Here is a 43,920-nt window from a genome sequence, read left to right as displayed (position 1 = left end):
AACGCGGCGTTGTTCCTCGATCTCGCGGGCACCCTCGTCGAGCTCGATGACTCGCGCAACATCCCGCGCAACTCGCGCGGCGATCTCATCATCAAGCTGCTGCCCAACGTCGCCGACAAGCTCGCCCCGATGCATGACCATCTGATGCTTGTCGTCACCAACCAGGCCGGCGTCAACCGCAAATGGTTCACGATGGAACAGGTCGAGGATGCGATGCGCGCGCTCGACGACCAGCTCGGCGGTATTCTCACCGGATGGCAGATCTGTCCGCATACGCCCGACGATAACTGCGAATGCCGCAAACCCAAGGCCGGCATGATCACCGATCTCGCGGAGCTCTACGGCGTCGATCTGAGAGCCTCGACAATGGTAGGTGACCAGGAGGTTGACGAACTCGCAGCCGAGGCCGCCGGCGTAGGCCGCTTCATCTACGCCCGCGACTTCTTCGGCTGGGATTGAAGGAACTGCTGCCGATGAGTGACGGATTGTTCGAGCGGATTCGCGAGAGCGCCAAGGCGGTTGCCGAGCGGGCGCAGTTTGTTCATGTCGAGCGCGATCGGATCGCCGATTACGCCGCGTCCCTGCCTGCCGATAAGCTCGTGCGGCCGAAACTCGATTCTCGCACACACTACCTCGGTCATGGCGAGGCAACCGCGGTTTTCATCCTGACGCTAGACTCGATCAATTTTGGCTCCGGCTATTTTCCGCATATGGCGAAGCGCCCCGGTCATTCCGGATACTTCACCGTCGCGGCGAGTCTCAAGGATTATTTCACTGCCAATGGCGCGCCGACTGCGAAGCAGCTTTCGACTTTCAGCCGCACCGAGGCAGCGCGAGTCTTCGGCCAGGATCTCACGAATCAGCCAATCGTCGAGCTGATCGAGCTGTTCACGTCAGGGATGCGACAGCTCGGATGGTTTCTCATCAACAACTACGCCGCGAGCTTCGAGGACATGCTCGGCGCCGCCAACGGCTCGGCAGAAACGCTGGTGCGGATTTTAGAGCGGATGATTTTCTTTCGCGACGTGCAGCGCTACGGCGACCTCGAGGTCCCGTTTTACAAGCGCGCGCAGTTAACCGCGGCCGATCTTTCACTCGCGTTCGACGGCGAGGGCTTCGGCCGCTTCAGCGATCTCGACCAGCTCACGATCTTCGCCGACAACCTCGTGCCGCACGTGCTCAGGATCGACGGCATCCTGCGTTACGACGATGCACTCCTCAAACGAATCGACGCGGGTGAACTGATCCCATGCGGCGCGCGCGAGGAAATCGAGATTCGCGCTTGCGCCCTGCACGCGTCCGAGTTGATTCGCGAGGCACTCGCGTCGAAGGGCTCGAAGGCGCGCTCGATCGATATCGACTACCTGCTCTGGAATCGCGGCCAGCAGCCCGACTACAAAGCGCATCCGCGCCATCGCACCAGGACCGTCTTCTATTAAGCTGCACACGCGATGCAGCGCAGCGGCTGCATGGCAATCGCGCCGCAAGCGCGCCGCTGCGGCCGCATCGCGAAAAAAGCCCGCAAACCGCGCCCTCATCGATGGCAAGCGCCTTGCTCTTAGTGCCTCGAGAATCGCGTCTCCGAAAAGGCGCGGACACTGGAGGCAACGCATAATGATCGCATCAATTCTGATCGGACTAATCGCGGGATGGCTCGCGGGCAAGCTGCTCAACGGCGAAGGCTACGGCGCAGTCTGTGACATCCTGCTCGGATTAGTCGGCGGCGTGATCGGCGCCGCAATCTTCGCGATGGTCGGCCTGCACGCCCACGGCGCCCTCGGCGCAATCGTAATCTCAACCGCAGGCGCAGTCGGTCTCGTCACGCTGACTCGAGTAATCACCGACGAACTTTAATTTGAATCGTTCACCGATTATCGTTGAGCGAACTGATCGGATCTGAATTTGGCGGTGCTGTTTTAGCTATGCCGACCAAGAATTTTCTGCCTCTCATTCATCCCGGCGAGATCCTGCTGCATAGGTCGAGCGTCCAACGCATCTAGATCGATTCACACCAGGCTGAGCTTCACTCTGCCAGGCGCGACGACGCCATTGCTGATTCGTTTTTCGTGTACTCGAATATCGACATCGTAACCTAGCCGGGCAAGCAGCTCGCAAAGCCTGTCTCTCGAAAATTTCTCCAAGCGACCTCTAACGAGGGCTGAGGCTTTGGGTTGGTCGATTCCCATGATCTTTGCGGCCTCTGCCCGGGTGAGTCCGAGTTTGTTGATTCGCCTGCCAATGAGAATCGCAATGTCGCTTTTGATATCGAATTCATCCGCATCGTGCAGCCAAGATCCTTAAATACACTGCCACTTCCGATCTCATAATCGACGCGAGCAGGTCTCATCTCAGATACACTCCTCAGGCGGACGCGCTTACCATCAATTCCGATGGCGCTTGTCATTATGCGCGCTTCGCCTAATCGGATTCTTGATGGGTGTTTGGCCTTTGGTGCCGCGGGGGGCTTCGCGCTAACTTGGTCGGCAATCATCGTCCGAGTTGGGTTGGAGGCCCGTGATGAAAATCGGAGTCCTTGCATTCACCGCCAGCTACACCGCTGATCCCGCGACCGTCGCAAAGATGTGCGAAGCGGCGGGTTTCGAATCGTTCTGGCTGCCCGAGCATCCCATTATTCCGTCGGTTCACAAGACGCCGTTCCCGCGCGGCGACGGCAAGATTCCCAAGGGCTACTACCACATGATCGATCCGTTCGTCGGACTCGCGCTCGCGGGCGCGGCGACCAAAACGATCAAGCTCGGCACCGGGATCTGCCTCGTGCCCGAGCGCGATCCGATCATCACGGCCAAGGAAATCGCGACTCTCGACTTTTACACCGGCGGCCGTTTCCTGTTCGGCATCGGCGCGGGATGGCTCAAGGACGAGAGCGAAATCATGGGCGTGGAGTTCCGCCGGCGCTGGCCGATGACGCGCGAGTACGTCCGCGCGATGAAAGAGCTGTGGACCAAGGACGAGGCGAGCTTCAACGGCGAGTTCGTGAAATTCCCCGCAGTGCATTGCAATCCCAAGCCGGCCCGCAAGCCCTATCCTCCCGTTCATATCGGACAGAACGGCGATCGCGGCCTGCGCAACACGGTCGAGATCGGCGACGGATGGGGTCCGATCGCGCTCGAGCCGGCCGCGCTCAAGGACGAACTCGCCAAGCTCAAGAAGATGTGCGACGAGGCGGGACGCGACTTCAGCCAGATCGAAATCACCATGTTCTCGCCGCTGGGCGGCAAGGACACGCGCCGCGCCTGCGACGACTATGCGGCCGCGGGAGCGCATCGCCTGATCGTTTTTCCTGAAGACCTCTCGCCCGAGGGCGCGCAGCGCGAAATCGAGGGCCTGGCGCGTCAATGGGTCGGATGATCCGCGGCGCGATTTCAGGTTTCGGCGAGGTCGCGGCGCGGGCGCATCTGATCGGATGGCGCACGCGCCCGAATATCACTCTGAATGTCATCCACGATCCGATTTCGGAGCGGCGGCACGAGGCGTTGCGGCTGATCGACGGCGTCAGGGTTTACGACGATCTGGAACTGATGCTCGACGGCGAGGCGCTCGACTTCGTCGATATCGCGAGTCCGCCCTCGCTCCATGCGAAGTCAGCTGCGACGGCTCTGGCAGCGGATGCGAGCGTGCTGGTCGAAAAACCGTTCGCACTCTCGCTCGAAGAGTTCGACGCTCTCGCCCGCGTCGCCGACGCGAAGCGGCGGGTCATGATGTGCGTGCATAATTGGAAGTACTCGCCGCCGTATGCGACGGCGCGCGAGGCGATCGCGAACGGCCGTCTCGGCGTTGTTCACTCGATGTCACTGGATCGCCTGCGCACGCAGCCCGCCGGCAAAGGCGGCGCGGGCGGGCGATGGCGCCAGTCAGCAGCCTCGGGCGGCGGGATTCTGATCGATCACGGATGGCATATCTTCTACCTGATGCAGTGGCTGCTCGGCGGCGCCGCGCCTGAGACTGTCGCGGCGCGGCTCGAATTCCCGCCCGGCAGCGACGCCGACGATGCGGCCGAGATGCGAATCGAGATGGCCGGCGGATGCGTCGCAACCTCGCGTCTGTCGTGGCGCTCGGGCCGACGCAGCACGTCAGCCGCGATCGAAGGCGATCGCGGCCGCCTCGATATCGAAGGCGACCAGGTCACGTTCACCGATCGCGACGGCCGCGCCCAGGATTTGACCGTGGCCGACGCGCCCGACGACTCGTATCACGCGGCCTGGTTCGCCGGGATGGCGTGCGACTTCGAAGAGGCGCTCATCGCGGGCAACGAGTCGACGATGGCACGCAGCAATCGAATCGAGGCCCGCAACTGTGTCGCCATTATTGAGGCCGCCCGGATTTCATCGTCGGAAGGAGGCCGCGCCCGGAAAATCGACCGGTAACACTGTCGTCAACCACTCAGACTGCACGATTTTTGACCCGAATATGTCTTCGATACCGGACTTTTTCACGCTACCTGCTGGTATCGCGTGTCTCCTGCCTGACCGATCGGACTGGACCGCCTTGACATTCGTGCCCGTCAAGGTACGATTACGATTGACCGAAAGGTTAGCCGTGTCTTCTGCTCCAGTATTTCGGGTTCGCATACCGATGTCGGGAGCGCAATCGTAACGGCTTGGTGTGTGGCGGACCGAGGCTGAACTCTTAGAATCGAGCTGGATGAGCACATCTCAGGACAAAGTGGCGCCTATCGAGCCGCGCGGACAGGCGCAGGATTCTCGCGACGAGATTCTCAAGGCCGCGATGCATCTGTTTGCCAACCGTGGCTTTCACGAGACCTCGATGTCCGAGGTTGCCCGCGAGGCGCACGTCAGCAAGGCGCTCATCTTCTGGCATTTCAAGACCAAGGAAGAGTTGTTCGTCGCGGTCCTTAACCGTCTGCTCGAGCCTTACTTCATCGACTTTGCCGAGGAAGCGGGCAAGCTTGACGAGCGCGCGCAAATCCAGAAGCTGGTCGAGCAGTACCTGCATTTCATCCACGAGAACGCGAGTTCGGTCCGGTTTTTCCTCGCCCAGATGATGCACGATCAGCATCTGTCGGAGACTCTCAGCGACCAGGTGCTGCGGCTCTACGGCGGCTACCGCGCGATGCTGGTTGAACTCATCGCGCGGGCGCAGGAAAAAGGAATATGCTCGCGGCGTTTCGCGCCCGAAGCGGCGGCCGGCTTCCTGGTCTCGGCGCTCAACGGGCTCTTGATTGAGCATCTATTTATCGGCGGCAGTTCGGTGGACACCGAGGCCGCGGTTGCGATGGTTGGTGAGTGGTTGTTTGGGGAAGCGGATCGCACTCCCCCCGCGGACGGCAGCGCGTCCGCCTGAATTACATCTTCATCCCGGCAGGAGACGACTTAGAAGATGCGCGTTCCTTTCAAGCAGATGATCGACCTTGGCCGCTACATGAGCAAAAAGAAGCGCGCCGGGGAGAAATATTTCCCGCTCGTGCTGATGCTCGAGCCGCTACATGCGTGCAACCTCGCGTGCGTCGGATGCGGCCGAATCGTCGAATACAAGGACACGATTCGCGACATGATGACGCTCGATGAGGCGCTGGACTCGGCCAAGGAATGCGGCGCGCCGATCGTTTCGATCTGCGGCGGCGAGCCGCTCATGTACAAGCATATCGCGCCACTGACGAACCGGCTTATCGAAGAGCAGGGCCGCCACGTCATGATCTGCACCAACGCGATCCTGCTCGAGCGTTTCGTCAAGAACGTCGGCCCCAGCAGCTACCTCAGCTTCAATATCCATCTCGACGGCATGAAGGAGACCAACGATCGCGTGACTGCGCGCGACGGTCACTTCGATATCGCCGTCAAGATGATCAAGATGCTCAAGGACAAGGGCTATCGCGTGCAGACCAACACCACCGTCTTCCGCGAGACCACCGGCGACGAGCTCGAGGAGCTGGTCAAGTTCCTGACCACGCTCGGCGTCGATGGGATGCTGCTGAGCCCCGGCTATCACTACCAGGTGCTGAACAACGACGAGCTCTACCTCAAGAAAGAGGAGATGCCGTACAAGTTCATGAAGATCAACGAGATGGCGCACGACCACAAGATCGTCAACACGCCGATCTACCTCGACTATCTCGTCGGCAAGCGCGATCTCCTGTGCAGCCCCTGGACCACGGTCACGCGCAATCCGCGCGGCTGGAAGGGGCCCTGCTACCTGATCACCAACGGGCACTACAAATCATTCGAAGACATGCACGCAGCGACTGATTGGGAGTACTACCGCTCCAAGCAGGATATCCGCTGCCGCGATTGCAAGCTCCACTCCGGATTCGAGGGCACCGTCGCGCTCGACTTCGGCTCGAACCTGAAAGATTCGTGGCGGATGGTGCGCCACTACATGCACTAGCGCGATACGAAGCGCCGCGTGCGCTTCGCATCCCGGCGCGCCGCGAGCGCTTTGGCGCGCCGACCCGGACCAAATGAGCACAGACTTCAATCTCGATCGTTATCTGAAAGAGCGCGTGCAAATCGTGGAACGCGCGCTCGCCCATGCCGTGCCTGAGCCTGCGGGTTCGGAAGCCAGGCTGTTCGAGGCGATGCGCTACAGCCTGCTCGGCGGCGGCAAGCGCCTGCGCCCCGTGCTTGTGCTCGCCTCGTGCGAGGCGGTCGGCGGCAAGCCCGAAGCTGCGATAGGCCTCGCCTGCGCGCTCGAGATGATTCACACCTACTCACTCATCCACGACGATCTGCCGTGCATGGACAACGACGATCTGCGCCACGGCCGCGCGACCAGTCACAAGGTCTATGGCGACGCGTTCGCGACGCTCGCCGGCGACGCGCTCCTGACCGACGCATTCAAAGTTCTCGCGCGCTCGGGCTCCGAAGCGATTCCGCCGCAGACCCTGCTCGAAACTGTTGCCGAGCTCGCTCAGGCAGCCGGCTCGGGCGGGATGGTCGCGGGCCAGGTGATCGATATCCTCGGCGAGGGCAAATCGAAGACCATCGAAGAGCTCGAAGAGCTGCACAGTAAAAAAACCGGCGCGTTGTTTCTCGCGTCGATCAAGGGCGGCGCGCGCCTCGGCGGCGCGGATCCCACCCAGCTCGAAATGCTCGATGCGTATGGCCGCGCGCTCGGCCTCGGCTTCCAGGTCGTTGATGATCTTCTTGATGTCGTGAGCACGACCGAGCAGATGGGCAAGCGCACGCAGAAGGATTCCGCGCACGGCAAGGCCACCTACCCCGCCATTCTCGGCATCGAGCGCTCGCGCGACATGGCCGACGAACTCAAGCATCGCGCGCATCGCGCAATTGCTCCGCTCGGCGACGCCGCCGAGCCGCTGCGGCATATCGCAACGTTCGTCGTGGAGAGAACCAAGTGACCGCCGCGGCCGTAATGAAACCGCAGATGCGTCCGCGGCAGGCGGTCCTCCTCGAACCGCGCGTGCTCGAGCTGCGCGACTGGATGCCGGCGCATCCGGGACCCGGCGAGCTGCTGATCCAGATTCGATGCGCGCTGAGCTGCGGCACCGATCTCAAGACTTTCCGCCGTGGGCATCCGCTGTGGCCAACGCCGACTCCTATCGGTCATGAGTTCTCCGGAGTAGTCGCCGAAGTCGGACACGGAGTCACCGCGTATCGAGTTGGCGACGAGATTATGTGTGCCCCCACCGCGCCCTGCGGCGATTGTTTCTACTGCAAGCGCGGTCAGGAGAATCTCTGCGACGATGCGCTCGGGCGGATGGTGCTCGGCGCGTATGCCGACATGATCATCCTGCCGGCTCACGTTGTCGCGACCAATACGTTCCTCAAGCCGCGCTGGCTGCCGTTCGAGGAAGCCGCGCTGCTGGAGCCGCTTTCGTGCGTCGTCCACGCGCAGGAGATCGCGAAGCCCGAGGCTCATGAGACCGCGGTGATCGTCGGCGCGGGCCCTTTCGGCCTGCTGCATATGATCACGCTGCGCGCCGCGGGCGTGCGGCAAATCGTGATGGTGGGCCGCGGTGCGCAACGCCTCAAGTGGGCATCGGAAATGGGCGCCGATCTCGTCCTCGATGCGTATCGCGACGACGTCGGAGCCGTGCTCGCGCGCCTCAACGGCGGCTATGGCCCCGATCTCGTTATCGAATGCACCGGCCAGATCGATGGCTGGCAGGATTCGATCAAGTTCATGCGGCGCGGCGGACGCGCGGTGCTGTTCGGCGGATGCCCGGTCGGCACGATGCTCAACGTCGATACGCGCCGGATGCATTACGACAATCTGACGCTGCTCGCGCCGTTTCATTTTCGTCCGCGCGACGTTGCGAAAACCCGCGAGATGCTGTGCGCGCGCGAGCTGAACTTCGGCGCTGTCATCAACGCGCATCGGCGGCTCAGCGAGCTCGAAGACGTGTTCGCGATGCTCGAGCGAGGAGAGATTTTGAAGTGCGCGATCACGCCATGAGCTCCAACAACGATGGCGCGCTTGATGGCGCGAACTCCGGGGAGAGACCAATCGAAGAATCCATGAACGAGACCGCAGAAGTCCAGAATCTCACCGCGCCGGCCGCGGGCGCGCCCCCCGAATACGTCGCCAGGATCGATTACACGATCGATCGCGCGCAGAAGTCGCTGATCGCGCTGCAAAAGCCCGAGGGTTATTGGCAGGCGCCGCTCGAAGCCAACGGCGAAATGAACGCCGAGTACATGATCTTCAGCCACTTCATGGACATCGTCGATCCCGAGCTCGAGCCGCGGATGAAAAAGCATCTGCTCGATCTGCAGAACGCCGACGGAAGCTGGAGCCTGTATCCGGGCGGCGAGGGCTACCTCTCGACGTCGATCGAGGCGTACTTCGCGCTGAAGCTCGCGGGACTGCGCGCCGGCGACGAGCCATGCATGCAGGCGCGGCGCTGGATCTTGTCCAAGGGCGGCATCGAGAACTGCGGCACGCTCGCGCGCTTCTATCTGGCCGCGATGGGCCAGGTCGGATGGCACGCGACGGCGGCGATTCCGATCGAGCTCGCGATGTTTCCGAACTGGTTCTTCTTCAATATCTACGAGCTGTCATCGTGGGCGCGCGGCACGCTGATGGCCCTGATGTATCTGCAGGCTGCGCGGCCCGTGAAGCAGATCGATTACGTGGCAGGAGTGCTCGAGCTGTTCATCCAGCCTCCGCACTTCACCAAGTTCAAGCAGCCGCGCGGCAAGAAGCTCGTCTCGCTGCGCAATGCGCTCAATGTCGCCGACAAGGGCCTGCGCGTTTTCGATCGCCATCATCTGCCGACGCTGCGGGCGCGTGCGATGCGCTTCGTCGAGAACTGGATCCTCGAGCATCAGGAGGGCAACGGCACCTGGGGCGGCATCGAACCCTGCTACCTGCTGAGCGCGATGGCTCTGAAGGCCAACGGCTACCGCAACGACCATCCGGTGCTCAAAAAAGCACTCGAAGGGATCAAGGAACTCATCTGGCACTTCGACGACTACTCGATGTTTCAGCCGTGCGTGTCGCCCAACTGGGATGCCGCGCTCGCTGGCCGCGCGTTGCTCGATTCGGAGCTGCCCGGCAACGACGAGTCGATCAAAAAAGTCGCGCGCTGGTTTATCGACAATCAGATTTTCAAGAAGGGCGACTGGTCGATTAAGCGGCCCGATCTCGAGCCCGGCGGATGGGCATTCGAGTTTTATAACGACTGGTATCCCGACGTGGACGATTCCGCCGTCATCCTGAGCGTGCTCGCCGAGGCCGAGGTCGATGACACGGCGGCCAAGGAGCACGCGCTCGCCGCCGGCGCGAACTGGGTGATGGGCATGCAATCCGAGGACGGCGGATTCGCCGCCTTCGACGTCGATAACGATTCGACCTGGCTCAACAATATCCCACTCGCCGATGTCGAGGCCGTCACCGATCCGTCGTGCCCCGATCTCACCGGCCGCGTGCTCGAGATGATGGCGGGCGTCGGCTATCGCGTCGATCATCCTGTCGCCAAGCGCGCGATTAACTGGCTGAAGAAGAATCAATCGCCCGAGGGCTCCTGGTGGGGACGCTGGGGCGTGAATCACATCTACGGAACCTTCTCTGCGCTCTCGGGTCTGCGCAAAATTGGCGTCGATATCAACGAGCCGTGGATCAAACGCGCAGTCGCTTGGCTCAAGTCGAAGCAGAACGAGGACGGCGGATGGGGCGAGAGCCCGCTCTCCGACAAGGACGCATCATGGCGCGGGCGCGGCACCAGCACCGCGTCGCAGACCGCGTGGGCGATGATTGGTCTCGTCGCCGGCGAAGACGGCATCAGCGATCAACTCATGCGCGGCGCGCAGTTTCTGGCCGAGCAGCAGAATGAGGCGGGCGCGTGGGACGAATCCGAGTTCACCGGCACCGGTTTCCCGAATCACTTCTACCTTCGCTATCACATGTACGCACATTACTTTCCGCTGATGGCGCTCGGACGTTTCCGCAAGCGCCTCCGGGAGATGGCATCGCACTGAACGGCGCACGATGAAGACAATTTCGATACTAGGCTCGACCGGCTCGGTCGGCGTTACGACGCTGGATGTAGTCGGGCGCTTCAGCGATCGGTTCAAAGTCGCGGCGATGGCGGCCGGGCGCAATCTCGATCTCTTCGCGCAGCAGATTCGCCGCTTTCGTCCCGACCTGGTCTCCGTCGCGACGCCGGAACTCGCGCGCGATCTCACCGAGCGGCTCAGCGATCATCGAGTCAGGATCGTTCACGGCCTCGAAGGGGCGGCCGCGGTGGCGACGCATCCCGCGACTGAGCTCGTAATGTCCGCGATGGTCGGCGCACTCGGCCTCCGCCCGACTCTAGCTGCGATCAAAGCTGGCAAGGACATCGCCTTCGCCAACAAGGAAGTGCTGGTCGTCGCGGGCGAGCTGATCACGCGGGCAGTACGCGAAAACGGAGTGCGGCTGCTGCCGGTTGATAGCGAGCACAACGCGATTTTCCAGTGCCTCGAAGGCCGCGGGCGCGAGGGCCTCAAGCGAATCGTCCTGACTGCCTCAGGCGGTCCGTTCCGCGAGCTTCCCGTCGCGCAGTTCGACTCGGTAACCGTCGAGCAGGCGCTCAATCATCCGACCTGGCGCATGGGTAGCAAGATCACGATCGATTCCGCGACGCTCATGAACAAAGGCCTCGAAGTGATCGAGGCGCGCTGGCTCTTCGATCTGACGCCGGAGCAAATTGGCGTCGTCATTCATCCACAAAGTGTCATCCATTCGATGGTCGAGATGATCGACGGCTCGGTGATCGCGGAGATGGCGGTGCCTGACATGGCGATCCCGGTTGCATACGCGCTGGCGTATCCAGATCGCCTCCCGCTCGATCATCTGAAGAAGTTTTCATTAACCAAGGCGGCGCGCCTCACCTTCGAGGAGCCGGACTTCAGCCGCTTTCCGTGCTTGCGCCTTGCGTTCGAGGCGCTAACTGAAGGTCACACGATGCCGGCGTGCCTCAACGCGGCGAACGAGGAGCTGGTCGCGGGATTTCTCGCGGGCCAGGTACGCTTCGTCGATATCCCGCGGCATATCGAAAACGTGATGCGGCGGCATCCGAATCGCGCCGCCCGCACGCTCGAGGATTTGCTCGGTACCGACGAATGGGCGCGCGCGCAGGCGCGTGAGCTGATCGGCGCGAGACCCGCGGCGGCGTAACGTCATGATTGGCAGCGAAGCAGGAATCAGAAGCGAGCGCCCGCTGCTCGGAGCCTCGCGGCGTGATACGCCGGGATCGACCGAGCTCGATCGCGCGTATGCGTTCTGCACCGCGCTCGCGCAGTCGCACTACGAGAACTTCACGATCGCCTCGTGGCTGATGCCGCGCGCGATGCGCAAGCATATGCACGCGATCTACGCCTACGCGCGGATCGCTGACGACTTTGCCGACGAGGATCGCGATCTCGCGAAGCTCGACGACTGGGGGCATCAGCTCGAAGCCGCCTACGCCGGTGCGCCGCGCGATCTGGTGTTCGTCGCGCTCGCCGACACGGTACGCAAGTTCGAGATCCCGAAAGAGCCGTTCGCCGATCTGCTCGTCGCGTTTCGCTCGGACGTGAATTTCCGGGGCTTCGACACGCTCGATGATCTGCTCGGCTATGCGCGCAATTCCGCAAATCCCGTCGGACGTCTCGTGCTGTATCTGTTTGGCTACCGCGACGACGAGCGGCAGCATCTGTCCGATCTCGTATGCAGCGGGCTTCAGCTCGCGAATTTCTGGCAGGACGTCGCAATCGATCTGGGCAAGGGCCGCATCTATATTCCGCGCGCCGATCTTGCGCGCTTCGAGATCGCGCCCGACGCACTCGGCAAGCCCGAGATTGCGGCGAAGTTCATCGCACTGATGCGGCATGAAGTCGCAATCGCGCGCGCGATGCTGCTCGAAGGCGGTAACGGTCTTTCGAGGCTCGTCGATCGGCGGCTCAGCCGCGACATCCTGATGTTCGCCGGCGGCGGGCTTGCGATCCTGCGCGCGATCGAGCGCGTCGGCTACGATGTTTTCGAGCGGCGGCCTAAACTGGAAAAGTGGGACTACCTAAAACTGGGATGGAGCGCGATCCGTGGACGCCTTCAAAACTGATTCCGAACAACTCGAGCGCGCGGGCTTCGAGCCGGCGCATACTTCGCTCGATGCCGACTACGAGCGCTGCGCTCATATCACCCGGAACTCGTCGTCGAATTTCTACTACGCCTTCATGCTGCTGCCCGCGGAACGCCGCCGCGCGCTGCACTCGGTGTACGCGTTCTGCCGCTTCCTCGACGACATTGCCGACGACGAAGGCTTCAGCGATCCGGCCGCGATGCTCGGGCGCTGGCGCGAAGAGCTCGAGCGCGTATACAACGGCGCGCCGACGCGTGCCATTTCTCGCGCGCTTACGGACAGCGTTCGCCGTTTCGAGATTCCGCGCGCGTATTTCGAAGAGATCATCTCCGGCGTCGAGATGGATCTTTCCCAGAAGCGCTACGCGACATTTGAAGAGCTGCGGCTCTATTGCTATCGCGTCGCGGCCGCGGTCGGCCTCATCTGTATCGAGATTTTCGGCTACAGCAATCCCGCCGCGCGTGAATACGCGGAAAACCTCGGCATCGCCTTTCAGCTCACCAATATCCTGCGCGACGTGCGCGAGGACGCGGGCCGCGGCCGTATCTATCTGCCGCTCGAAGACATCGAGCGATTTGAATTCAGCGAAGCAGAGCTGCTCGCCGGGATTTACGATGAGAACTTCGTGCGCATGATGGAATTCGAAGCGCGCCGCGCGCGCGAGTTCTACGCCAAGGCTGAAGCCGCTCTGCCCGAGGAGGATCGCGGCTCGCTGGTCACGGCGGAAGCGATGCGCCTCATCTACGGCACGCTGCTCGATCGGATCGTCGAATCGAACTATCGCGTGTTCGAGGGCCGCCTGAGTCTCTCGGCGCCGCGTAAGCTCTACCTCGTCGGCCGCGCGTGGGCGAGTGGCCGTTTCGGCGCGCGCCACGGATGACGCAGGATGATTGAGCCCAAGGACGTCGTTGTAATCGGCGGCGGCTTCGCGGGGCTCAGCGCTGGGGTCGCCCTCGCGGACAAGGGTTTCCGCGTGGCGCTGCTCGAGCGCAAGCCCGCACTCGGAGGCCGCGCATATTCGTTTGCCGATCCCGACACTGGTGACTCGGTCGACAACGGCCAGCACGTTCTCATGGGATGCTACCGCGCGACGCTGGATTTTCTCACCCGCGTCGGCTCGCGCGACAAGCTCGTGATCCACGACGATCTTGAAATTGACATGCTCGACGGTCGCGGCAAGAGCGCCTCGGTTCATGCCGCGCATCTGCCCGGCCCAATGCACATGGCGATGGCGCTGATGCGCTATCGGCACTTGACTATTGGTGAACGCCTGAGCGCGATGCGCGCCGGTCTGCGCCTGCTCGGGATGCATCGCCGCGACGAAGGCATCCTCGAGAAGCTCACCGTCGTCGCGCTGATGGACAGGCTCGGCCAGAGCCAACGCATCCGCGACACGTTCTGGTATCCGATTTCGATCGCGACGCTCAACGACGAGCCCGAGTCGTCATCGGCAATGCTGCTCGCGACCGTGCTCCAGCGCGCGTTCTTTGGCCGCCGCGCGGATTCATCGTTCGTTTATCCCAAGGTCGGACTTAGCGAGCTCTACTGCACGGGCGCCAGGAAGATCATCGAAGACTCGGGCGGCCTCGTCGAATCGCATGCGATCGTCGAAGCGCTCGACGTTGGCGAGGGCGGCAGGATCGCGAGCGTGCGCCTGCGCGACGGTCGCCGCCTCGGCGCGTCGAATTTCATCTCGGCCGTTCCGCCGCATCATCTGCTGCGCTTTCTGCCTGAGAACGCTGTCGCGGATCCGTTCTTCTCGCGCTTCGATGGACTCACGACTTCGCCAATCATCTGCGTGCATGCGTGGTTCGATCGTACCATCACCAATTCGGCATTCGTCGGCTTCATCGGCACGACCACGCAATGGATGTTCAACAAGCGGCGTATCTTCGAGCTGCACGGCGAGTCGCATCCGGGTTATCTGAGCTTCGTCATCAGCGGCGCGCGCCGGATCGTCGATCAGTCGAATGATGAGCTGCTCGACGTCGTCCTCGCCGACCTGCGCAAGATGATCCCGGCGGCGACGGACGCGAAGCTGCTCAAGGCTCTCGTGCTCAAGGAAAAGCAGGCGACGATGGCGCCCGACCTGCGCTCTCATGAGTTGCGCCCAACGGCATCGACGCCGATTCCAAACTTCTTTCTCGCCGGCGACTGGATTCAGACCGGCCTGCCCGCGACGATCGAAAGCGCGGTGATCTCCGGCAACGCGGCAGCCGACGCAGTCGCGGGCCGCGTCGGCGCCTAGCGCGATGGCATCTAAGACGGCACTCGTGACCGGGGGCAACGGCTTCGTAGGAAGCCACGTCGTGCGCGCTCTCCTCGCGCGCGGCGATCATGTGCGTGTGCTGTTGCGTGAAAAGGCGGACCGCAGCGCGCTCGTCGGACTCGATATCGAGCTCGCGATCGGCGACCTGCGCGACGCGTCATCAGTCGAACGCGCCTCCACGGGATGTAACGAGGTCTATCACGTGGCAGCCGATTACCGGCTCTGGCTCACCGACCCCGCTCCTATGTACGCGACCAACGTAGAGGGCACGAAGAACGTGATCCGTGCCGCGCGCGCCGCGGGCGTGAAACGAATCGTGCATACGAGCACTGTGGGTGCGCTCGGAATTCCGCACGGCGGAATCGGGCGCGAGGACACTCCCGTCACGCTCGAGCAGATGCCGGGGCACTACAAGCGCTCGAAATTTCTCGCCGAGCAGGAAGCTATGAAAGCCGCGCGCGAAGGCGCACCGGTCGTGATCGTGAACCCTTCCACGCCGATTGGCGAGTACGACTACAAGCCCACTCCGACCGGACGCATCATCGTGGATTTTCTCAACCGGCGGATGCCGGCGTATGTCGACACGGGACTCAACCTTGTTGACGCTGCCGATTGCGCGCGCGGCCATCTGCTCGCGGCGGAGCGCGGTCGAGTTGGTGAGAAATATATTCTCGGCGCGGAGAACATGAGTTTGAAAGAATTCCTTGCGCGGCTTGCGCGGCTCTCCGGACTCGCCGCGCCGCGCGTGCGAATCCCATACGCCGTCGCGTTCGGCTTCGCCCTCGGCGCCGAAGCGGTATCGCGCACCGTTACGCGGCGCGCGCCGCGCGCTAGCCTCACCGAAGTTCGCATGGCGCGCAAGCACATGTTCTTCGATTCATCGAAAGCGAAGGCCGAGCTCGGCTACGAGCCGGGTCCGGTTGACGATTCGATTCGCCGCGCGATCGAGTTTTTCAAAGCGATGCACTCGCGCACGGCCGCGTAGGGAGCGCCCGCGATGCATCTGCTGCTCTCGACGATCGCGCTCCGCCCTTACGTGTTCATCTTCCTCGCGAGCTTCCTTTTTATCGCGATCATCAACTTCGGCCTGCGCACGACGCTGCTCTTCACCATTCTGACCTACGTCGTCTCGCTCACGTGCGAATGGTCGTCGGTGCACAACGGCTTTCCCTTCGGGCTCTATCACTACATCGAGGCGACGCACGATCGCGAAATCTGGATCTTCGGAGTGCCTTTCATGGACTCGCTGTCGTTCACGTTCCTCGGCTTCGCGAGTTACAGCGTCGCTCTGCTGCTGAGCTCGCCGCTTTATCGCCAGGGCGCCGACCTTCGGATCCTCGATACGCGGAAGATTCGCCGCGCGCCGCGCGTATGGCTGATGGCCGCGCTGTTCATGGTGATGATCGACTGGGTGGTCGATCCGCTGAGCGTGCTCGGCGACCGATGGTTCCTCGGCAAGATTTTCTGGTACGACCCGCCGGGACCGCATTTCGGCGTGCCGATCAGCAATTACCTCGGATGGTATTTCGTCGCGGCGATCACTATCGCGATCTTCCAACTCCTCGACTCGACGATAAATCGCGGCGCGGGAAAGCCCGCCGGCGCACTTCCATCGATGCGCTCGCGCGCGCTGCTCGGCCCCGCGCTCTACACCGGAATCGTGCTGTTCGGAATCACGATGCTGTTTCGCATCGGCGCGAGCGGGATCGGATGGGCGAGCGTGTTCGTCTACCTGCCCTTCGCGTCCCTCGCGATTCATATCCTTACGCGCCCCGACTGCTACGGCGATCGCGCCGCGATCGAACGCCATCTCGCCGACTTTCCTTACGAGCGCGAACTGACTTGGAACGTCGAAGCTCCTGCGCCACGCGAATCGAGCCGTCGCAGCGCCTGACGCTTTCAAAATCTCTGTGATCGTGGCAATGCTCGCGAGTCGGCGATGGTCGCCGTGGAGGAACACTGCTCATGATGCTCAAGGATAAAGTTGCACTCGTCACTGGCGCGGGCTCGGGAATCGGGCGCGCCAGCGCGATTCGATTTGCCGAAGAAGGCGCGAAGGTGATGGTCGCCGACGTGCGCACCGAATCGGCGCAGAACACCGTCGCGGAGATCGGCAAGGCCGGAGGCTCGGCGAAGTCGGTCGCGGTCGATGTGCGCGTCGGCGCCGAAGTCGAGAAGATGGTCGAGGAGACGGTCCGTATCTTCGGCCGCCTCGATATCCTGTTCAACAACGCGGGCGTGTTCGTGCCGAAGAACGTAGTCGATACCACCGAGCAGGAATGGGACTGGGTCGTCGATGTGTGCATGAAGGGTGTGTTTTTCGGCTGCAAGTACGCGATCCCGCACATGATCAAGCAGGGCGGCGGCGTGATCATCAATACCGCCAGCGGCGCGGGAATCGAAGGCGTGCCGAACCTCGGCGCATACCAGGCGGCCAAGGGCGGCGTCGTCATCATGTCCAAGGGCATCGCGCTCGACTTCGCCAAGCACAATATCCGCTGCAACACGATCTGTCCGGGCGTGATCGAGACTCCGATCGCGGAGAACTGCAACACGATTCCCGCGGGCGCGTCGCAGATGATGTGGGAGCGCACCGGGATCATGCATCCGCTGGGCCGCAACGGAAAACCCGAAGAGGTCGCGGCGCTCGCGACCTTCCTCGCGTCGGACCAGGCCGCGTTTATCACGGGAGTCGCGGTGCCGATCGACGGCGGCTTCAACGCGGGCGCGTACGTGCCGCCGATCCGCGGCTAGCTCATCACAAGTAGTTAACAAGAGGCGAACGACGATGGCTGAGCGCAGGCGCAAGTTCTGGGGCTGGGGTTACGAAGACCAGGGGCCGAATGCCGAACAGCAAAAGCATATGGCCGAGCGGATGGCGAAGCGGTTCGGGCTCGACGGATTCGAGATCACGCCGCCGCCGACCGAGGCCGAGCTCAACCTGCGCGCGCCGCGCGTCGCCGTTCCCGACGCGCTAAAGGACATCTGCTCGACGAGTACCTACGATCGCGCCGGGCACAGCTACGGCAAAAGCTTCCGCGACGGCGTGCGCGCGTTCGAGCGCAACTATCCGAACCCGTTCGACATCGTCGCGTTTCCGCGCGACGAGAAAGGACTGGTGCGCGTGCTCGAATGGTGCGACAGCGCCAAGCTCGCGGCATCGCCCTACGGCGGCGGTTCGAGCGTGGTCGGCGGTGTCGAGCCTCCTTCAAGGGGCGATTATCGCGGCGCAGTCTCGATCGATCTGCTGCATCTGGACAAAGTGCTGGAAGTCGATCGTGCGTCACGGGCCGCACGAATCCAGGGCGGCGTGCTCGGACCCGCGCTCGAAGATCAACTGCGGCCGCATGGCTATACGCTTCGGCACTATCCGCAATCGTTCGAGTTCTCCTCGCTCGGCGGATGGATTGCGACGCGCTCGGGCGGCCACTACGCGACGCTCTACACGCATATCGACGATTTCGTCGAAGCGCTGCGCGTCGTCACTCCGCGCGGTATCGTCGAGTCGCGGCGGCTGCCGGGCTCCGGCGCGGGACCTAGCCCAGACAGGATGTTTATCGGCTCCGAAGGCACGCTCGGCATCATCACCGAAGCGTGGATGCGTCTGCAGGATCGTCCGACGTTCCGCGCCGGCGCGTCGATACCGTTCCGGAGCTTCATCAAGGCGGCGGAAGCCGTGCGTCAGATTTCGCAGGCGGGATTGTATCCGGCGAACTGCCGCGTGCTCGATGAAGGCGAGGCGCTCAACGCGGGCGCGGGCGATGGCAGCGAATCGGTGCTGGTGCTCGCGTTCGAGTCGGCGGATCACCCGCTCGAGCCGTGGATGAAGCGCGCGCTCGAATGCGTTGCCGATCACGGCGGTAAAATTCCCGACGATGCGGGCAAGACGCGCACCGACAAAGAAGCGACGCATGAGGGCGCGGCGGGCGCGTGGCGAAATGCGTTTCTCAACGCGCCATACCTGCGCGATACCGTGATCGGGATGGGCATGGTCAGCGACACGTTCGAAACCGCGATCACGTGGGACCGCTTTGCGGAGTTCCATCGACAACTGATGGAAAAGGCGCGCGAGGTTGTCGCGCGCGTGTGTGGCAAGGGAACAGTGACGTGCCGCTTCACCCACGCTTATCCCGACGGCCCCGCACCGTATTATACGGTGCTCGCGCCGGGCAAGAAGGGCTCGCAGGTTCAGCAATGGGATGAGATCAAGGCGGCAGTATCGGATCTGCTAATCAAGCTGGGCGGCACGATTACGCATCATCACGCCGTCGGCCGCGATCATCGCCCATGGTACGACCGACAGCGCCCCGACGGCTTCGCAACGGCTCTCAAAGCCGCCAAGAAGGCGCTGGACCCGCAAGGCATCCTGAACCCGGGCGTGCTGATCGATCCGGACTAGTCGTCGATGCCGAGTTGTTTGCGGGCGGCTTCGGTCATCATGTGCGGGGTCCAGGGTGGATCCCATACGATCTCGACGACCGCCTCGTCGCAGCCGGGCAGGCCGAGCAGCTTGTCCTCGATGTTCTCGCGGATCATCATGCCCATCGAGCAACCGGGCGCGGTCAGTGTCATCACGATATTGACGACGTGTTCCTTGACCTCGACGGCGTAGATGAGGCCGAGGTCAACGAGATTGACGGGAATCTCGGGGTCGTAGCATTCGCGCAGAACTTCGTAGACCTCGGATTCCAACGGTGGCGGGCAATTCTCCATCTAACCAAGCCTAGTATATAAGAGACGAGGAGCGCGCGACATCGTGAGTATTCGCGGCGCGCGGAGGTTTCATCCATGCCCGATAAAGAAGAACTCTACGACGAAGCGATCGACGCCTTCGCCGACGACGAATACGACAAGGCGATCGAGCTCTACCAGCAAGCGCTCGAAATCGATCCCGGCTACACCGACGCCCTGCACGGCCTCACGATGTGCTACCAGGCCAAGGGCGATATCGACATGGCGATCGAGCTGACCAAGAAGCATATCGAGCAGGATCCGGAGGACATCCTGGCGTTCACCAACCTCAGCATGTTCTATCAGAAGAAAAACATGATTAAGGAAGCCGAGGCTGCGGGCGCCGAGGCGCGGCGCCTCGACTGGAAACGTCAACTCCGCGAATCCAAGACCAAGGCCTGAGCGGAAAACCAGAATCGACCAGGAGCAAGCGGAATGAAACTGAAAGACAAGATTGTACTGATCACCGGCGGCGGCTCGGGCCTCGGGCGCGAGATGGGGCTGACGTTCGCGCGCGAGGGCGCGAAAATCGGCGTCAACGACGTGCGGCCGGAATCGGCGCAAAACGTCGTGACCGAGATCGAGCGCATGGGCGGGGTCGCCAAGCCGTTCGTCGCCGACGTATCGAGCAGTGTGGCGGTGAAAAAGATGTTCGCCGACTTCATCGGCGCGTGGGGCACGATCGACGTGCTGATCAACAACGCCGGTATCGGACGCACGCGCGAGGGCAACGAGTTCTTCCAGACCTGGGACGTGCCCGATGAAGACTTCGACAAGATGGTGCGGACGCATCTCTACTCGACGTTTTACTGCACGCGCGAGGCGCTCAAGGTGATGGTGCCGAAGCGCTCGGGCCGGATCGTCAACCTCGGCTCGATCGCGGGCACGACCGGACTGCCGTTCGCGGCGGCCTACTGCGCGGCCAAGGGCGGGATCATCTCGTTCACCAAGTCAGTCGCGCGCGAAGTCGTGACCCACAATGTGCTGGTCAACTGCATCGCGCCGGGATTTATCGAAACGCCGATGACGGCGCCGATCGAGCCTGCGATGCGCGATCAGATCATCTCGGCCACGCCGGCCGGGCGCTTCGGCGATCCCTCCGATATCGCGGCGGCGGCACTTTATCTTTCGTGCGACGAATCGAAGTTCATGGTCGGGCAAATCATCAGCCCCAACGGCGGCTACGTGATCTGAGGAGGCATCGCGATGTTCATAAACTTCGTCGCGTTCAATTTTCAGTCGAGCGATCTCGAAGCCGAGGAGCGCAACTATCTCGGCCATCACGTCGGCCTCGCCAGGCAGATGCCGGGGCTCAAGTTCTATTACACCGGCCACACGAAGCCCGTGAACGGCGTCAAGCCCGAAGTCTTTCGCGCCGCGATTCTCGGGTACGAGAGTGCCGAGATTTCGGCGACCGGCGCCAAGTCAGATTTGATGCCGCCGCTCAGGGCCGATACGCAGGCGCATCTCAAAGATCTGCGCTATCGCACCATCGATGCGGAAACGATCGTGCCGTTCGATTCGCGTAAGCCGCATCAGCCCTGCTTTGTGATGGCAGCCGAGTTCGATCTCGAGCAGAATGCCGGCAAAGAAGCTGCTGAGCGGCATTACCTCGATACGCACACGCATATCGCGCGGCGCCTACCGGGTCTGCGCAATTACATCATCGGTAAGCTCGACCCGAAGAACGCAGACCGCTATCGCATCGCGATCTTGACCTTTGATTCGCTGGAGGCGCTTCGCGATGCCTACCGCTCGCCAATCGGGCGCGAGCTGGTCCGCGACGAGGAGGCGACGATTCGCAACGCGCGCGTCTGGCGTCTCGATGCTCGCGTGGAGGTCTAGCGTTCAACTCGCGAGCACCCCAAAATAGATTGAAGCTGCCTCACCCACTTAAAGCGGGCAGCACCCGGGATAGATATCGATGCTGCCGCGGTCCGCTGGAGTCCTGATCCCTCTTTTTTCGATTCGAACCAAAAACGATCTCGGGCGCGGAGACATTCAAGGCCTCCCTGCGATGATCGATTTCGCGCTCGCGATGGGCCATCGAGTGATCCAGCTCCTGCCAATCGACGAGACCGGCCCAGACGACCTGAGTCCATACACTGCGATGAGCGTCATGGCCGTCGATCCGATGTACATCGGCGTGCAGGGTCTGCCTGGCGTTGGGCGTGTCATGCAGGGTCGTGCGCGCGACGCGGTCGGACGCGGGCGCGTGGTGGCGCGAGCGATCACACGCCGGGAAAAGTTGACGCTGCTGGGGCGGGCGTATCGCGCGACGCGGGCGCGAGGCGGACGTACCGAAGGCGAGGAGATCGATCGCTTCGTCGCAGAGAACGCCGACTGGATTAATGACTACGTGTTGTTCCGCGCGCTCAAGGAGCGGTTTAACTGGGCGGCATGGGAAACCTGGCCGGCGGAGCTCGCCAAGCGCGAGCCGTCTGCGCTCAATGCCGCGCGCGCCGAGCTCAACGACCAGGTCCAGATGTACGCCTACTGGCAATTCATCGCGCATCGACAGTGGAGCGAGGTTCGCGCCTACGCGCAGGAGCGGGGAGTCAGCATCGGCGGCGATCTTGCCTTCTCGCCGGGGCGCGACAGCGCCGAGGTCTGGCAGCATCAGGAGGATTTCGATTTGACGCGCAGCGTCGGTGCTCCTCCCGATGGCTTCAATCCCAAGGGCCAGCGCTGGGGCCTGCCATTGCCAAACTGGTGGAAGATGGGCGAAGGCGGCTACAAGCTGCTGCGCACGCGCGCCCGTCATGCGGCCAAGATGTTCGACCTCATCCGTATCGACCACGTCGTCGGCCTCTACCGCACGTTCAACTTCGGCTCCGATCCGGATGCGCCCGGTGAGTTCGCGCCCGCGGGCGAGGATCATCAACTCGGCCAGGGCGAATTCGTCATGCGCGCAATCAAGGAAGAAGCCGGTGCGACCGAAATCATCGCCGAGGATCTTGGCACCGTGCCGCCCTGGGTCCGTGTGTCGCTCACCGGCCTCGGAGTACCGGGCTACAAGGTGATGCAGTGGGAAAAAACGAATTGGGGTCAGCCCGACGAGCATTACCTGAACCCCTCGACGTATCCTGAACTGTCTCTCGCGACCACAGGCACGCATGACACGGAACCGGTGACCCTCTGGTGGCGAGAACAGAAAGTCAGCGAACGCGAACAATTGGTCCAGGCTCTCGGCATCGCCGAGCGCGCCAATCCGCGCCGGATGCTCGACCATGATGCGCGCTTTGCGATTCTCGAGGCGCTCTACGGCGCACCCTCGCAGCTTACGATAATCCCTATCCAGGATATGTTCGGCTGGAGCGCGCGCATCAACCGCCCCGGCACTACCAACGACACGAACTGGACATATCGATTGCCGCTCACCCTCGAGCGACTGCGCCGCAGCAAGGCGATCCAGGCGCAGATCGCGGCGCTGCGGCAGATCGCGGAACGATCCAATCGCTTCGCGGCCGAGACTCCCGCCAAAAGCTAAATGCAAGCGCACGATGATCGGCGGTTGTCGAGTTGCGCGTGCATGAACTATAAGCAGGGTCGAGGAAACTGAGATGGGCCCGCTTAAGGATGTTCGTGTCCTCGATCTGAGCATGGTCGTCTCCGGACCGTTCGCCGCCATGATGCTGGCGGACCTCGGCGCCGACGTAATCAAAATCGAGCCGCCCGAGGGCGATGTCACCCGCAACATCGGCGGCAAGGCCCGTGGCGGCGTGCCGATCGGGATGCTCAGTTGGAATCGCAACAAGCGCGACATGATCCTCGATCTGAAGCGCGAAGGCGCCGCCGAAGTTCTGCTGCGGATGGCCGAGCAGGCCGATATCGTCATGCAGAACGTCAGGCCCGGTGTTATGGATCGGCTGGGCGTCGGCTACGAGGCGATCGCCGCGCGCAATCCCAAGATCGTTTACTGCTCGATCGCGGGCTACGGCTTTACCGGTCCGGCCGCGAGCAAGCCCGCCTATGATCCGATCATCCAGGGATGGGCGGGCGTGATGACGGCGCAAACGACACAGGGCAAGCCGCGCGCGGTGAAGAATATTCTCGCCGACAAGGTGACATCGCTCACCGCGGCGATCTCGATCCTCGCCGCGCTGCACGAAGCGCGCACGACCGGCCAGGGCCAGCACGTTACGCTCGCGATGATCGATGCGGTCGCCTACTACCTCATGGGCGATACCGCGACCGAGCACACCTTCCTTCCGCACGACGCCGGCAAGCGCCCCACGATGGCGACGCTCGATCCGTTCAAGACTGCGGACGGCTACATCACGATCGCGCCGCTGACCGACAAGCATTGGGCGGGAATTCTCGACGCCGTTGGCCATCCCGAATGGTTTGAAGGCGACGAACCGCGGCACGAGCGAGTGCGGCGGTGCATCAAGGCCCTCATCGATTTTTTCCCGACCAAGCCGTCCGCCTATTGGCTCGAGCGTATCGAAGCGGCCGACGTTCCATGCGGTCCCGTCAACGACTTCGATTCGATTTGGACCGATCCCCAGTTCGTCGCGAATGGGACCTTCGTCGAGTACGACCATCCGCAGGGCGGCCGGGTGCGTGCAGTACGCTCGCCCGCGAAATTCTCGAAATCCGACCCCGAGCTGTGGCGTCATGCGCCAGGCAAGGGCGAGCATACCGACGAGGTGCTGCGCGACTTCGGCTTCAGCGCCGGAGAAATCTCCTCGCTGCGTTCGAGCGGAGTAGTGCTTTAGTGCGATTCCCGTGCGGCTGAGTCGCAAGTAAAATTGATTTCAGCCGCATCAGGATGAACTTCGGATCGTCAAATCGTGCACGGCTCGCGCGCGCTCTGGGAGCGGCCGCGGCCATTTTCATCGCGTCCGCCTGCGCCACCAGGCAACCCACCCGGCCTGGCGCGGCAGCGGCACCCGTTCCCGCCGCGCCGAACAAGGGCGCGCGCCTCGGCACTCACGCGCCATATGCGATAACGACGGGGCCTGACGGAAATATCTGGTACACCGAGTACCAGGGCGACGGTATCGGGCGCGTCACGCCTGATGGCGCTGTGGTTCGGTATAAAATAGACAAGGACGGCTTCGCCGAGCGAATCACCTCGGGCTCCGACGGCGCCGTATGGTTCACCGACACGCCCGGCAACCAGGTTGGCCGCGTCGCGCTCGACACCAAAATCGCGTACATCAAGCTGCCCGACAATCAGAGCGGGCCAGCGGGGATCGTCACGGGGCCCGATGGCAATTTGTGGTTCACCGAGCATTCCGGCGATCGTATCGGCAGACTCAGCACCGCGGGGCAGTTGACCGAATACAACCTGCCCAAGGGCGTCGGCGCGGGTGAGATCGTCGTCGGCAGTGATAACAAGATGTGGTTCGCCGAGGACAAGTCCAACCGCATCGGCAGTATCACGCTCACCGGCACTGTCACCGAATACGACATCCCCACGCCGGATGCGCGCCCGGGCGGCATGACGCGCGGCGCCGACGGCAATGTCTGGTTCACCGAGCTGCGCGTGAACAAAATCGCGAAGATCGATCCCAACGGAAAAGTAACCGAGTACGACTTGCCCGAGGCGGGCGTTCCATTCGGTATCGCCAGCGGCGCCGACGGTAACTTGTGGGTGACCGTCGTGAAGGCTCACATCATCTATCGCGTCACTCCGCAGGGCGGATTCACACCGTTCAAAACGCCCGACGGCACGATCGCGAGCTTCATCACCGCGGGACCTGACGGGAATCTCTGGTTCACCGAGCCCAACGGCAAGGTCGGCAGGATCTCGACCAAGGGTGAGATTTCAGAGCTGGTCGTGTCCGACCCTTACGCTAACACCGAGTCAACCAAGAAATAGCGCGCGACTTCAGTGGCGACGATTCTTCTGCTGCTTGCGCTTCGGCTCGATCGCGAACGGCGGGCGCCCGCGATGCGCAATCGCTTCGAGCGCGTTAGCCAGCGCCGCCGAGGCGAGTCCCATGTTGCGCAAGAGCTTCGGGAGCTTGAACAGCATCGTCGGGTTGCGCAGCAGATGCCCCGTCGCGCGCAGCGGGCGCACGCGGCCGCGATCGTCGGTCATCTCGGTGCCGGCGATTTCATCGTCGATATGATCGAGCACCGTGCGCATCACGGCGAACGGGATTCCGCGCGCGACCGCCTCTGCGGCCAGCGCCGCGGTCTCCATATCGACGGCGATCGCCCCGGTCTCCTCCTTGGCGCGGCGCTTCTCGTCGCCCGATACCAGCACACGATGCGACGTCAGTATCGGCCCAGTCGAATATTGGAGTCCGGCAACTTTCAGATAGCGGCCGACATCTCGCAGATGAGTCTCGTTGACGGCCGCGATATGCTCGGGCTCAGCTTCCTCGTCGCGCTTGTGGATAATCCTATCGGCCAGCACGATATCGCCGGGCCGCAGCCCGTACGACAGCGCCCCAACGACGCCGGTGCCGATGACCATCTCGGGCGCGGGCAACACCTGGAATGCGAGCCGCACGCTTTCGAGCGCACGCAGATGCCCGATGCCGGTGGCGACGACGGCGACGTCGCGTCCGCCGATCTCGGTGCGGAAGCCGCGCAAGTCGCGATGCGGCAGGGGCGTGCGATGCTTTACTCTGCGTTTGAAGTCGGCGACTTCGCGACCGAAGGCGTAGAAAACAAGCGTCAGCCCCGGATGTTTCCCCCCCGCACCGTTCGCATCTTGAGCCACCGCCACGATGCTAGCAAAATTGCGCCCATGAGTTATCGCGTCAAGCGACTTAAGCGCGCTTATCCGCAGGCTATGGTGAAATCCGAACCATTGTTGAGCAGCGATTCAAAGGGGGATTATCGTGGATTCTCGGCATCTGAATGCGGAGCACACAGGCTCGAGGTTCGTTGCGATACTGGCCGCCATGTGCGTCATTCTGCTCGGAGCATGCGAGCTTGAAGCCGCAACTACTCCACCGCAAACTGCGTCGACAAGTGCCGCAATTTTGGACCGCATGAACCATTATCGCGCGCTCGAACATCTGGATCCGGTGCGTCTGAATGAAGGTGATAGTCAGGCGGCTGCGGCTCACGCTCGATACATCGTTGAGAACAAGCTGGGCCCAGGAGATTTCTCTTTGGTCGGCAATCAGGTCAAGCACCAGTTAGCCTCCTCAGTACACGAGGAACAGGTCGGGAATCGATGGTACTCGATCAACGGCGCATCAGTCGTCGCGCGCTGCGACGTCTTCACGGCCTCGGCGATCTCTTCACAAGTCGCAACCTGGATCGATAGGTTGATGACCTCGCCTCTCAGCGTTCTCGTCATACTTGAACCCACGTTGGTGACTGTTGGTTACGGCGACTACTGCGCCAACGGAAGTTGTGCGGGAGTGGTGGTCTATGACTACGACCAGAGCCAGCAGGAGTTGAACCGCAGCTTCAAACGCACCGCTGCGAATTACAACTACGATCCGTATGATCCCGACAGGGGACTGGGTGATAGCGCGCGAATGTATCTCAGGTCGCCGATTCTCTTTCCGCCACCCGCCAGCGCGTTTCTCTTGGGCTCATACGATGGCGGGCGAGAGTACGACAATCCAATCGCGCCCTGCGCCGGTTACAGGGTGCCGACCGGATTGCCGATCGTGCTCTCGCTCGGCGAAAGCATGAACGACGCCGCCGGAGTGAAGCTGGATTCGTATTCTCTGATGGACGGCGACCAACTGCTGGAGACCTGCGCTTACGACGCATCGTCGTACACGAACCCAGACGAGCGTGTTCAGGAGATCGGCCGGCGCATGCTCGCCAAGAAGCTCGCGGCAGTTCTCATTCCACGCGCTCCCTTGAAACCCGGTCGAACGTACACGGTTGCGATCGCGGTGGATTCCACGACGTACCGTTGGTCGTTCAAGATTGGCCAGCCGCCTCGATAGGTAATCAGGTAATCCTTTGCGTCCCAAGTATCGCAGCCTCAATGGTTCGTATTTGCTTCAGAGCGGGAGCACGCTTTGAAGAAGCTCATCGTCAATGCGGACGACTTTGGGCTCTCGTCCGAAGTGAATGCGGCTGTAGTCCTCGCGCATCGCGAGGGAATTCTCACCAGCACAAGCCTGATGGTTGCGGAGCAACACGCCGTCGAGGCAGCGGCGGCGGCAAAGGACAATCCTGCGCTCGATGTCGGGCTGCATGCGGTGGTATGCCGCGGCAGGGCGATCCTGGACGCGGCTGCGATGCGCGGCGCGGTCGATTCGTCGGGCAACTTCATCGAGAACCCGGTGGTGGCGGGGATGCGCTACTTCTTCGATCGCTCGATGCGCATCAAGATCGCGCCCGAGATGCGCGCGCAGGTCGAACGTCATCTTGAGCTCGTTGGACGCCTGAACCATATCGACGGCCATCTCAACTTTCATGTGCATCCACTGATCGCCGACATCCTCGTCGAGCTTGCCATCGAGTTTAAGGTGCCATGCATCCGGCTGCCCCGCGAGCGCGTCGGCACGACGCTGCGCCTCAGGCGCGACAACGCCACGCGCAAGATGGTCGAGGCAGTTATCTTTCGCTCGCTCTCCAGGCGCACGCGCCGCATGATGCACGAGCGCGGGCTCAAATCGACCGATTGGCTCTTCGGACTGCACCAGAGCGGCAATCTCGACGAGGACTACATCGCCGCGATCATCGCGCGCCTGCCTGAAGGCACGACCGAGCTTTACTTCCATCCAGCGAAGGACATCGGCGGCATCCCTCCGGCACCCGCGGCGCAGCGCGAAGTCGATATCTTGACCAGCAGTCGCCTGCGCGAGAGCATCGTGTCGCGCGGCATCAAGCTGACGACATTCGCGGAGCTCGCGACAGCTTAGTTTTCGCGCCAAGGTGGAAGGGTCGTGGCTGCGATCACCGTTCGTCCCGCCAGCATCGGCGACCTGCCAGGGATCGTCGAGATCTACAACCACTACGTCATCCACACGCCCATCACCTTCACGATCGATCCCGTCACCGTCGAAGGCTTCACTGACTGGTTCCGCGAACATACCGCCGGCGGACGCCATCAACTGTTCGTCGCCGATGAAGCGGGCCGCGTGCTCGGATTCGCCGGCACGGGACGCTTTCGCGATCGCGCCGCCTACGACACCACCGCCGAAGTGACGGTCTATTGCGCGCCGGATACGACCGGGCGCGGCCTCGGCACCACGATGTATGGCGTGCTCTTCGAGGCGATCAAAGACGCTGACCTGAACCGCCTCGTCGCTGGGATCACGCTACCCAACGACGCATCGGTCGCGCTCCACGCCCGCTTCGGCTTCAACAACGTCGGCGCATTCTCCGAGAATGGCCGCAAGTTCGACAAATACTGGGACGTCCTATGGATGGAGCGCCCGCTCCGTCTGCCGTGATTCGCTCGCGCAAACGGGTGGATTGAAATAATCTTGGGCGAGGGCGCGTGCGCCCGTTTTTCAGTCCGATTTTTCACAAGGAAGGAACCATGATGCGCGATCAGGAAGGTGCGCCGTTGCAGGACAGGACGCACGAATACCGCCTCCCCAAAAACGTCACGCCCAAGCGCTACGACATCAAGCTCACCCCCGATCTCAAAGCTTTTACTTTCGCCGGCGAAGAGACGATCGACGTCGTCGTCAACGAGGCGACCAGCGAAGTCCTGCTCAATGCGCTCGAACTTGAAATCGACAAGGTCAGCGCCAGGCGCGCCGGCAAAACGCTCGAGGGCAAGATCGAGCTCGAAGGTCCACGCGAGCGCGCACACTTCAAGTTCCCGTCGTCGCTCGAAACCGGCGACTGGAAGCTGCACATCAAGTTCCGCGGCATCCTCAACGACAAGCTCCACGGCTTCTATCGCAGCCAGTACAACGACGCTGCCGGCAAATCGCATACCGCAGCGACCACGCAATTCGAATCGACCGATGCCCGCCGTGCGTTCCCGTGCTGGGACGAGCCGGAGCTCAAGGCGAGCTACAAGGTCACGCTCGTGATTGACGAGGGCCTCGCCGCATTCTCCAACGGCGGCGTCGAGAGCGAACGCGCACTCGGCGGCGGCAAGAAAGAAATCGTTTTCAAGGAAACGATCAAGATGTCGACCTACCTCGTCGCGTTTATCGTCGGCGAGTTCGTCGCGACGACACCCGTTGATGCGGGCACGCCGCTGCGCATCGTGCACGTGCCCGGCAAGGACAACCTCACGGAGTTCGCGAAACAGATCGGAGTCTTCTCGCTCAAGTATTTCGCCGATTACTATGGCCTGCCCTACCCCGGCGACAAACTCGACCTGCTCGCGATTCCTGACTTCGCTTCGGGCGCGATGGAAAACCTGGGCGCGATCACCTTCCGCGAGACCGCGCTCCTCGCCGACGAGCAAAGCGCCTCGCGCGCCGAGCTCGAGCGCGTCGCCGATGTCGTATCGCACGAGAACGCGCACATGTGGTTCGGCGACCTCGTCACCATGAAATGGTGGAACGGCATCTGGCTCAACGAGGCCTTCGCCACCTTCATGGAAATGCTCGCGGTCGATGCGTGGAAGCCGCACTGGAAAAGGTGGGACAGCTTCTCCGTGTCGCGCGCGGCGGCGATGGCGATCGACGCCCTACGCTCGACGCGGCCGATCGAATTCACGGTGCACAGCCCCGAAGAATGCCGCGCGATGTTCGATATCCTCACCTACGAGAAAGGCGCGGCGGTGCTGCGGATGCTCGAGCAGTTCCTGCGCCCCGAGATGTTCCGCGACGGTATTCGCCGCTACCTGAAGAAGCATCAGTTCGCCAATACCGAGACGAGCGATCTGTGGGATGCGCTCGAAGAAGCCTCGCACGAGCCCGCGCGCAAGATGATGGACTCGTGGATCTTCCAGCCCGGCTTTCCGATCGTCGAAGTCGAAGCGGCCGCGGACGGCCGCTCACTCAAGGTTTCGCAGCGCCGCTTCTTCTACCTGCCCGAGGCCAACGAGCAGCTCTGGCATGTGCCGCTGATGATTCGCGTCAAGACCGACAAGGGCGTCGGCACGCATCGGATGCTGCTGACTTCGCGCGAGGCGACACTTGAGCTGCCCGGTAAGCTCGAATGGGCGCTGGCCAACGAAGGCGGGCATGGATTCTATCGCGTGCACTATTCGCCGACGCTGCTCGCGGGCATCACTCGCAATCTCGGCGAGCTGAAGCCGATCGAGCGCTTCGGCCTGGTGAGCGATACGTGGGCCGCGACCGTCGCGGGCGTCGGGCCGCTCAGCGAATTCATCAAGATGGCGCGGATCTTCACCGCCGAGACCGACATCAACGTCTGGCGCGCGCTGCTCGGCGCGTTTTCCTACCTCGATATGCTGGCCGAAGAAGGTGATCGCCCCGCGATCGCGGCCGCCGTTCGCGCCATCGCCAGCCCGGCCTTCGGGCGCATGGGATGGGAAGCGAAACCGGGCGAGAGCGAGCTTGATCGCCAGTTGCGCGGCCTCTTGATCGGCGCGCTCGGCACGCTCGGCGACGATCCGGAGATTCAAAAGACCGCGCAGAAAACCTTTGCGCGCTTCGAGGACAATCCATCGTCAGCCGATCGCGACCTCATCACGCCTCTCGTTAACATCCTGTCGTATACCGGTGATGCGAAGCGCTACGAGGAATTCAAGGCCAAGTTCCGCGCCCCGCGCACGCCGCAGGAGGAGCAGCGCTACCTGTTTTCGCTGGCGGGCTTCCGCGATCGCGGCCTGCTCGCCAAAACGATGGAGATGACGATCGACGGCCAGGTGCGGACGCAGAACGCCCCATACCTGATGCATTCGCTGCTGCTGAACACCCATTGCCGCTACGAGGCGTGGGACTTCATCAAGCGCAACTGGGGCCAGATGATCGAGAAGTATCCCGACAGCGCCCTGCCCCGGATGTGCGAGGCGATCGTCGCGCTGCTCGACCGCGAAGACGAAGTGAAGCAGTTCTTCGCCGAGCATCGCGTGCGCCTGGGCGGCAAGCTGATCGACCAGCATCTCGAGCGCCTCAGCGTAGCGGTAGGCTTCCGCAAACGCGAAGGCGCCAAGCTGAAGCAAACGCTGGCGAGCTGACCCTGTGGAGTGACCTCCCGCTCTCGAATGACCTCGCCCGCAAAGCGGGCGAGGTCATTCCTCACCCGGATCCTGTCTAGTCGCCAACAGCAATGCCCCTATCTGTCGTCTCGAGCGGAGTCTGCGGAGTCGAGAGATCTTGGTGGCCCCGAAGGGGCCGGTGCCAGTCGTCGCGCGAAGCTCCTACCCTATTTATTGGTCGCGAGGCGCCGCTTGACGCGGCGCTGTCCGAGATGGATTCGACTTCGTTCGCGCTGCTCACTTCGCTCACCATGACGGACGAGCAAATCGCTTCGCTTCGGGATGACACAAAAAATCGCGCGCCTCGAAACATTCACAGACTCCCAGGATGACGGAATCGATGGCGGCCCGGTGGATGCCAGCCAGTCTGGTCGAGAGCGGCTGAAGCCAAATTTCTGAAATTTAGTGGGGCGGGCGCCTGCCCGCCGTTGAAATGCGCGAGCCGTGCGGCTCGCGCCACAGTTCTTCTAAATTGAACACGGCCGGCCCTCTTAATTGCGGGAAGGACGGCCGCGTCGCTACTTTTTCAATCTACTGTTCCTCGATGTGAACGTCTGTGAGAGCAGGTTCGAGCACGGTGTTGTCGATGAGGCGGGTGCGGCCGACGCGCGCCGCGATCGCTACCAGGATCGGGCGCGTCAGCGGCGGATAAGGCGCAAGCGTGTCGGCATCGACCGCCGACACGTACTCGATCTCGACGCCTTCGGTGCGGCGCAGCACGCGGCGCGCGCAATGAACGATCTGCTCGACGCAGCAGGCGCCCTCGCGATGCGTTTCGCGGGCCGCGCGCAGCGCAAGGCTTAGCGCAAGCGCACGTTCGCGCTCGGCGGGCGAGAGGTACGCGTTGCGCGAGCTCATCGCGAGGCCGTCCTTCTCGCGCGCGATCGGCACCGGCACGACTTCGACGTCAAAGTTCAGGTCCGCGACCATCTTCTGGATCGCGCGAAGCTGCTGGAAATCCTTCTCGCCGAAGAGCGCCACGTGCGGCTTCACGATATTGAACAACTTGGCGACGATGGTCGTGACGCCGCGGAAATGGCCCGGGCGATGCGCTCCGCAGAGGCCCTGCGTCATCTCGGTGACTTCGACCCAGGTCTGCGCATCGGGCGAGTACATCGCGGCGGGCTCGGGTGCGAAGACCGCGTCGACCGGCACGGTCTGCATCAACTCGCAGTCACGCTCAAACGCGCGCGGATAGCGGCCGAAATCTTCGCTCGGTCCGAACTGGGTAGGATTGACGAAAATCGACGCGACCAGCACCGATGCCCTGCGCCGTCCTTCGCGCATCAGCGTGACATGCCCGTCGTGCAGAAATCCCATCGTCGGTACGAAGGCGATTCGCTCGCCGGACATGCGCGCAGCTTCGGCGTATCGCGTCATCTCGTCGGGAGTTCTCAGAATGTCCATCACTCGGCCCTCCCTTCGCGATAGCAATGTTCTGGCGCGGGAAACGCGCCTTCGCGCACCTCGCGCACATAGCTCGCCGCGGCGGCGGACGCGTCCTGCCAGAGTTTCGCGAACGGCTTGGCAAAGCGCGGGATGAACGACTCGCTGAGGCCCAGCATGTCGTGCATCACGAGCACCTGCCCGTCGCATCCGGGACCGGCGCCGATGCCGATAGTTGGAACCGCGAGTTCGCCGGTGATTTCGCGCGCGAGCGACGGCGGCACGCCTTCGATTACGATCGCAAAGGCGCCCGCGGCTTCGAGCGCACGCGCGTCTTCGAGCAGCCGCTCACGGCATCCGGCGCCACGACCGGACTTGCGGCCCTGCACGCGATGCCCACCCATGCGATGAACAGATTGTGGAGTCAGACCGATGTGTCCCATCACGGGAATATCGACCGCCGCGATGCGCCTGACAGTATCGGCAACTGCGACGCCGCCTTCGAGTTTTACGGCTTCGGCCGAGCCTTCCTTGATGAGGCGGCCGGCGTTGCGCAGTGCGTCTTCGGCGCTCACCTGGTAGGAGAGAAACGGCATGTCGGCGACGACTAGCGCGCGCGTGCGAGCCCGGACCACCATCCGCGTGTGATAGATGATCTCGTCGATCGTCACGCCGAGCGTGGTTTCCTCGCCGCGCACGGCCATGCCGAGGCTGTCGCCGACGAGCATGAGGTCGACGCCGGCGGCGTCGAAGATTCGCGCGAAGGGAAAGTCGTACGCCGTGAGCATCGTGATCGGCTCACGCGCCGCCTTCATCCGCGCAAGGTGCGGGACACGAATTTTGTCGTGATTCATTGATCTGCTCCCTCAAAAAACGCGGGGCAGACGCGCGCTGGCAACCCCGCTGAGGAGCAGACTCGAAATAGATTCGAGTGCCCGAGCATCGGGAGTCCCGGTCCGGAAAACCCACGGATCCAGGCGCGAGCCCTATTTACTTCGCCTTCGATCCACGAAGGCACTCACTGAACCAACTCGACTCGCCGTGAGAAATTCTCATCGACGGACGAAGGTCTGAATATACGGAAATTCCGGTGCGCTCGTAAAGCTCTGCTATTCGCTGGAGGTCATGTTGGCGTCAGCGACGATATCGGAGTTGTTGCCGGTGCCTCCTGGAACGCCGTCGGCGCCAAACGATTTCAGCACGTACATCTGGCCATCGCTTTCGTAATAGAAGGGATTGCCCCATGGATCGTGCTCGGGCAAGTCGGAGACGTAGCGCCCGACATACTTGATCTGCCCACTTGCAGATTTGTGCGCGGTTGGATTGTAAAGCGCGTCGAGCACGGTGGGGTAGGCGCCGTTGTCGAAGTAGTAACGATCAAGCGCGCGCTTCAGGATCGCGATCTCAGCCTCCGCGCGCGAGACCTTGGCTTGTTCGGTGGCCCGCGCGATCGCACGCACGACGAGCGCCGCGACCAGCAGCATCGCGAGTCCGGTCACCGCTATTCGCGCCGCAATCGGGATTCGGTCTACGAGGGTACGCATCGCAAATCCCGATATCGGCAAACCATTCTAGTACGTAAGCGAACTGATATTTGGCGGCACCGGCACCGATACCTGCAGTCGCTTGCCGTTGCGGACGACGCTCAGGTACACGATCTCGCCGGGCTGCAGATCATGCGTGCGATCTTCGAAGTCAAGGAAGTTCGATACGCGCGAGCCATCGACCCCGATGATCATGTCGTAGCTCTCGCCGAACTGCGTAAAGTCGAGCACCGGAACGAGAGCGATCGCGGGCGGGAAAAACAGCGCGCCAGCGATCGCCGCTCCCGTCAGCACGTCGTGGGCGCCGTGTTTGTAAGGCTTCAAGCCGACCTGCGCCGCTGGACTTCCCTGCTTCACATCGATGATGAGAAGGCCGTCGGCCTCTTCGCCGCTGGAGAGTTTGCGCCGCGCCTCGCGCAACTCGAAGCCGATCGGCGAGCTGACTGATTCCTCGCTCAGGTACTGCGGCAGCGAGCCGGGTGGCGGCTGCTGAGGCATCCCGCTTTGCTCGGCTTCATAACGGGCAATCTCGGCTTGATTCGCGTTGTCCTGAGTCTGAGTTGTGGCGAGAGATCCCGAATTGGAACTATCGAACCCTGCCACTCCCGAGGAGGACGGCAGATTTGGCGCAGATGATGAAGCGGAAGGAATCTCGGTGGTGCTCGGATTCAAATCCGCAGGAGTGTCGACCATGTTCGAGGCCCCGGCGGAGGTCAGCTTGTCTGCGGAAGGACTGGCGGAAATCGATCGAGCCGGGGGCGATGCCGCCGGAGATGCAGCCGCCGCGGCGGTCGCCCAAGCCTCGGAAGCAGCGGGCAAACCGGCGTCAGATGGCGACGCGGACTGGGCGAGCGCCCAGGGAGCTACGGCGATACTTAGCGCGCATGCGCCAGCAAGTATCGAGAAGGCAAGCGCGGGCGATCGCCTAAATGAGGCACCAGCGCTGATCATTTTCCGCGACGCGCCCCTCCTTCGCGAGTTTCTTCAGATGCGATCGGACCGAACTGGCCGCCGCCGGATGCAGGTACTCGGGCACATCGACATAGATTTTCTTGACGATGCCCATCACTTCGAGCGGCTCACTCCCAAGCGCCTCCAGAACCTGACGCTCGCGCAGCTCACGGTGCGCGATGTATTCCCTAATCTTCTCTTTGGGCTTCTTTATCACGGGACCGTGTGCCGGATAAATCGTTTCGAGATCGAGTTCCAGAAGCCGCCGCAGCGAATCCATGTACTGGCCGAGGTCGCCCGTTCCATCCGGGATCACCGTGGTTCCGGCGCCCAACACAACGTCACCCGTAAACAACGCCCGTTCCTGCTCCAAATAATAGCACAAATGATCAGGTGCGTGTCCTGGGGTAAATATAGCGCGCAATGTCGCTCCTTCGGTCTCGACGACCGACTGATCGCCGATCGCGGAGATCGGCGCGCGCGCTGCCTGGTCGTGTCCCTCCCACGGCATCTTCAGGACTTCCATCTCGCCGAAACGCTCGCAAACCTGCGGCACGCCACCCAGGTGATCAGGATGCGCGTGCGTCAATACGATACGATCGATCTCGCGTGTATCGCAAAGTTCCTTGAGTGCGGTTTCGAGCAGGTCCACATAGATGGCGACGCCCTGCCCGGTGTCGAGCAGAATCGGACTGCGGCTCGTGCCGACAATCCAGGTATTGGTCCCCGGTCCCGTGAAGGGGCTCGGATTCATTCCCAGAACAGTCGCGACACGATCAGAATGGCGCGCGTACTCGGGCATTTTGAGCCCGATCATCGAATCTGTGACGACGCGGTTGGCCTGCTTTTCCAAGATGGTCTCCGCTTAGCGATGGTTACGATCGAATATCAGTCTCAGGCCCTTCAGAGTCAGGAACTCATCGACTTCCTCGATAGTCTCGCTCTCGGGCGCGATCAACTCCGCGAGGCCGCCGGTCGCGACCACGCGCGCGTTCTCATTGCGCTCGCGGCGAATTCGATTCACGAGTCCGTCGACGAGCGCCGTATAACCGAAGATCAATCCGGACTGAATCGAGGCGACCGTTGTGCGCCCGACCGCCTCGCGCGGGCGCGCGAGCTCGACGCGGTAGAGCTTGGCCGCATGCTCGATTAGCGCGTTCATCGAAACGCCGAGCCCTGGCGAGATCGCGCCGCCGGCGTACTCGCCCTTGGCCGTCACGTAGTCAAAGGTGGTCGCCGTTCCGAAATCCACCACGATGCAGGCCGAGCCGTAACGATCGTATGCCGCGACGGCATTGACGATTCGATCGGCGCCAACCTCCTTGGGATTCTCATAAAGAATCGGCATCCCGGTTTTGATGCCCGGACCAACCATCAGCGCTTCGCAGTGCAGATAGCGCTCGGCGAGCTGTTCCATCACCCCATTGAGGGGAGGAACCACGCACGCGATCACGACGCCGTCAGGGCGCATCGCGCGCTCGAGCCCCTGGGCTGATAACAGCGTGTGGAGCGTCGCACCATGCTCGTCAGTCGTGCGGTCGCGGACGGTCGACAGCCGCCAGTGATGAAGCAGGCGGTCGCCCTCGTAGATGCCTATGACCGTGTGACTGTTGCCGACGTCGATTGTGAACAGCATCGCATTCCTTGTCGCCTAGATACGGCAAACCGGCGCGCGGTGGAAGATGAATAATATCCCGAGTGCGACGCGGATCGGAAACGCCTTTCAATGATGGGGAAAGCCGAAGGTGTGCGGAGCGGGCGCAAGATGCGGCGCGGGACCAAATGGCGTGGGCGACGAGAGCCACGGTCCCGGCGGTCCAAACGGGGGCCGATACGTGTTGGTCGTTATACGGGCAGCCGCGTACGCACCGCCGACCGGCATTGGATAGACGGGATATGATGGATAGTAGGTCGCGGCCGTTCCGCCATAGAGCGTTCCAACGCCCTCGGGTCCGGGAACCATCACCATGTCCTGCTGCTGCTTGTAGTCCTCGAGCGTGCCGTACTCGGGATCGATCGCCTGGCCGTCGTTCGATGCGGTAGTGGTCGGATCGTTGGGCTGATCGTCGGGAATCGGGACATCGGGATTCGAGATGTCCGCGGGTGCGCCCGCGGCCTCGGGCTCAGGGGGTTCGGGGCCGGTCAGACTCGGCAGTGAAGTCGAATCGCGATCGGCAGTTGCAGCTCCGTTCGAGTCGGCATCGATTGCTCGCGGCGTACCTGGAGCGGGTTCGCCGCTGGTATCCGCATCAGCGGAGGGCGGCGCGCTGCCAGGTTCCGGAGTATCGGCATCCTCGGGCAGGTTGGCATTCGGATCGCACGCCATCATGCCATCGGTTTCGGTGCATTTCTGTGGAATGACGAGGACCTTGTTGAGTTCGATAATCGCGCGGTCGGCCTTGCTCAGATCGGCCGGCGGTGAATCGTCGTCAGCCGCGGCACCACCGGCCAGCGCCAGCGAAAGCGCGAGCGCTGCCATTAATGCCGATATCGATGCGGCCTTCACTTCGATACTCGCGGCGAGCCGACCCTGATTTCGCGGACCCGGCGAATCATGCTTGCCTGTCCTGACGCTAGCACCATGGCTCGGAAGCGCCAAGCAATTTGAGGCCGCGGCGGGTTTGCATGCCTGGTTCAAGCGGTTAAGATTCTCGCGCTATGTCAGACGCCAAAGTTGCATTGGTTACCGGCGCGGGACGCGGCATCGGCCGCGACATCGCGCTTCGCCTGTCGCGCGAAGGTTACGCCTGCGGGCTCATCGCGCGCACCAAATCCCAACTCGATGAAACCGCAGACCTGATCCGCCAGCAGGGCGGCAAGGCCGTCGTCACGCCGACCGACGTCTCCAAACGCGACCAGGTGCTGGCCGCGGTCGAGACCGTCGAGCGCGAGCTCGGACCGATCGCGGTGCTGATCAACAACGCGGGCGCCTACCTGCGCAAGCGCTTCACCGAGATCACCGAAGATGACTTCGACTTCCAGCTCAAGGTCAACACTTACGGCCCGTTCTTCTGCACACAGGCAGTAGTAGGCAAGATGGCTGAGCGTGGGCACGGCACGATTATCTTCGTGCTGGGATCGGAAACCCGCGGCGGGCCGGCGCAATACTCCGCCTACACCGCGTCAAAGGTCGCGCAGCGCGCGATCGCCGAGTCGGTGGCCTACGAGTTCATGCATCTCGGGGTTCATGCCGCGGCGCTCGACGTCGATGGCGCGGTCGATAGTCCGCGCGTGCGCGAGGCGGCGCCCAACGAGGATCCGTCGCACTTCGTGCCGCCCTCGTCGATCTGCGATGAAATCGTTCATCTGATCAACCAGCCCAAGGGCGCATGGTCGTTCCAGGTCGATATGCGATCGTTCTACCAATGGCGTCCGCGCGTCGCGGCGAAAAAGAAAGAGTAGCTGCGCGGCCGCCGCTCCATTGCCGTGCCCGCTTTGAATTCGGAGCTTGATTTAGCGCGCCAGCGCGAAGAGCGGGCACGGCTGAGCGGCGGCGCCAGCCTTGGCGCCGTCTATGCGATGATCGCGTCGTGCCTAGCCGCCGAGCATGAGCACGGCGCGACGCTGCTCGACGTCGGATGCGGTGCGGGAGCGCTGCGGCAATTCGTCGCGCCCTTTTGCGATCGCTACGTGGGGACTGATCTCATTCGCTACGACTCGTTTCCCGCGGCCTGGGATTTCGTGCGCGCCGATCTGAACGGCACCCTGCCCTTGCCCGAGGACTTCGCCGATATCGTGATTGCCGCCGAAGTGATCGAGCATCTCGAAAATCCGCGCGCGCTGATGCGCGAGTTGGTGCGCGTGGCCAGGCCGCAAGCGCTGATTGCGATCACGACGCCAAATCAACTCAGCCTGTTGAGCATCCTGACTTTGATCTTCCGCAAACGCTTCGCGGCGTTTCAGGACGTGGACTATCCTGCGCACGTGACGGCGTTGCTCGAAGTCGATCTGCTGCGGATAGCGCAGGAAGCCGGCCTGACGCAGGTTCGGCTCGCATATAGCGGCGACGGCCGGATCCCGCGAAGCGATCTGAAATTTCCCGCCCCACTGTCGCGGATGCTGCCGCGGGCCTTCTCCGACAACGTGATGCTGTGCGGCAGGAAGAGCGCTCTGCGCGGCTGATGGAACCTGCTTCCATCGATCTCGAAGAACATCGGCGCCCGATGCGGGTGCTGCACGTTGCGCCCGGCAATCTTTACGGCGGCGTCGAGACCCTGCTCGTCACGCTGGCGAAGTATCGCGAGACTGCGCCGATGGAACCCGAGTTCGCTGTGTGCTTTGAGGGCCGCCTGGCGCGCGAGCTCGAAGCCTCGGGGGTCAAGGTTCATCGGCTGGGAGCGGCGCGAGTGCGCAATCCGGTCAGCGTCTTGCGCGCCCGGCGGCGACTCGCTGCGCTGCTGACCAAGAGTCACTATGGTGCCGCGATCTGTCACATGGCGTGGCCGCAGGCGCTTTTCGGCGCGACGATAAAAGCCGGCAACGTGCCGCTCATCTTCTGGCTTCATCTGGCGACGGATGGGCGCCATTGGCTGGAGCGATGGGCCGGGCTGACGCGGCCGGCCGTGGCAATTTGCCCAAGTCAGTTCGTTGGGGAGCGGCTCAAAAACATGTACCCGGGCCTGGCGCCCGAGATAATTCACTATCCGATCGCGCCGCCTGCGATCGCCGATCGCGATGCAACGCGTCGGCAGGTGCGTGCCGAACTTGGTATCGCAGACGACGCGGTCGTCATTATTCAGGCGTCGCGGATGGAACCGTGGAAGGGCCAGATGCAATGCCTGCGAGGGCTTGCGCAGCTGCGCGATCTCGATTCATGGATTTGCGTGCAGGCGGGCGGACCGCAACGCCCCTTCGAGCGGGACTACTTCGAAGCGCTGACAAAAGCGGCCGCGGAGCTCGGCATCGCCGAGCGCGTCCGATTCCTTGGACTGCGCAACGACGTTCCGCGCCTCATGTCCGCGGCCGACATCTACTGCCAGCCCAACACGGGCCTCGAAGGCTTGCCGATCGTCTTTGGCGAAGCGATGTACGCAGGGCTTCCCATCGTCAGCAGCAGGATCGGCGGATTCTGGGAGCTGGTGGACGAATCGAGCGGCATCCTCGCGCCGTCTGATGACATTCTGTCACTCGCGTCCGCATTGCGAAGCCTGATCGAATCGTCGGACCTGAGAAACCGGCTCGGACGATCCGCGCGCGACAGGGCAATCGCTTTCTTCGATCCCGCGCAACAAATCCGCAAACTGTTTGCCGTCGTCACGAAAGTTCGCTGACGATGGCCAGCGATGGCTCGCGCCGCCGGCCGGCCCTCTGCTACGCGCAGCGCCGGCCGGCATCTGCGAGCGGTCGAGCGCGATCAGTTGAGGTTACACGCAAGCGCGGCGGCTTCTCATCTCGCATCGAATCGTTTTGGCTGCGCCGACGATCGATTCTTTTGCGCGAATGCTGCGGCCATCTCGCCCGCAAGCCGGCCACTGGCCGCGGCAGCATCCGAGAGCAAAGAATGCGAGCCTACCCAGTCACCGGCGAGGTACAGGCCCGGAGAGCCGGGCACTGCTACACTCGGCCGTCCGGCAAGACCCCCAAATCGGGCCAGCGGCTCCGCGCACATAACCGGCATCCTCCAGAAAAATTGACGGGCGCGAACATATGAGCGCCAGCCGGGTTGGAGCAGGTCGGCGAAGCCCTCGAGTTCCGCAAGCAGCACCGCTTTGTCGAGCTGCCGGTCGGGCTCCAGGTATCGCAGAATGTGCACCAGCGCGCCGCCCTCAGGCGCCAACCGGGCAGCTGAACTATGAACAGAAAGATAGAGCGGTTCATCGATGCCGAGAGCAAATTGGTGCCGCGGCTCAGGCAATTGCGATAGTCCAAGGTCCAGGCACGCAGCGTATACTGCAACGGATCGGTCGGCTGCGACCCGCAACGCCTCCACGTTAGGGAGCAGTTCCAAGGCATCTCGCGGCGGCAGAGCAATCACGACGGCGGGCGCGGAAACTGAGTGCCCACCACTGGTCTCGACGCGCCACGTTTGCCCTGGCTTAATCGCTGTCACACGCCGACCAACGCCGAGCTGGCATCGACCGGCATCGGCACGGGCCGTCAGTGCCGAGACCAATTGGTTCCAGCCATCGTCCACGTAGACGGCGTTGTTCGACAAGCCCCGATGAAGCTGACCGAAAAGCGTCGCACCGTCGGCGGCATCGGGGTCGTGAATTAAACTCGTCAAGCGCAGCATGGCGGAGATTAGCTCCCGGACATGCGGCGACGGCGAGAACTCTTCCACGGCCTGGCGAGCGTTCACGCCTGGGCCCACCTCCGGCGCCGACTTGCCGAACCGGGCAAGTGCGGCGCCGACCTCTGCCTTCACTGCCGACGGATACAAGGTCGTCTCTTTAAGCCCAGACGCACTGAACGGGGCTCGGTGTAGCGTTCGATCTCGAACAAAATAGCCGGCCGCCAATTTGGGCACGTTGCCTCTCGGAACCACTCCCTGGTCGCGAAGGGCAGTGTCCAATGCCCCGCCGCGATACAAGGCGTGCGCACCGTAATTGAAATAATAGCCTTCCTTTATGCGCGTCCGTGCGCGTCCTCCAAGCTCCGGTGAAGACTCGTAGAGCGCGACCCGGGCTCCGGCGCTCGCTGCAAATGACGCGGTGCACAACCCCGCAAGCCCTCCTCCAATCACGACGACATCAAAATTTTCCACGCAATCCGCCTCTTCTAATTCGGACATTTTGCATCCTAATTAACATGGATGATAATTGTCCGCAATGCGAATCGGGGAAGGTGTCGAATGGGCGATCCATCTGTGCGGCATCCTCGGCGTGGTTCCGGCTGGATTCGATCTGCCGGCCGGCCGGCTCGCCGAGTTTCACGAGTTGCCACCCGCCTATTTGGCCAAGCACCTGCAGGCGCTATCGCGAGCGGGAATTGTAACGGCAAATCGCGGCGTCAGCGGCGGCTACCGCCTGGCCAAACCGGTCTCCAAGATCACTTTGCTGGACATCACCTTGGCCATTGAAGGATCCGAGTCGGCTTTTCGATGTACCGAGATTCGTCAGCAAGGGCCGTGCGCCGCAGCGCCCGCCGCATGCAAGCACCAGTGTGCGATTGCGAAGGCCTTTCTGGATGCCGAGACGCAATGGCGCAAAGCCCTGGCTTCGGTTTCTGTCGCAGATATCATCAGGACGGCCGCCAGCGAGTCATTCGACAAGGAGCGCAGACGTACTTTCCAGGCCTGGCTGAAGGGTGCGGTGAAATAAGCGGCAGCACGGGCGCAGAGCGTTGTGAACCCAATCGAACAAGATGTTGACGACGTTGACTGATGTCGCTGCCGCTCACGTACGAAAGCGCCAGGTTGTCAATACGCAGAATAATGTAACTGGCGGGCGGTCCGACCGGATCAGTTTGACCCGGAACATTCGCAGGCGTCTGCGCGTCGGCGAACCCGCATAACACCAAAGCAGCACTGCCGCGAGCAGCGGCGAGATCAGCTTGGAGCGCGCACCTTTTCTCATCATGCCCTCGTGATGAATTGCTCGCGCCTAGCGCAAGCAAACCCCGGCGTTCCATGTTTAACGGAGGACAAAGAATTGCAGCAAATCGGACTATTCGCAAACGCGGGTTTGGACCCGTTAACGCGCGGGAAGGTATTTTTCCTTGATGAAATTTAAACTAATTGCTCCTGCTCGGTGGATACACATCCAAGTTTGGCCATTTCCTCGCACAAAGATGCAAAATGTTGACGACGTTGACTGAAGCGGCCGTCACGTTCAGTTCAGTGCTGGGACTTCAGCGACGAGCCTTTCGAAAACCATTGCGAAATCGAAGTCGGAACCTACGGTCGATGCAAACGGCGCAAGCAGTGTGAGAATGCGCACGGGAGAATCAGTTTCGGATGCTGCTTGCACTCGATGATGTCCATCCAGCAAGCAGTGCGTCAGCAGCATTTTGGCCCTCGTATGGGTAATCCTTGTCGCCTTTCCAACTGGCCGGCGCCTGGTTATCGAGCACGGACACTGCGAACGCCGTGAGTGAATGTCCTGCTCGGGATCTCGACTTCCAGTATTCCACGCGATCTCTGTCCAGCGTCGCTGGATCTTGAAGTGGCACAGCGATCTGCGTCAGTAGCGTCTTGGTTACCCCTGCCGGGTAGCTATGGCGAATGACAGGAATCTCTCCTCCTGCGTATGGGACTGACAGTTCATGATCAGATCCAAGCCGATAGTAAGGCGTACCTGGGTCTTGAGGCTTCTCGTATTCGGGAGCTTCGAGCCCGAAAAGACGCACCACGTCTGTGGCAAAATAATCATCCCGCGCGCCCGGTGCGACCAGCCGAACCGGGGTCTCGATCACCGCTAGATGATACGTACCTTTAGGGAGAATGCGGGCAAGCCGCCTTAGCGCGAACTCCGAGGGAACGTGTTCGAGGGCGCCGAGCAGATCTGCCGCTTCTGCGTCGCTAACGCGATCGGCGGGAGAGGCG

43 protein-coding genes are annotated in these 43,920 nt (G+C 62.4%); 32 read left to right on the top strand and 11 right to left on the bottom strand.

What is annotated here, in order from left to right; genetic code table 11:
* The 18 genes from VMA09_15690 to VMA09_15605 form a co-directional block, all read left to right on the top strand.
* On the top strand, window positions 1-459 hold a 459-nt coding region (locus VMA09_15690; protein ID HUA35051.1), incomplete at its 5' end, for an HAD-IIIA family hydrolase.
* Window positions 460-473: 14 nt separating this feature from the next.
* Window positions 474-1,439, top strand: a complete 966-nt coding sequence (locus tag VMA09_15685) for a queuosine salvage family protein (GenBank protein ID HUA35050.1) — start codon at window positions 474-476, stop codon at window positions 1,437-1,439.
* Between the two features lie 175 nt (window positions 1,440-1,614).
* Window positions 1,615-1,854, top strand: a complete 240-nt coding sequence (locus tag VMA09_15680) for a GlsB/YeaQ/YmgE family stress response membrane protein (GenBank protein ID HUA35049.1) — start codon at window positions 1,615-1,617, stop codon at window positions 1,852-1,854.
* Window positions 1,855-2,517: 663 nt separating this feature from the next.
* Window positions 2,518-3,369, top strand: coding sequence for an LLM class F420-dependent oxidoreductase (locus tag VMA09_15675; GenBank protein ID HUA35048.1), 852 nt, complete (start codon window positions 2,518-2,520; stop codon window positions 3,367-3,369).
* Window positions 3,357-4,385: a Gfo/Idh/MocA family oxidoreductase gene (locus tag VMA09_15670; GenBank protein ID HUA35047.1), complete on the top strand. Its 1,029-nt coding sequence runs from the start codon at window positions 3,357-3,359 to the stop codon at window positions 4,383-4,385. Before VMA09_15675 ends, VMA09_15670 begins: the two co-directional genes overlap by 13 nt.
* 277 nt (window positions 4,386-4,662) lie before the next feature.
* Window positions 4,663-5,322, top strand: coding sequence for a TetR/AcrR family transcriptional regulator (locus tag VMA09_15665; protein HUA35046.1), 660 nt, complete (start codon window positions 4,663-4,665; stop codon window positions 5,320-5,322).
* A 36-nt stretch (window positions 5,323-5,358) separates the two neighbouring features.
* A complete protein-coding gene (gene hpnH / locus VMA09_15660) occupies window positions 5,359-6,363 on the top strand; it encodes an adenosyl-hopene transferase HpnH (GenBank protein ID HUA35045.1) in 1,005 nt (334 codons plus the stop codon).
* Window positions 6,364-6,436: 73 nt separating this feature from the next.
* A complete protein-coding gene (locus VMA09_15655) occupies window positions 6,437-7,336 on the top strand; it encodes a farnesyl diphosphate synthase (GenBank protein HUA35044.1) in 900 nt (299 codons plus the stop codon).
* Window positions 7,333-8,394 (top strand): alcohol dehydrogenase catalytic domain-containing protein, encoded by a 1,062-nt coding sequence (locus VMA09_15650; protein ID HUA35043.1) that lies wholly within the window; start codon window positions 7,333-7,335, stop codon window positions 8,392-8,394. The genes VMA09_15655 and VMA09_15650 overlap by 4 nt, the downstream gene beginning before the upstream one ends.
* Window positions 8,395-8,456: 62 nt before the next feature.
* Complete coding sequence (shc, locus tag VMA09_15645; protein HUA35042.1) at window positions 8,457-10,418, top strand: squalene--hopene cyclase; 1,962 nt, start codon at window positions 8,457-8,459, stop codon at window positions 10,416-10,418.
* A gap of 10 nt (window positions 10,419-10,428) precedes the next feature.
* Window positions 10,429-11,598 (top strand): 1-deoxy-D-xylulose-5-phosphate reductoisomerase, encoded by a 1,170-nt coding sequence (locus VMA09_15640; GenBank protein ID HUA35041.1) that lies wholly within the window; start codon window positions 10,429-10,431, stop codon window positions 11,596-11,598.
* Window positions 11,599-11,602: 4 nt separating this feature from the next.
* Window positions 11,603-12,520 (top strand): squalene synthase HpnC, encoded by a 918-nt coding sequence (gene hpnC / locus VMA09_15635; GenBank protein HUA35040.1) that lies wholly within the window; start codon window positions 11,603-11,605, stop codon window positions 12,518-12,520.
* A complete protein-coding gene (hpnD, locus tag VMA09_15630) occupies window positions 12,501-13,421 on the top strand; it encodes a presqualene diphosphate synthase HpnD (protein HUA35039.1) in 921 nt (306 codons plus the stop codon). Before hpnC ends, hpnD begins: the two co-directional genes overlap by 20 nt.
* Window positions 13,422-13,427: 6 nt before the next feature.
* Entirely contained in the window at window positions 13,428-14,789 is a 1,362-nt protein-coding gene (hpnE, locus tag VMA09_15625) for a hydroxysqualene dehydroxylase HpnE (protein HUA35038.1), read from the top strand.
* 4 nt (window positions 14,790-14,793) lie between these two features.
* Window positions 14,794-15,795, top strand: a complete 1,002-nt coding sequence (hpnA, locus tag VMA09_15620) for a hopanoid-associated sugar epimerase (GenBank protein ID HUA35037.1) — start codon at window positions 14,794-14,796, stop codon at window positions 15,793-15,795.
* A gap of 12 nt (window positions 15,796-15,807) precedes the next feature.
* A complete protein-coding gene (locus VMA09_15615; GenBank protein ID HUA35036.1) occupies window positions 15,808-16,704 on the top strand; it encodes a carotenoid biosynthesis protein in 897 nt (298 codons plus the stop codon).
* Window positions 16,705-16,775: 71 nt separating this feature from the next.
* Window positions 16,776-17,564: an SDR family NAD(P)-dependent oxidoreductase gene (locus VMA09_15610; protein ID HUA35035.1), complete on the top strand. Its 789-nt coding sequence runs from the start codon at window positions 16,776-16,778 to the stop codon at window positions 17,562-17,564.
* Window positions 17,565-17,598: 34 nt separating this feature from the next.
* Window positions 17,599-19,209 carry an FAD-binding oxidoreductase gene (locus VMA09_15605; GenBank protein HUA35034.1) on the top strand — a complete coding sequence of 537 codons (1,611 nt, stop codon included), beginning with the start codon at window positions 17,599-17,601 and terminating at the stop codon, window positions 19,207-19,209.
* Here the strand turns inward: VMA09_15605 and VMA09_15600 are convergent.
* On the bottom strand, window positions 19,206-19,502 hold the full coding sequence (locus VMA09_15600; GenBank protein ID HUA35033.1) for an iron-sulfur cluster assembly protein: 297 nt from the start codon (window positions 19,500-19,502) through the stop codon (window positions 19,206-19,208). The two genes, VMA09_15605 and VMA09_15600, sit on opposite strands and share 4 nt — an antisense overlap.
* Window positions 19,503-19,598: 96 nt before the next feature.
* On the opposite strand from VMA09_15600, the gene VMA09_15595 reads away from it, so the two are divergent.
* The 6 genes from VMA09_15595 (at window position 19,599) to VMA09_15570 (ending at window position 25,371) form a co-directional block, all read left to right on the top strand.
* Window positions 19,599-19,943: a tetratricopeptide repeat protein gene (locus VMA09_15595; protein HUA35032.1), complete on the top strand. Its 345-nt coding sequence runs from the start codon at window positions 19,599-19,601 to the stop codon at window positions 19,941-19,943.
* A gap of 33 nt (window positions 19,944-19,976) precedes the next feature.
* Window positions 19,977-20,735, top strand: a complete 759-nt coding sequence (locus tag VMA09_15590; protein HUA35031.1) for an SDR family NAD(P)-dependent oxidoreductase — start codon at window positions 19,977-19,979, stop codon at window positions 20,733-20,735.
* A 12-nt stretch (window positions 20,736-20,747) separates the two neighbouring features.
* Window positions 20,748-21,386: an EthD family reductase gene (locus VMA09_15585; GenBank protein ID HUA35030.1), complete on the top strand. Its 639-nt coding sequence runs from the start codon at window positions 20,748-20,750 to the stop codon at window positions 21,384-21,386.
* A 79-nt stretch (window positions 21,387-21,465) separates the two neighbouring features.
* Window positions 21,466-23,031: a 4-alpha-glucanotransferase gene (malQ, locus tag VMA09_15580; protein HUA35029.1), complete on the top strand. Its 1,566-nt coding sequence runs from the start codon at window positions 21,466-21,468 to the stop codon at window positions 23,029-23,031.
* A gap of 73 nt (window positions 23,032-23,104) precedes the next feature.
* Window positions 23,105-24,262, top strand: a complete 1,158-nt coding sequence (locus tag VMA09_15575; GenBank protein HUA35028.1) for a CoA transferase — start codon at window positions 23,105-23,107, stop codon at window positions 24,260-24,262.
* 53 nt (window positions 24,263-24,315) lie between these two features.
* A complete protein-coding gene (locus VMA09_15570) occupies window positions 24,316-25,371 on the top strand; it encodes a hypothetical protein (protein ID HUA35027.1) in 1,056 nt (351 codons plus the stop codon).
* Between the two features lie 9 nt (window positions 25,372-25,380).
* Here VMA09_15570 and VMA09_15565 read toward each other — a convergent pair whose 3' ends face one another.
* The gene (locus VMA09_15565) at window positions 25,381-26,229 is read right to left on the bottom strand and encodes a hypothetical protein (GenBank protein ID HUA35026.1); all 849 of its coding nucleotides are present in this window, start codon (window positions 26,227-26,229) and stop codon (window positions 25,381-25,383) included.
* A 268-nt stretch (window positions 26,230-26,497) separates the two neighbouring features.
* Between VMA09_15565 and VMA09_15560 the strand changes: the two genes are divergently transcribed.
* The 4 genes from VMA09_15560 to VMA09_15545 all read left to right on the top strand — a co-directional run bounded on the left by VMA09_15560 (window position 26,498) and on the right by VMA09_15545 (window position 31,536).
* Complete coding sequence (locus VMA09_15560) at window positions 26,498-27,418, top strand: hypothetical protein (GenBank protein HUA35025.1); 921 nt, start codon at window positions 26,498-26,500, stop codon at window positions 27,416-27,418.
* Window positions 27,419-27,493: 75 nt separating this feature from the next.
* Window positions 27,494-28,342: a hopanoid biosynthesis-associated protein HpnK gene (gene hpnK, locus VMA09_15555; protein HUA35024.1), complete on the top strand. Its 849-nt coding sequence runs from the start codon at window positions 27,494-27,496 to the stop codon at window positions 28,340-28,342.
* Window positions 28,343-28,366: 24 nt separating this feature from the next.
* The gene (locus VMA09_15550) at window positions 28,367-28,876 is read left to right on the top strand and encodes a GNAT family N-acetyltransferase (GenBank protein ID HUA35023.1); all 510 of its coding nucleotides are present in this window, start codon (window positions 28,367-28,369) and stop codon (window positions 28,874-28,876) included.
* A 92-nt stretch (window positions 28,877-28,968) separates the two neighbouring features.
* Complete coding sequence (locus VMA09_15545; GenBank protein ID HUA35022.1) at window positions 28,969-31,536, top strand: M1 family metallopeptidase; 2,568 nt, start codon at window positions 28,969-28,971, stop codon at window positions 31,534-31,536.
* 552 nt (window positions 31,537-32,088) lie between these two features.
* Here the strand turns inward: VMA09_15545 and panC are convergent.
* The 7 genes from panC to VMA09_15510 form a co-directional block, all read right to left on the bottom strand.
* Window positions 32,089-32,964 (bottom strand): pantoate--beta-alanine ligase, encoded by an 876-nt coding sequence (gene panC, locus VMA09_15540; GenBank protein ID HUA35021.1) that lies wholly within the window; start codon window positions 32,962-32,964, stop codon window positions 32,089-32,091.
* Complete coding sequence (gene panB, locus VMA09_15535) at window positions 32,964-33,797, bottom strand: 3-methyl-2-oxobutanoate hydroxymethyltransferase (GenBank protein HUA35020.1); 834 nt, start codon at window positions 33,795-33,797, stop codon at window positions 32,964-32,966. The genes panC and panB overlap by 1 nt, the downstream gene beginning before the upstream one ends.
* Window positions 33,798-34,052: 255 nt before the next feature.
* Window positions 34,053-34,487, bottom strand: a complete 435-nt coding sequence (locus VMA09_15530) for a type II secretion system protein GspG (GenBank protein ID HUA35019.1) — start codon at window positions 34,485-34,487, stop codon at window positions 34,053-34,055.
* A gap of 27 nt (window positions 34,488-34,514) precedes the next feature.
* The gene (locus VMA09_15525; protein ID HUA35018.1) at window positions 34,515-34,985 is read right to left on the bottom strand and encodes a PDZ domain-containing protein; all 471 of its coding nucleotides are present in this window, start codon (window positions 34,983-34,985) and stop codon (window positions 34,515-34,517) included.
* Between the two features lie 427 nt (window positions 34,986-35,412).
* Window positions 35,413-36,291, bottom strand: coding sequence for an MBL fold metallo-hydrolase (locus tag VMA09_15520; protein ID HUA35017.1), 879 nt, complete (start codon window positions 36,289-36,291; stop codon window positions 35,413-35,415).
* Between the two features lie 12 nt (window positions 36,292-36,303).
* Window positions 36,304-37,074, bottom strand: a complete 771-nt coding sequence (locus tag VMA09_15515) for a type III pantothenate kinase (protein HUA35016.1) — start codon at window positions 37,072-37,074, stop codon at window positions 36,304-36,306.
* Between the two features lie 87 nt (window positions 37,075-37,161).
* A complete protein-coding gene (locus VMA09_15510) occupies window positions 37,162-37,917 on the bottom strand; it encodes a hypothetical protein (GenBank protein ID HUA35015.1) in 756 nt (251 codons plus the stop codon).
* A 179-nt stretch (window positions 37,918-38,096) separates the two neighbouring features.
* Between VMA09_15510 and VMA09_15505 the strand changes: the two genes are divergently transcribed.
* From VMA09_15505 to VMA09_15495, 3 genes are read left to right on the top strand one after another with little or no spacing between them, the layout of a single operon-like run.
* The gene (locus VMA09_15505; protein ID HUA35014.1) at window positions 38,097-38,840 is read left to right on the top strand and encodes an SDR family NAD(P)-dependent oxidoreductase; all 744 of its coding nucleotides are present in this window, start codon (window positions 38,097-38,099) and stop codon (window positions 38,838-38,840) included.
* 33 nt (window positions 38,841-38,873) lie between these two features.
* Entirely contained in the window at window positions 38,874-39,560 is a 687-nt protein-coding gene (locus VMA09_15500; protein HUA35013.1) for a methyltransferase domain-containing protein, read from the top strand.
* Window positions 39,560-40,708: a glycosyltransferase family 4 protein gene (locus VMA09_15495; GenBank protein ID HUA35012.1), complete on the top strand. Its 1,149-nt coding sequence runs from the start codon at window positions 39,560-39,562 to the stop codon at window positions 40,706-40,708. The genes VMA09_15500 and VMA09_15495 overlap by 1 nt, the downstream gene beginning before the upstream one ends.
* A gap of 116 nt (window positions 40,709-40,824) precedes the next feature.
* Here the strand turns inward: VMA09_15495 and VMA09_15490 are convergent, their stop codons facing one another.
* Window positions 40,825-42,168, bottom strand: a complete 1,344-nt coding sequence (locus VMA09_15490; GenBank protein HUA35011.1) for an FAD-dependent oxidoreductase — start codon at window positions 42,166-42,168, stop codon at window positions 40,825-40,827.
* A gap of 37 nt (window positions 42,169-42,205) precedes the next feature.
* Between VMA09_15490 and VMA09_15485 the strand changes: the two genes are divergently transcribed.
* Window positions 42,206-42,697 carry an Rrf2 family transcriptional regulator gene (locus VMA09_15485; GenBank protein HUA35010.1) on the top strand — a complete coding sequence of 164 codons (492 nt, stop codon included), beginning with the start codon at window positions 42,206-42,208 and terminating at the stop codon, window positions 42,695-42,697.
* 625 nt (window positions 42,698-43,322) lie between these two features.
* On the opposite strand, the gene VMA09_15480 is transcribed toward VMA09_15485, so the two are convergent.
* The coding region (locus VMA09_15480; protein ID HUA35009.1) for a hypothetical protein at window positions 43,323-43,920 on the bottom strand (598 nt) is incomplete at its 5' end.

Source organism: Candidatus Binataceae bacterium, from assembly GCA_035508495.1.
Taxonomy (GTDB): domain Bacteria; phylum Desulfobacterota; class Binatia; order Binatales; family Binataceae; genus JASHPB01.
The sequence above is the reverse complement of the archived record's forward strand: the minus strand, read 5'-3'. Positions and strand labels throughout refer to the sequence as shown.

Excerpts from the sequence above, each read along its gene's own strand:
- VMA09_15685 (HUA35050.1), top strand. The coding sequence starts at position 474 with ATGAGTGACGGATTGTTCGAGCGGATTCGCGAGAGCGCCAAGGCGGTT.
- VMA09_15680 (HUA35049.1), top strand. The coding sequence starts at position 1,615 with ATGATCGCATCAATTCTGATCGGACTAATCGCGGGATGGCTCGCGGGC.
- VMA09_15675 (HUA35048.1), top strand. The coding sequence starts at position 2,518 with ATGAAAATCGGAGTCCTTGCATTCACCGCCAGCTACACCGCTGATCCC.
- VMA09_15670 (HUA35047.1), top strand. The coding sequence starts at position 3,357 with ATGGGTCGGATGATCCGCGGCGCGATTTCAGGTTTCGGCGAGGTCGCG.
- VMA09_15665 (HUA35046.1), top strand. The coding sequence starts at position 4,663 with ATGAGCACATCTCAGGACAAAGTGGCGCCTATCGAGCCGCGCGGACAG.
- hpnH (HUA35045.1), top strand. The coding sequence starts at position 5,359 with ATGCGCGTTCCTTTCAAGCAGATGATCGACCTTGGCCGCTACATGAGC.
- VMA09_15655 (HUA35044.1), top strand. The coding sequence starts at position 6,437 with ATGAGCACAGACTTCAATCTCGATCGTTATCTGAAAGAGCGCGTGCAA.
- shc (HUA35042.1), top strand. The coding sequence starts at position 8,457 with ATGAACGAGACCGCAGAAGTCCAGAATCTCACCGCGCCGGCCGCGGGC.
- VMA09_15640 (HUA35041.1), top strand. The coding sequence starts at position 10,429 with ATGAAGACAATTTCGATACTAGGCTCGACCGGCTCGGTCGGCGTTACG.
- hpnC (HUA35040.1), top strand. The coding sequence starts at position 11,603 with ATGATTGGCAGCGAAGCAGGAATCAGAAGCGAGCGCCCGCTGCTCGGA.
- hpnE (HUA35038.1), top strand. The coding sequence starts at position 13,428 with ATGATTGAGCCCAAGGACGTCGTTGTAATCGGCGGCGGCTTCGCGGGG.
- hpnA (HUA35037.1), top strand. The coding sequence starts at position 14,794 with ATGGCATCTAAGACGGCACTCGTGACCGGGGGCAACGGCTTCGTAGGA.
- VMA09_15615 (HUA35036.1), top strand. The coding sequence starts at position 15,808 with ATGCATCTGCTGCTCTCGACGATCGCGCTCCGCCCTTACGTGTTCATC.
- VMA09_15610 (HUA35035.1), top strand. The coding sequence starts at position 16,776 with ATGATGCTCAAGGATAAAGTTGCACTCGTCACTGGCGCGGGCTCGGGA.
- VMA09_15605 (HUA35034.1), top strand. The coding sequence starts at position 17,599 with ATGGCTGAGCGCAGGCGCAAGTTCTGGGGCTGGGGTTACGAAGACCAG.
- VMA09_15595 (HUA35032.1), top strand. The coding sequence starts at position 19,599 with ATGCCCGATAAAGAAGAACTCTACGACGAAGCGATCGACGCCTTCGCC.
- VMA09_15590 (HUA35031.1), top strand. The coding sequence starts at position 19,977 with ATGAAACTGAAAGACAAGATTGTACTGATCACCGGCGGCGGCTCGGGC.
- VMA09_15585 (HUA35030.1), top strand. The coding sequence starts at position 20,748 with ATGTTCATAAACTTCGTCGCGTTCAATTTTCAGTCGAGCGATCTCGAA.
- malQ (HUA35029.1), top strand. The coding sequence starts at position 21,466 with ATGCTGCCGCGGTCCGCTGGAGTCCTGATCCCTCTTTTTTCGATTCGA.
- VMA09_15575 (HUA35028.1), top strand. The coding sequence starts at position 23,105 with ATGGGCCCGCTTAAGGATGTTCGTGTCCTCGATCTGAGCATGGTCGTC.
- VMA09_15570 (HUA35027.1), top strand. The coding sequence starts at position 24,316 with ATGAACTTCGGATCGTCAAATCGTGCACGGCTCGCGCGCGCTCTGGGA.
- VMA09_15560 (HUA35025.1), top strand. The coding sequence starts at position 26,498 with ATGAACCATTATCGCGCGCTCGAACATCTGGATCCGGTGCGTCTGAAT.
- VMA09_15545 (HUA35022.1), top strand. The coding sequence starts at position 28,969 with ATGCGCGATCAGGAAGGTGCGCCGTTGCAGGACAGGACGCACGAATAC.
- panC (HUA35021.1), bottom strand. The coding sequence starts at position 32,964 with ATGGACATTCTGAGAACTCCCGACGAGATGACGCGATACGCCGAAGCT.
- panB (HUA35020.1), bottom strand. The coding sequence starts at position 33,797 with ATGAATCACGACAAAATTCGTGTCCCGCACCTTGCGCGGATGAAGGCG.
- VMA09_15530 (HUA35019.1), bottom strand. The coding sequence starts at position 34,487 with ATGCGTACCCTCGTAGACCGAATCCCGATTGCGGCGCGAATAGCGGTG.
- VMA09_15525 (HUA35018.1), bottom strand. The coding sequence starts at position 34,985 with ATGCCTCAGCAGCCGCCACCCGGCTCGCTGCCGCAGTACCTGAGCGAG.
- VMA09_15515 (HUA35016.1), bottom strand. The coding sequence starts at position 37,074 with ATGCTGTTCACAATCGACGTCGGCAACAGTCACACGGTCATAGGCATC.
- VMA09_15510 (HUA35015.1), bottom strand. The coding sequence starts at position 37,917 with ATGGCAGCGCTCGCGCTTTCGCTGGCGCTGGCCGGTGGTGCCGCGGCT.
- VMA09_15505 (HUA35014.1), top strand. The coding sequence starts at position 38,097 with ATGTCAGACGCCAAAGTTGCATTGGTTACCGGCGCGGGACGCGGCATC.
- VMA09_15495 (HUA35012.1), top strand. The coding sequence starts at position 39,560 with ATGGAACCTGCTTCCATCGATCTCGAAGAACATCGGCGCCCGATGCGG.
- VMA09_15490 (HUA35011.1), bottom strand. The coding sequence starts at position 42,168 with ATGTCCGAATTAGAAGAGGCGGATTGCGTGGAAAATTTTGATGTCGTC.
- VMA09_15485 (HUA35010.1), top strand. The coding sequence starts at position 42,206 with ATGCGAATCGGGGAAGGTGTCGAATGGGCGATCCATCTGTGCGGCATC.